A 57,671-nucleotide genomic window follows, 5' to 3' on the forward strand; every position below is an offset into this window, starting at 1 on the left:
ACGGCGCATGCCAGGTCCGGTCGAAACGGCCCTTCGAGCGTTCAAGACGGTCGGCGAGGATCACCGTGCCGTTATGCACCGACCGGCCGGCCTGCTCCATCGCCGTGATGTGGATCCGCGCCTTTTCCATCGCCCGATCAAGCACGGGATAACACTCGATCGCCGTGCCGACAAAGGCGCCGTAGCGCAGAATCCGTTCAACCTCGGTCGCGTCCCAGGCCTGTCGCCGCAGCCGGTCCTCCATCAGCCGCTGTCGGTCGATCTCGGCGGCGGTGACCGCAATGCCGCCCCCGCCTCTTTCCCGGGTTTCCATAGTCGTCACCGTAAGCGAACGCCGCGGATTTTCAGGCTGCAAGCCCCTGTTCACTGTTCCAGTCGGCCTTGACCCGGGTGATGATCTTCTGGATGAGGGGCAGTTTTTCCGGGGCACAGATGCCGAGCAGCGGCTCGCCCTGATTGACCGACACCCCCGGGGTGAAGTAGACGGAGTGGATGACCCCGCCCTCGCCGGTATAGTAGATCGGCGTGTCACGCTTCATCAGCGACATCGTCAGCACTTCCTCGCCGGCCTCGATGGTCACCGCCCTGACGCCTTTCTTCTCGATGCGCGACTGGACATCGAGGGCGAAGTAGTATTTGGCCCGCTCCGGGGCCCGGAACAGGTACAGGACCTCTTTGAGGATGTTCTCAATGATCTCCTTTTTTTTCAGCGGATGCCTGATGGTGATCAACTTCTCGCCGGCCTCGACGAATTGCCCCTCGAGCTCGGACCGGATCCCGGACACGACGCCGTTGGTCCGGGCCGCAACCAGCTTCGGATTGCGCTCCCGGGTGATCTGGTAGAGGGCCGTTCCCGGGATCTGCTGCCACTCCCCGCTCGGGGCCTCGACGGCATCGCCTTCGCCGACCCGGAAGTGGACGACCCCGGTATGGGTGGCGCAGACCTCGACGTAATCGAACGGATCTGAACGGTATTTACTCAATATTTCATCAAAATCTATTTCATTCGACATATTCGCACAGGATTTTTATCAGGGGATGAAAGTGGACCGCGACGGCGCCGCAGACTGATCTGCGGCCGACCCTCCAGCCGTCGTGGGCCGACGGTCCGCCTTGCCGCAAAGGAATTACGTTTATACTAAGATAATGATGCCATGGCAAGCATTCTTTGTTCCCTGCGACCTCCCGGCAGCGGTCAATCGCCCGTTGCCGTAACACCCACCAGCAGCCGGTTGAGGTCCAGTTTCACCTCGTTCACCGCCGCCTCGATCCGGTCATGGAGTTCGACCGCCCGGCGCCGAGCCTCGGCGGTGAAGGCGGGGTCATCGATCTGGCCGAGATTGATCATGACATTGTAGAGGGCGCCCAGCCCGGCCATCGCCGCCGCCAGGCCGGCCACCCCGGCGTCGGAAAGGGAATTGCGGTTGCCGGTGCGGACCGCCAGCCGGGCCAGATCGGCCGCCTCGGCCGCCTGCTCCAGCACCGACAGGGGGACCATTGTCGCCTCCCGGGTAGCGGCCGCGATCTGCCCGGCACGGTGGGCCTTGTCGGCCTCGCTCTTTTTGGGCAGCCGGAGCGCCGCCATCACCTGGTTGAAGGCGGCGGTATCGCGATCGACCGCCGCGAGGAAGAACTGCTTGAGGCCCTGGGCCCGGACCGCCATCTCTTCCATCTCCGGCCACACCGCCTCATACCCCTTCTTGCCGAAGGTCAGGTTGCCGACCATCGCCGTCAGCGCCGCCGCCAGGGCCCCGGCGATTGCCGCCGCACTGCCGCCGCCGGGGGCCGGCGAAGCGGAGGCCAGTTCGTCGACCAGGCGGGTGAACGGCAGCGCCACCAGGGCCCCGGCCGGGCGCAGGCGGTACTCGAGAATCTTGTGCGCCGGGTCGAAGGCGGCGACCTCGTTCAGTCCCAGGCTGTGCACCGCCACCCGCACCAGCTCGGCCTCGGCCGCGCCCCGGCACTGACCCTGGCGCTGCAGAAAATGGCGGCCGCACTCGACAATCGCCGCCAGCGGCACCAGGCCGACCAGCTCGCTGCCGGTGACCCGCAGGCCGGCTTCGCCGGCCAATCGTTCCGCTTCCTCGAACAGCCGGTACAGCGGGGTGGTGTGGAAATCGATCAGGTTGACCGAGACCTGGGCCAGGCCGTATGCGTCGAGATACCAGCCGACCGCCTGGACTGCCGGCAACAGCCCGGCCACGGTCTCCATCGCCCCGGTGACCCGGTTCCTGATCCGGCCCCCCTTCTGCCGCAGGCGGACGGCGATCTCCTGCGCCAGCCGGGCATTGCGGGTGTTGAGGTTGATGTTGAAGGCGATCAGGAACCCCCGGGCGCCGATCACCGTCGCCCCGGCCTTGGGGTTGAACACCGCGGCGCCGAAATCGGGACGGAAATCGGGCCGCCGCAGCCTCTGCTCCAGCCCCTCGTATTCCCCGGCGCGCAGCCAGGCAAGGCTGCGGCGTTCATCGGCCGCGGCCGCCGCGCCGTAGAGATAGACCGGGATGGCCAGCTCCTCGGCGACTCGCCGCCCGAGTCGCCGGGCCAGATCGGCGCATTCGGCCATGGTGATCCCGGCGACCGGGACGAAGGGGCAGACATCGACCGCCCCCAGGCGCGCATGGGCGCCCCGGTGCCGCCGCATGTCGATCAGCTCGGCGGCGCCGCTGATCGCCGCGAACGCCGCCTCGAGCACCGCCTCCGGCTCGCCGGCGAAGGTGACGACGGTGCGGTTGGTATCGCGGCCGCAGTCGACATCGAGCAGCCGCACCTCCTCCACCGCCTCGACCCGACTCGTGATCCGGTCGATGACCGCCCGGTCCCGCCCCTCGGAAAAATTGGGCACGCATTCGACTATCCGCTCCATCGTCACCTCCTCGCCGTCCTCACCAGGGCAGCGGCATCTCCTGCTCGACGGCGGCCACGATCGCCCCGCCCATGATCCGCCCGGCGAGGGCGGCGATGTCGTCGGCCAGCACCCGGTCCCGGGTGACCGGCGGAAAGGCCCCATCCGCCACCAGAGCCGCGTACAGCCGTTCCGAGACCGGGCTGAGCCGGCGCTGGGCCTCGGTCAGCGCCAATTCGCGGATCACCCCGACCTCGAAGATCACCCCATCGGCGTGGCGATCCATCCGCGTCTTCAGGGCCGCCAGTTCGTCGTGGACCCAGGGCGGCAGCTCGGCCTCGGTGGGGATGGCGGCCAGCATCTTGCGGACGGTGATCGCCTGGAGGGTGCAGGCCAGTTCGATCGCCAGCACCCGGGCTACCTTGTCCAGGCTGTCGAGCAGCCGCACCGCCAACCCGGTGCCCATGCTGACATGATCCTCCTGGCCGGCGTTGGTGGCGATGGTGAACAGGTGGCTGGGCATCGCCTCGCCCCAGATCGCATTGAGCAGCGAGGCCGAGGCGTACTCGAGCATCATCAGCCCGCTGGAGATCGAGTTCTGATCGGCGCTCAGGCCGGGCCACTTCAGGTCGCGCCCCAGCCCCTTGTTGCGGTTGGGATCGACGTAGCGCACCGAGCGCTGGTGGGCCAGGCCGGCGATGATGCCGGCGGCCTGGAGAAGCCCGTAGATCTGGACCGCGACCGGCATCCCGTGGAAATGGCCGCCGGAGAGCACATCAACAAAACGGCCGGCCGCATCGGGCAGCAGGATCGGGTTGTCGGTGGCGCTGTTGGCCTCGATCAACAGCGTCCGTTCGGCCTGGGAGACCAGGTCATGGGCGGCGCCGAGGATCTGGGCGGCGCAGCGGATGTTGTAGGGATCCTGGACCTGGCCGTCGTCCTTGAAGTCGCGATGGGCCATGCGGATCGGCGAGTCCTGCATCAGCCGCCAGATCCAGTCGGCCACTCGCCTCGCCCCGGGATGGGGGCGGACGGCGTGGAAATCGGGACGGAAATAGGTGTCCGGGGCCAGCATCACCTGGGCGGTCAGGGCGGTGGTGACGGCGGCGGTCTTCAGCAGGTCCTGGAGCCGGGCACAGGCGAGCAGGCCGATGGCGTTCATGATCTGCACCCCGTTGTTCAGGGCCAGGCCCTCCTTCATCGCCAGGCGCAGCGGCGCGATCCCGGCCCGGGCCAAGGCCGCGGCCGCCGGCTGGCGCTCGCCGCCGACCGTGACCCGGCCCTGGCCGATCAGGGCCAGGGCGATATGGGAGAGAGGGGCGAGGTCGCCGCTTGCCCCCACCGAGCCGAGCGCGGGCACCAGCGGGGTGATGCCGGCGTTGAGCAGGGCGAGCAGCGTTTCGACCAGTTCCGGGCGGATGCCGCTGTAGCCGCGGGCCAGCGAATTGGCGCGGAGCAGCATGGCGATCCGGACCACCGCCTCGGGCAGGGGCTCGCCGACCCCGACCGCATGGGACACGATCAGATTCTCCTGGAGATCGGCCAGCAGCTCCTCCTTGACCGCCAGGTCGACGTTGTGGCCGAAGCCGCGGTTGAAGCCGTAGGCGGGAAGCTCCTGATCGAAAATGACCACCTCGATCTGCCGCCGCCGCTCGTCCAGCAGGGTCCGGGTGGCCGGATCAAGACCGACCCGACACCGGTTGTCGCCGACGGCGACGATCACGGCCAAATCCAGTTCCTGACGATGGTCGATGGTAATCTGCATGGCATTCACTCATGGTGGTGGTTGCGGCGGCCGGCGCCGACGATCAGACGATCCGGCCGTTCTTGATGACCGTCCGGGCCTGGTTGGTGCCGTACCAGTAGAGCATCTCCCGGTAATCGGCGCAATCCAGAAGCAGCAGGTCGGCCTGCCAGCCCGGGGCGATGCAGCCACGGCGGTCGAGCCGCAGGGCGTGGGCGGCATTGGCGGTCGCTGCCGCCAGGGCCTCGCCCACCTGCAGCCCTGAACGCAGGCACCCGAGCGCCATCGCCAACTGCAGCGACAGGCAGGGATTGGAGCCGGGGTTGAAATCGCTGGCCACGGCCGGGATGCAGCCGCCATCGATGATCGCCCGGCCCGGGGCGAAGGGGATGTCGAGGAACAGCGACACTCCGGGGAGCATGACGCAGGCGATGTCGGTGGCGGCCAGCCGGGCGATCTCCGCCGCCGACAGGACCTCGAGATGGTCGACGGAGGCCGCCCCCAGGGCGATGGCGACCTCGATGCAGCCGATGCGGTGGAACTGGTCGGCATGGAGCCGCGGCAGCAGGCCGTGAGCCCGGGCCGACTCGAGCAGATCGAGGGCGTCGGCGGCGGTGAAGTAGCCGGCCTCGCAGAAGATATCGCAGAACCGGGCCAGCCCGGCGATCTCCGGCAGCATCGCCTTGACCTGACGGAGGTAGTCGGCCTGCGCCACCCCGGCCGGCACGGCATGGGCGCCGAGGAAGGTCGGCACCAGGTCCACCGGCTGCTCGTCGTTCAGTTCGGCGATCACTTCGAGGATCTTCATTTCGGTGGCGAGATCGAGGCCATAGCCGCTCTTGACCTCCAGCGTCGTCGTTCCCAGACGCAGGGCCCGATGAAGATGGGAGCGGGCGATCGCCTTCAGTTCGACGCGGCCGGCCCGGCGGGTCGCCGCGACGGTGAGACCGATACCGCCGCCGGCGGCGGCGATCTCCTCGTACCCGGCCCCGGCGCAGCGGCGGGCGAAATCGTCGATCCGGCTGCCGGCAAAGACCAGGTGGCTGTGGCAGTCGATCAGACCGGGAATCACCGCCCGGCCGGAGGCATCGATGATCTCGGCCCCGGTCCGGTCGGCGGCGGCGGCGAGATCGGCCAGCGGGGCGATCGCGGCGATGACCCCGTCTTCGACCAGAATCGACTCGCCGGTGCGGATCACCGGCGTCGCCAGCCCCGGCCCCCGCAGCACCCCCGGCGGCGGCGAGACGATCTGGGCCGGATCCCTGATCAGCAGGCTGGCCATGGCCGGGGCCTCAACGACCGAGCATCGGCAGGTCGAGCCCCTTGTCCCGGGCGCACCGCACCGCCGCCTCGTAACCGGCGTCGGAGCCGTCACGCATCGCCTCGGTCTCGCGGTTGGGGCTGGCCACCGAGCCGGAATCGAGGTGGTCGCGGCCGATCACCACCGGCGCGCTCAGTTCGCCGTTGCGGACCATCTCGTTGAAGGCCAGTCCCAGCCGGTGCCGATCGCCGAGACCGACCCAGGCGATGCGGGCCGGCAGGCCCTGAAAGCGGATATGCTTACGCGCCATGTCGAGCCAGTTATGGAGATGGAGGTCATCCGGCAGGAGCTCCTTGACCTTGGCATCGGTCTTGTAGATATCCTCCGGGTCGCCGGACAGAGCGACCCAGCGGAACGGCCCCTTGCCGGTGCAGAACAGGTCGCGGATATAGGCCGGGACGAAGCCGGGGAAGGCGAAGGCCTCGCGCAGCCCGGTGTTGAAGGCTTCCTGGCGGATGTTGTTGCCGTAATCGAAGGTCGGGATGGCCATCGCGTGGAAGTCGAGCATCGCCCGAACCTGGGCGACCATCGACTGGCGGGCGGCCTCCATCACCAGGACCGGATCGCTGTGCTGCCGCTCCTCCCATTCGGCCACGGTCCAGCCCAGCGGCAGGTAGCCGTGGAGCGGATCATGGGCGCTGGTCTGGTCGGTGACCGCGTCCGGCCGGACGCCCATGGCGACGAGCTGGGGATAGATCTCGGCGGCATTGCCGAGGACGGCGACGGAGACCGCCTTATGCTCCCGGCAGGCATCGAGTACCAGCTGCAGGCCGTATCCGAGGCTGTCGGCCTGGCGATCGAGATAGCCGGTGGCCAGGCGCTTGTCGATCCGTTCCTGGCGGCACTCGATGGCCAGCATCGAGGCCCCGGCGAACTTGGCGGCGAGCGGCTGGGCTCCGCCCATGCCGCCGAGACCGGCGGTGAGGATCCAGCGGCCGGCGAGATCGCCGCCGTAGTGCTTGCGGCCCAGCGCCACGAAGGTCTCGTAGGTCCCCTGGACGATGCCCTGACTGCCGATGTAGATCCAGGAGCCGGCGGTCATCTGGCCGAACATCATCGGGCCCTTGCGATCGAGCTCGTTGAAATGCTCCCAGGTCGCCCAGTGCGGCACCAGATTGGAATTGGCGATCAGCACCCGCGGCGATAAGCGGTGGGTGCGGAACACCCCCACCGGCTTGCCGGACTGGATCAGCAGGGTCTCGTCGTCCGCCATCTGCCTCTCACTCCATTTTCATACAAACACTTTCCGGCCCATCCCTGTCAAGCGGTCGCCCGCACAATTGCCGTACTCCTGCGGCCGGATCGCTCGTATCTTCAGCCCGGGGGCGGCGAATTCCGGGCCATTCGATGCTCGCCGCCTACTGGGGCCAGAGGAAGGCGAGATACCCGCAATAGCCCCCGAAGAAGACCATCCCTTCGAGCCGGCCGAGGCGCGGCCCGGTCATCAAAAACGGCAGCAGCAGGACGGAGGCACCGACCATGACGCCAAAATCGAACAGGTTGATGCCCCCGGCGGTCATCGGCGCCACCAGTGACGAAAACCCGAGGATTGCCAGGATGTTGAAGATGTTGGAACCGATGATGTTCCCCAGGGCGATGTCGGGCTGGCGGCGGACGGCGGCGATGATCGAGGTCGCCAGTTCCGGCATGCTCGTGCCGAGGGCGACCACGGTCAGGCCAATCACCGCCTCGCTGATCTGGAAGGCCCTGGCCACCTCGATGCTGTTGTCGACCAGCAGGCGGGAGCCGACGACCAGCGTCGCCAGGCCGCCGCCGATCAGCACCAGGTCGACCGCCCAGTGCTTGGTCGCCTTCGGCACGCTGGTGGCAAACTCGTTATCCACCTCCGCCTCGGCGCCCTTGCGCGCCATCATCACGTTAAAAATGGTATAGACGACGATGCCGGCAAACAGCAGCCCGCCCTCGAACCGCCCCAGCCGCCCATCGGACAGCAATACCGGCACCAGGACCGTGGCGAGGATCATGATCGGCACATCGACCTTGATCAGCTGCAGATGGACGCTGATGGGGCAGATGACCGCCGAAAGGCCGAGGATAACGGCGATATTGAGGATATTGGATCCGACCACGTTGCCGACGGCAACATCGCCCTGGCCGGCCAACGCCGCCTTCAGGCTGACCGCCAGCTCCGGCGAACTGGTGCCGAAGGCCACGACCGTCAGGCCGATCACCAGCGGGGTCAGGCCGGCCCGGGCGGCCAGCGAGGCGCTGCCCTTGACCAGCAACTCCGCCCCGCCGAACAGCAGCACGAGCGCGACAACGATGAGGGTATACGGCAGGATCATGCAGAGAACTCCAGTCAATATTGATATTGGTTGCGTGCAACGCACACTGCAGACAGTGTAGTCACGCCAGCCGGCACAATCAACCGCGAGGGTAAACCGGCCAGTCCGGCGGTCACAGCCGGTCGCGGTATTTCCGCAGCAGACCCCGCAGCTGGTCATAGCTCAGGCCGAGGAGGGAGGCCGCCTGGCGTTGGTTGAATCGCCCCTCTTCCAGGGCCCGGCGCAGCAGGGAGAGCTCGAGTTGCTCCACTGCCGGGCGGAGCGGGAGGAGTTCCGGCTCCGCCGGCGCGGCAGCCGTGCCGGCGCCGGCGGCAACCGGGTCGATCGGCATCGTGCCGAACGGGGAGCGGAAGGGATCGAAATCGATCGCGTCGATGACATCGCCGTCGGCCCGGTACACCGCCCGCTCGACGACGTTCTTCAACTCCCGCACATTGCCCGGCCAGTGGTGGGCCTCGAGCGCCTGCACCGCCCGGTGAGAGAAGGTCGGCAGGGTCGGACGGCCGAGCTCGAAGGCCATCCGGCCGGCGAAATGGCCCGCCAGCAGCAGGATATCCTCTTCCCGCAGCCGGAGCGGCGGCAGAAAGAGGACCTCGAAGGAGAGCCGATCGAGCAGATCCGCCTTGAATGTGCCCCGGGCGGCCATCGCCGCCAGATCGGCATGGGTGGCGCCGATGATCCGGACATCGACCTCGACCGGAGCCGAGCCGCCAACCCGCTCAAAGGAGCCGTATTCCACCACCCGCAGGATCTTTTCCTGGACCTCGAGCGGGATCGCGCCGATCTCGTCGAGGAACAAGGTGCCGTTGTCCGCAGCCTCGAACCGCCCCTTGCGGCGGCTGTCGGCACCGGTGAAGGCCCCTTTTTCATGGCCGAACAGTTCCGCTTCGATCAGGGTCGGCGCCAGGGTGGCACAGTTCAGGGTCACCAGGGGGCCCTGCCACCGCCGCGACAGATAGTGCAGGCGACCGGCCGCCAGTTCCTTGCCGGTCCCCCGCTCGCCGATCAGCAGCACCGGCCGTTCCACCGAGGCGACCCGGGACAGCCGCTCCTGGAACTCGAGAAAGCGCTCCGACTGGCCAAGGGCCTCGCCGGCGCCGGCGATGGACGATTCGCGCTCAGTTGTCTCAGGCATATTCATCTCCGCACTGTATCTTACACCATTTTTTGGTTTATTTTACCATTTATCAGGATAATTGACCACACATTAGCCGCCAAATACACCCTGTCACAAACCTATGTCACGGTATTTACATCATATTCTTAGTACTATTTTACCTGGCACACTTCATGCTTGATCAATAGTGCCACACCATTCAACCACAGGAGGATGACCATGGGAGTTTTCACGCGATTCAGGGATATCGTGAGTTCGAACATCAATGCGATGCTCGACCGGGCCGAAGATCCGGAAAAGATGATCAAGCTGATGATCCGGGAAATGGAGGACACCCTGGTCGAACTGAAGGTGTCCTGCGCCGGGGTGATCGCCGGACGCAAGAAGGCCGAGCGGCGACTGGACGAGGTCGCGGCCCGCGCCCAGATGTGGGCCGAACGGGCGGCCCTCGCCGTCCGCCGCGGCAAGGACGACCTGGCCCGCGAGGCGCTGCTCGAAAAGCGCCGCTTCACCGAGATGGCCGAGGCGTTGCGTGGCGAAATCGCCGATCACGGCGGCCTGATCGAACAGTACCGGCACGACATGGTGGAACTGGAAGACAAGCTCGCCACCGCCAAGGAAAAACGCAGCCTGCTGGTCCAGCGCCACCGCCGGGCCGCCGGCAAGAAAAGGGCGCAGGAGGATATCCGCCGCATGGACAGCAGCGAGAGCATGGCCCGCTTCGAAAAACTGGAAAGCCGGATCGAGCAGATGGAGGCCGAGGCCGACCTCGTCAACTTCGGCCGCAAGCCCGCCGTCGACGAGCGGTTCGACGATCTCGGCCGGGATGACGAGATCGAAAAGGAACTTGAAAAGATCAAGGCCGGTACCTACAGTGCTGATACCACCTCGGCACAGTAGTCCCGCACCCCTTCATCCCGACGGAGCAACCCGCCATGAACACTGTCATCGCTGTCGCCATTGTCTTCGGATCGATCGTCACGATGGTCGCCCTCGTCTGCGGCACCGTCCTGGCCCTGGTCAAGGCCCGCCGGGAGGGACTGTCCCCGTCCGGGCGCAAGGCCCGGGCCGATGAGGCGGCAGTGATCCAGGAACTGTACCAGGGCCTGTCACGCATGGAAAAACGGGTCGAAGCCCTTGAAACGATCCTGATGGAAGGTCAGGGAAAGGATGGGTATACACGATGAGAATCTACGGTAACGACGGAAGAGGCCTGTACCGGTCACGGGACGGGGTCCTGCTCGGGGTCTGCCGCGGGGTGGCCGATTATTTCGACCTCTCGGTGTTCTGGATCCGCCTGGCGGTGGTGCTCGTCTTTCTGTTGAGCGGTTTCTGGCCGGTGCTCGGCATCTACCTGGTTGCCGCCCTGTTGATGAAGCCCAGCCCGGTCCGGCCGATCGAGTCCGAGGACGAGCAGGAGTTCTACGACAGCTATGTTCATTCGCCGCGCAGCGCCGCCCAGCGGCTGAGAAGGCAGTTCGACAACCTCGAGCGGCGGATCCGGCGGATGGAGAGCACCATCACCGGCAAGGACTACGACTGGGAGCGCCGCTTCAATTCCTGAGCCCCCCACCGGCGGCGGCGACCCAGTCGGTCGCCGCCGCCCCCTCATCATGACCGCGGCGGCCTTGTCGCGGTCTTCGGCGCCCTCCACCCTGCCGCAATCGGGCAGACAATTCAGGATCGGGAGATTTCCCGCAGGATCGAACCGTCGGGCCGCCGCAGCCGCACGACCAGCGGCATCCGGCCGATGGCATGGGTCGAACAGCTCAGGCAGGGGTCGAAGGCCCGGATGACCGCCTCCAGCCGGTTGAGCGCCCCTTCCGGCACCTCGGCGGCGGTGATGAAGCGGCGGGCGACCTGGAGCACGCCCCGGTTCATCGCCAGGTTGTTGTGGCCGGTGGCGACGATCAGGTTGGCCCAGGTCATCAGGCCGTTGTCGTCGACCCGGTAATGATGGATCAGGGTGCCCCGCGGCGCCTCGACGCAGCCCACCCCTTCGGGGAAGTTGGGCTGGGCCAGGGCCCGGATCCGGGCCCCGGTGAGGGCCGGTTGCGCCACCAGTTCCCCGATGGTCTCAATGCCGTAGAGGATTTCGATCAGGCGGGCGTAATGATTATGGAACGAGCTCGACACCGGGCCGCGCTCGAGGCTCCGGAATTCGGCCCACTCCCGGTCGGCCAGCGGTGTGCCGCAGCCGTTGCAGACATTGAGGCGGGCGGCGGGACCGACCCGGTAGAGGCCGTCGGGGTAGCCCAGCGGCCGGTAGTAGGGGAATTTGAGGTAGGACCAGGGCTCCGTCGCCTCGCCGATATGCTGCCGATAATCGACCGGGTCGATGGCGTCGGCGACGATCCCCCCGGTGGCGTCGATGATCCGCAGCCGGCCCTGGACATGGTCGAGCTTGCCGTCGCCATCGACCATCCCCATGTACAGGGAGGGAAATCTGGCGAAGGTCTCGATCTCGGCGCTGAAATCGCCCAGCGCCTGCTTGAACAGCGCCAGCGTCCGGGTGATGATCGCCAGGGCCTCCGGCAGCATCCGCCGGATCGCCTCCCGATGTTCCCCACTGAGGGCGGCATCGACCCCGCCCGGCACCACCCAGGCGGGATGGATGCGCCTGCCGCCGACCATCTCGATGACCTGCTGGCCGAATTGCCGCAGCCGGATGCCGTCCCGGACGAGGTCGGGATGGGCCGCGACCAGCCCAACGATATTGCGTCGGGCCGGGTCGGCGTCCATGCCCAGCAGCAGATCCGGCGCCGACAGGTAGAAGAAGCTGAGGGCGTGCGACTGGATGAAGGCGCCGCAGTTGCACAGGCGGCGGAGCAGGACCGCCGTTTCGGGCGGGTGCACGCCGAGGATGGCGTCGCCGGCCCTGCCGGAAGCGAGGGCATGGCTGACCGGGCAGATGCCGCAGATCCGCTCGGTGATCGCCGGCATCTCGTAGAACGGCCGGCCCTCGGTCAGTTTCTCGAAGCCGCGGAACTGAGTCACCTGAAACCGGGCGTCACGCACCCCGCCTTCGTCGTCGAGATCGATGGTGATGATGCCGTGCCCCTCGATCCGCGTCACCGGTTCGATGGTGATCCTGTCCCCCATGGCGACTCCTCCCCTTGTTGATTCTCCGTCAATCCTAGGCCCCGAAACGGCTGCGGCCGCCGATCTCCGGGGTCCGTCCCGCCACCAGTTCGGTCAGCAGCCAGGCGATCACCGCCGCCGCCGGGGGGCAGCCGGGGACAAAGACATCGACCGGGACGAACTCGTGAACCGGCCTGGCGGTCGGGCACAGCCGGGGCACCCCGGTGAAGGCGAAAGCGGGGCGTTCCGCGGCGGCCCCGTCGCCTGCGGCCGGGTGGCGGTCGGCGTTGTCGACATAGGCCCGGGCGATGACCGCTTCGACCGGAAAGCGGTTGCGCATCGCCGGGACATTGGCGGTCACCGCGCAGTCGCCGAAGGACACGAGGATGCCGGTCCGCTCCCGGATCTCCAGGATATGCCGGCGGTCGGCCTCGCTGCCCACCGCCCCCTCCACCAGGGTGACGTCCGCCCGCGCTGGAAAATCCTTGACATCGACCAGGGGCCCGTAGACCATCTCCACCCCGGCCAGGATGTCGAGCAGGGCCTCGTCGAGATCGAGCAGCGACATGTGGCAGCCGGAACAGCCGTCGAGCCAGGTGGTCGCCAGGCGGAGCCGATTCATCGCTCGTCCCTCCTTTCCCGCATCATCTGCAGATAGGGCAGGAAGCGGCGGCGCCTGCTGATCTCGGCCACCGACCGGCCCTTCTCGGTCAGGGCCCCGGTGGGGCAGACCTGGACGCATTTGCCGCAACTCGTGCAGGTCTCCGAGGTCCCCCAGGGCTGGTTGAGATCGATGATGACCTGCGAGGTGATGCCGCGGCCCATGACATCCCAGGTGTGGGCCCCCTCGATCTCGTCGCAGACCCGGACGCAGCGGAGGCAGAGGACACAGCGGTTGTGATCGACGCAGAACCGCTCGTGCGAGGCATCGACCGGATAGCCCGGATAGAGATAGGGATAGCGGACATGCGACACCCCCAATTCCACCGCCAGGTCCTGCAGTTCGCAGTGGCCGTTGGAAACACAGACCGAGCAGACGTGGTTGCGCTCGGTGAACAGCAACTCGAGGATCTTGCGGCGGTAGGCGACGACCCGCTCGGAGGTCGTGACCACCTCCATATCCTGGCGGGGATAGGTGACGCAGGCCGGCTGTAGCCTGGCGCTGCCCTTGATCTCGACGATGCACAGCCGGCAGGCGCCGCGTTCCGACAGCCCGTCGAGATGGCAGAGGGTGGGGATGGCGATGCCGTTCTGCCGCGCCACGATCAGGATCGATTCATCCGCCCGGGCGCTGACATCGCGGCCGTCGATGCGGAAGGTCAGCACGCGGGAGGGGTTGAGGTCGGAACGGACCTTCTTCGGAAACTCTGGGCTCATACGACCTCCCCGGCGGCGCTACAGGCCCCGGCCAGGCAGCGCCGCTCGTGGATATGGGCGTGGTACTCGTCGCGGAAATATTTCAGCGTCGTCAGCACCGGATTGGGCGAGCTCTGGCCCAGGCCGCAGAGGCTGGTGTGCCTGACCAGATCGCAGAGATCCTCCAGGGTCGCCTGATCGGCCGGGGTCGCCTGACCGGCGGTGATCCGGGCCAGCAGATCGTGGATCTGCCGCGTCCCCACCCGGCACGGCACGCACTTGCCGCAGGATTCGGTCATGCAGAATTCCATGAAGAACCGGGCGACATCGACCATGCAGGCGCTGTCATCGATGACGATCATCCCGCCCGAGCCCATGATCGACCCGACCTGGGCCAGGGACTCGTAGTCCACCGGCATGTCGAGGAACTGCGAGGGGATGCAGCCGCCGGAGGGGCCGCCGGTCTGGACCGCCTTGAACCGTCGGCCACCGGGGATGCCGCCGCCGATCTCGAAGACGATGTCGCGCAGCGTCGTCCCCATCGGCACCTCGATCAGGCCGGTGTTGACCACCTTGCCGGCCAGGGCGAAGACCTTGGTACCCCGGCTCTTCTCGGTCCCGATCGCCGAAAACCAGGCGGCCCCGTTGCGGATGATCGGCGCCACGTTGGCGAAGGTCTCGACGTTGTTGATCAGGGTGGGGTGCTCCCACAGGCCGAATTCGGCCGGGAACGGCGGCCGCGGCCGGGGTCGGCCCATGCGGCCCTCGATCGAGGCGATCAGCGCCGTCTCCTCGCCGCAGACGAAGGCCCCCGCCCCCAGCCGCACCTTGATGTGGAAGGTGAACGGGGTGTGGAAGATGCCGTTGCCCAGCAGCCCCAGCCGTTCGGCCTGGGCCAGGGCGTGACGGACCCGCTTGACCGCCAGCGGGTATTCGGCCCGGACATAGATGAAGCCCTGGCTGGCGCCTATGGCGTAGCCGGCGATGGCCATGCCCTCGATGACCCGATGCGGGTCGCTCTCGAGGACGCTGCGGTCCATGAAGGCCCCGGGGTCGCCCTCGTCGGCGTTGCAGATCACGAATTTGAGCGAATCGCCGGCCTTCGCCACCGCCGTCCATTTCAGCCCGGCGGGGAAACCGGCCCCGCCCCGGCCCCGCAGGCCGCTGTGGCCCACCTCGTCGATCACCTCCTGGCGGCTCATCCCGGTGAGGGCGCGATGGAGGCCGTGATAGCCGGCGGCGGCGATATACTCCTCGATCCGTTCGGGATCGATGCGGCCGCAGTTTTCGGTGACGATGCGGGTCTGGCGTTGAAAAAAGGCCATATCGCCCGAACAGCGCAGGCGTTCGACCGGACTGCCGCCCAGGGCGTCGACAATGGCAGCCGCATCCGCCGCCTGCACCCCCTGGTAGCGGGTCGCGCCGTCATCGACCGCGACCAGCGGTCCGGCGGCGCACAGGCCGAGACAGCCGACGCCCTTGACCTGGCAGCGGCCTGCGAGTCCGCGCCGGGCAACCTCCGCCTCCAGCGCCTGCTTCACCTCGCCGCTGCCGCACGACAGGCAGCCGGCGGCCATGCAGACGTGGACCTGGTGGCGGAAACCGTCCCGCCGGTCCTGTTCATCCCGGGCGATCCGGTGCAGATCTTCACTATGCAGGATCATCGTGGCGCCACCTCCCGATTCGGTCCAGTACCTGTTGCGGATCCAACCTGCCGGCCACCTCGCCGTCGAAGACCCCGGCCGGGGCCAGGCCGCAGGAGCCGAGGCAGCGGGCCACCACCAGCGACACCTCGCCGTCGGCGGTGGTCTCGCCGGCGGCGATCCCCTCGCGATCGCGGATGCCGTCGAGGATCGCTCTTGACCCGCCGATATAGCAGGCGGTGCCGAGGCAGATGACGCAGGTGTGCTTCCCCGGCGGCTTCAGGGTGAAGGCATGGTAGAAGGTGGCCACCGCGAAGACGCGGCTGAGCGGCACCCGCAGGCGGCCGGCAATGTAGTGCATGATCCCTTCGTCGAGATAGCCGAAGGACTCCTGCGCCGCGTGCAGGGTCTCGATCAGGGCATGGCCTTCGTGATGATACAGCTGCATGGTGCGGTCGACCAGGCGCAGCCGGGGATCGGCGGGCGGGGACGAGGGGGTGGATGATTGCCCTCCGGGCGGCGAGTTGTCAGCCTGCATGACCATTTCTCCTTGTGGCGGCCGGCACCTGAACGAGCGGCAGACGATACGGCGGACAGCATCAGTGGTTCCGGCCCCGATATTGATGTTATAGCATAAGCGCCCACCATATTTCCAGGCCGGGGCCGAGATTTGTAACCAGCGGACCTTTGGCCCAATGAACGGCTGCGAACACTGTCGATGCCGGCAAACACTGTCGTTTCGGCCGCCCTTCCCCTTTTGTCATTTCGACCTTCCCCTTTTGTCATCTCGACCATCCCCGTTTGTCATCTCGACCATCCCCGTTTGTCATCTCGACCATCCCCGTTTGTCATTTCGACCATCCCCGTTTGTCATCTCGACCGCGAGGGAGAGATCTCCTGCAGCAATCATCCGCCGCAGGGAACGACCGCGGTCACGACAACAGGAAATTTCTCGCTGACGCTCGAAATGACAAGGGGGGGCTCGAAATGACAGGGGGGCTCGAAACGACAAGGGGGGGGCTCGAAACGACAAGGGGGGCTCGAAATGACAGTCGAGGGGAGCTCAATACCTGGACAATGACAGCCTTGTGGCATTTTGCCCCGATGGCGGGTATAGTAGCGGCAATTCCGCCAGGCGGAAGACGACGCAGGCAACCCGGACGGGCGCCTGCGACAACCGGGAGGCGACTGACACCTTGCCGCGCCCAGCACATCCAACGCTACAGACCTTCGGTGAAGCACCCCCCCTCCAGCCCCAAAGACACCATCTTCCAGCAGCAGATCAGACCGGAGGATTTCGAGTTCAACGACCGGGTCGTCGAGGTCTTCGACGACATGCTCGACCGCTCGATCCCCTTCTACAAGGAGGTGGTCGTCTCGACCGCCCGCCTGCTGACGGCCCACCTCGGCAAGGATGATACCGTCGTCGACCTCGGCTGCGCCACCGGCTCGACCCTGCTCGAACTGGCCCGCCTGATCCCGGATCAGGGCCTGCGCTTCATCGGCGTCGACAACTCGGCGCCGATGCTCGACAAGGCCAGGCTGAAGGCCGAGCTGTACTCGAAGCAGGACAGCATCCGCTTCGAGCTGGCCGATATCACCGCCATGCACCACCGCGCGGTCGGGGCCTTCATCCTCAACTACACCCTGCAGTTCATCCGCCCGATCCGCCGCGAGCAGTTCATCCGCTCGCTGTTCGACGGCCTCCGCCCCGGCGGGGTCCTGATCCTGAGCGAGAAGATCATCCTCCACGACAAGCACCTGAACCGGGAATACATCGACATCTATTACCAGTTCAAGAAGAACCGCGGCTATTCGGAACTGGAGATCGCCAAGAAGCGCGAGGCCCTGGAGAACGTCCTGATCCCCTTTTCGATCGAGGAGAACACCGCCCTGCTGCGCCAGGCCGGGTTCACCGCAGTCGCCCCCTTCTTCCAGTGGTTCAACTTCGCCTCGCTGATCGCGGTCAAACCGGAATAGCCCCCGGTATCATGGAATATCTCCACCTCCTTCCCGACCACGTCCGGACCGACGCACTGACCGCCCTCCATGCCGAACGGCAACGCTGGGTCAACCAGGACAAGAAGGGGTTCCTCCGTTACCGCCGCCCCTGCGAGGCCCTGGCCGCCTTCCGCGCCGGCCATGTCGACTGCTCTGGCGACACCGTCGTCATCGGCCGCGCCGACGAGATCGACGACGAACGGCGCGAGGAAGTCCGCCGGCACCTGCTGGCCTTCAAACCCTGGCGCAAAGGACCGTTTTCGATCTTCGGCATCGATGTCGATGCCGAATGGCGGAGCAATCGCAAATGGCAGCGGCTGCTGCCGGTCCTGCCCGACCTGGAAGGCCGGATCATCGCCGATATCGGCTGCAACAACGGCTATTACATGTTCCGCATGGCCGCCCACCGCCCCCGGCTGGTCCTCGGTTTCGAGCCCTCGGTCCAGCACTACTACTGTTTCAGGGCCCTGAACGGCATCGCCGCCATGAAGGAGCTGGCCATCGATCTTCTCGGGGTCGAGCACCTGCCGCTCTTTCCCGCCTGCTTCGACGTCATCTTCCTGATGGGGGTGATCTACCACCGCCCCTCACCGGTCGACACCCTGCGCGACGTGCTCACCGCCCTCGCCCCCGGCGGCACCGCCATCGTCGAATCGCAGGCGATCCCCGGCGACGACCCGATCGCCCTGTTCCCCGCCACCACCTACGCCAAGGCCCCCGGGGTCTACTTCGTCCCCACCGGCAGCTGTCTGCGCAACTGGATGGTCAAGGCCGGCTTCGAGGCCGTCGAGCTCTTCTGCTCCCACCCGATGTCCTCGGCCGAACAGCGGCGGACGGAGTGGATGGACTTCGAATCCTACCGCGACTTCATCCGCCCCGACGCCCCGCAGACCACCGTCGAGGGCTACCCGGCGCCGCACCGGGTGTTCCTGCGCGGCCGGAAAAAAGGCTGACCGGGGATCGAAAAGAACGGCGAGACGTTGCCTTTCGCCGCGACTGTGGTATACAATCCCAGCACACCATTTCCCAATTCCACGTGACACAAGGAGCTTACGGCATGGATTCTAGCAAATGCACTCTGTACAGCAGCGGCCTCAAAGGGGCCGAGGAGACCTTCGGCGAGGCGGCCGAGAAGCGCAACATCAACGAGGTCGTCTATTCCTTCGAGGGCCACAAGCTGAGCCGGGATAAAAACACCGTCATCCTCAGCCAGGAAGATCTGGAGCGGGGCGACATCAGCATGGAACTGGCCTCGCGGATGATGAACCGGACCTATTACGAGACCGAGAAGATCAGAAAGGTCCTGCAGACCATCTTCCACATGGTCAACAGCGGCCACCAGGTCTTCGTCATCGGCTCGATCCAGGAGGACGGATCGGTCAAGGGCGGCACCGGCTGGGCCGTCGAGCTGGCCAAGATGTTCAACCGGCCGCTGCACGTCTTCGACCAGCCGACCAAGCAGTGGTACATCTGGAAAAACAGCTGGATTCCCGATACCCCGAAAATCGAGTACGACACCTTCGTCGGCTCCGGCACCCGCTATCTCAACGACGCCGGCCGCAACGCCATCGAGCAGCTGTTCATCGATTCCTTCGGCTCCTGATACCACTTCCGCATCCGTACCGTCCGTACGGGGGGCATCCAGCCGTCAGGAGAGATGCCCCCTTCGTTCGTCACCACAGCCTTCACACCTCCGGGGGTGGCAGGCGTCGGGTCGCTCCCCGCGCGCTCTCGATGGGCTTGACCGGCTGCGGGCCGGCACCATCTCCCGGTCGCCGTTGCAATGCATCCGCGATCTCAGGTACGCCACCGGGGAGCGAGGGCATCATCAAACCCGGAATCCACCAACAATTCTCCTGCTAGACATCCACCGCCGGGATGTCGTTCAATACCGCTAACTCACTGAAGAAACGATATAATTCACAAATACCCCGGCTTTGCCATTGACGGCATGGCACTTTCTGGGTTAAGTATTATAGTTTTGTCCGGACAATTCGGAACCCCCTCGCCCCACTCCGCAATGTCCATCGAAAACAACCAAGATCCGGCCGGCACTGCCGCCACCGTCCCTCCCCGCGAGGACCGGCGCAGTCCCCCGCCGCCACCCCCCACTGCTCCGGATCACCGCAGGATCATCCGGTGCAGGCTCCGATAAAGGAATGGACATGAAAGCACTCATTGCCCTGGAAGACGGCAGGATCTTCGAGGGAACGTCATTCACCGGCCCCGGTGAGGCCGTCGGCGAGGTGGTGTTCAACACCTCGATGAGCGGCTATCAGGAGGTGCTCACCGACCCCTCCTATACCGGTCAGATCGTGACGATGACCTACCCGCTGATCGGCAACTACGGCGTCAACCCGGAGGACATGGAATCGACCGCCGTCCATCCGAAGGCCTTTCTGATCAAGGAATACCATACCACCCCGTCGAATCACCGCTCCCGCGCCACCCTGGCCGAATTCCTCCGGCAGCACGGCGTTCTCGGGGTCGAAGGGTTCGACACCCGGGCCCTGGTCAGGCACCTGCGGACCCGCGGGGCGATGAAGGGCATCGTCTCGACCGTCGACCTCGACCCCGTCTCGCTGGTGCAGCGGGCCAAGGACTCGACCGGGCTGATCGGCCAGGACATGGTCAGGATCGTCACCTGCCGCGAGCCCTACGGCTGGGCCGACGACCGTCCGGTGCCGGGCACCAATTTCACCACCGCCCAGCAGGGCATCGATCACCCGCTCAAGGTCGTGGCCTTCGACTTCGGCATCAAGTACAACCAGTTGCGGATCCTGACCGAGCTGGGCTGCCAGGTCCAGGTGGTGCCGGCCACCACCGACGCCGCCACCGTGCTGGCGATGGACCCCGACGGGATCTTCCTCTCCAACGGCCCCGGCGATCCCGAGGGGATCGAGGGAGTGGTGGAGAACGTGCGGGCCCTGCTCGGCAAGAAACCGATCTTCGGCATCTGCCTTGGTCACCAGATCCTCGGCCTGGCCTACGGCGGCTCGACCTACAAGCTCAAATTCGGCCACCGCGGCGGTAACCAGCCGGTCATGGACCTGACCACCGGCCACGTCGAGATCACCTCCCAGAACCACGGCTTCTGCGTCGACATCGACAGCCTCGATAAGGACGAGGTCGAACTCACCCATATCAACCTCAACGACAACAGCGTCGAGGGCATGCGCCACAAGCGGTATCCGGCCTTCTCGGTCCAGTACCACCCGGAATACGCCCCCGGCCCCCACGATGCCAGGTACCTGTTCGAGCGCTTCATCGCCATGATGCGCAAATAGACCGCAGACCACCACGACGGTATCGACCGTCGATCGGACGACTGGCCATACATTCAGCCAAACAGGCGACAAACCATGCCGAAACGAACCGACATCCACAAGATCCTCATCATCGGCTCCGGGCCGATCATCATCAGCCAGGCCTGCGAGTTCGACTATTCCGGCGCTCAGGCGGTCAAGGCCTTGAAGGAAGAAGGCTACGAGGTGGTGCTGATCAACTCCAATCCGGCCACCATCATGACCGATCCGGAGCTGGCCGATGCCACCTATATCGAACCGATCACCCCGGAGATGGTGATCAAGGTCATCGAGAAGGAGCGGCCCGACGCCATCCTGCCGACCCTGGGCGGCCAGACCGCCCTCAACACCGCGATCAAGGTGGCCGAGACCGGGGCGCTGGAAAAATACGGGGTCGAACTGCTGGCCGCCAATATCGACGTCATCAAGAAGGCGGAGGGGCGCGAGGAGTTCCGGGCGGCGATGCAGGCCATCGGCCTCAAGGTGCCGGAATCGGCGATCGTCCACACCCTCGAGGCGGCGATGGCGGCCGCCGACGCCATCGGCTTCCCGATCATCATCCGTCCGAGCTTCACCCTCGGCGGCACCGGCGGCGGCGTCGCCTACAACCGCCAGGAGCTGGAGGATTTCTGCCGTTCCGGGCTCGACCTGTCGATGACCACCGAGATCATGCTCGAGCGCAGCCTCCTCGGCTGGAAGGAATTCGAGCTCGAGGTGATGCGCGACAAGAACGACAACGTCGTCATCATCTGCTCGATCGAGAACATGGATCCGATGGGGGTCCACACCGGCGACTCGATCACCGTCGCCCCGGCCCAGACCCTGACCGACCGCGAGTACCAGGAGATGCGCGATGCCGCCATCGCCATCATCCGCGAGATCGGGGTCGAGACCGGCGGCTCCAACGTCCAGTTCGCGGTCAACCCGGCCGACGGCGAGCTGATGGTGATCGAGATGAACCCCCGGGTGTCGCGCTCCTCGGCCCTGGCCTCGAAGGCCACCGGCTTCCCGATCGCCAAGATCGCCGCCAAGCTGGCGGTCGGCTACACCCTCGACGAGATCAGAAACGACATCACCCGCGAGACCTACGCCTCGTTCGAGCCGACCATCGACTACTGCGTCGTCAAGATCCCGCGCTGGACCTTCGAGAAGTTCCCGGAGGCCGACGACGTGCTGACCACGGCGATGAAGTCGGTGGGCGAGACCATGGCCATCGGCCGGACTTTCAAGGAGGCCTTCCAGAAGGGTATGCGCTCGCTCGAGACCGGCCGTTTCGGCTTCGGCGGCGACGGCAAGGAGCGGCTCGACCATCTCGACAGCGAAGACCTCGAGCACGGCCTGCGGGTGCCGAACTCCAAACGGGTCGCCCACATCTACGAGGCGATGAAGCGCGGTTACGGCATCGACCGGATCAACGCCCTGACCCATATCGACCCCTGGTTCCTCCACAACCTGCAGCAGATCGTCGACACCGAGGGCCGGATCAGGGAACGGGGCTTCCAGGGGCTGGACCGCGACTTCCTCCGCTCCTGCAAACAGCAGGGCTTCTCCGACCGGCAGCTGGCCTATCTGACCGGCACCTCGTCCAACGACGTGCGCGGCCTGCGCAAGCAACTCGGGATCCTGCCGGTCTACAAACTGGTCGACACCTGCGCCGCCGAATTCGAGTCCTACACCCCCTACTACTACTCGACCTACGAGGAAGAAAACGAGGCGGTGCGCAGCGACCGCAAGAAGATCGTCATCCTCGGCGGCGGCCCGAACCGCATCGGCCAGGGCATCGAGTTCGACTACTGCTGCGTCCATGCCGCCTTCGCCCTGCGCGAGATCGGGGTCGAGTCGATCATGATCAACTCCAATCCCGAGACCGTCTCCACCGACTACGACACCTCGGACAAGCTCTACTTCGAGCCGCTGACCCGGGAGGATGTCCTCAACATCATCGAATTCGAGCAGCCGGACGGGGTCATCGTCCAGTTCGGCGGCCAGACCCCGCTCAACCTCGCCGTGCCGCTCGAGAAGGCCGGGGTCAAGATCATCGGCACCCAGCCCGATGCCATCGACCGGGCCGAGGATAGAAAACGCTTCCAGAAATTCCTGCAGAAACTGGGCCTGCGCCAGCCCGAGAACGATACGGTGACCACCGTCGACGAGGCCCTGGCCGCCGCCGGCCGCATCGGCTACCCGGTCGTGGTCCGCCCCTCCTACGTCCTGGGCGGCCGCGACATGCGCATTGTTTACAACGATCAGGGGATCCGGGATTTCATGATCGCCGTCGGCGCCGCCACGCTCGAGCACCCGATCCTGATCGACAAGTTCCTCAAGGACGCCATCGAGGTCGACGTCGACGCCCTGTGCGACGGCCGGCGGACCATTATCGGCGGAATCATGGAACACGTCGAGGAGGCCGGCATCCATTCCGGCGACTCGGCCTGCGTCCTGCCGCCCCATACCCTGCCGCCGGAGCTGATCGCCGAGATCAAGCAGGCGACCCGGGCGATGGCCGAGGAACTCGGAGTCATCGGCCTGATGAACGTCCAGTACGCCGTGCAGAACAAGGTCCTCTACATCCTCGAGGTCAACCCCCGGGCCTCGCGGACCGTGCCCTTCGTCAGCAAGGCGACCGGGGTGCCGCTGGCCAAGCTGGCGACCAAGGTGATGATGGGCGCAAGCCTCGACGAGCTCGGCCTGATGACCGAGACCGAGATCAGCCACTGGGCGGTCAAGGAAGCGGTCTTCCCCTTCGACCGGTTCCCCAATGTCGACACCCTGCTCGGCCCGGAGATGAAGTCGACCGGCGAAGTCATGGGGATCGACGACAACCTCGGTCTGGCCATCGCCAAGGCCCATCTCGCCGCCGGCGGCCGGCTGCCCCAGTCCGGCAACGTCTTCATCAGCATCCGCGACAGCGACAAGCCGGCGATGCTGCCGATCGCTCGTAGTCTGGAGGAGATGGGATACCTGATCTACGCCACCACCGGCACCGCCGCTTTCTTCAAGGACAACGGCATCCACTGCGAGCACGTCAACAAGATATCCCAGGGCCGGCCCCATATCCTCGACAGGGTCCAGGACGGCGAGATCTCGTGGATCGTCAACACCAGCCTGGGCAAACGCACCACCGAGGACTCCTACAGCATCAGGAGAGCGGCCCTCGATTTCCATATCGCCTATACCACCACCGTCACCGGAGCCGCTGCGGTGGTCACGGCGATGCAGGAAATGAAACGTACGGCGATCGGCGTTCAGCCTGTACAATATTTCACGCAATCGATACAATAGATATCGGAAAAAGGGGCAATTCCCCTCGACAGAGGCCGATGATGCCTTACTGTAAGACGATTGAGTCGGGTCCTCGAGCCGGTTCATCCTGCTCACCGCAGCCCGATGTCCAGCCCAAGATCATTGCATTATCAATAAGGAGCACCGGAGGTCTTCTTGAACACATTCTATAAAAATCTGAGCATGTGGCTGGTGATTGGCCTGACCATGATCCTGCTCTACAACCTTTTCAGCAAACCCCGGGAAAGTCTCTCGTCGCTCACCTACAGCGAGTTCATCTCCAACATCAACAGCAAGGCCATCACCCGGGTCCAGATCAACGGCGATGTCCTCTCGGGCACCCTGCAGGACGGCAAGCCGTTCAAGACCGTCTACCCGATCAACGACAGCGAGATCATTCCGATGCTGCGCAAGGCCGGGGTCGACATCACCGTCAAGGAGGCCCAGAAGGACTCGTGGATGATGACCGTCTTCGTCTCCTGGTTCCCGATGCTGCTGCTGATCGGCGTCTGGATCTTCTTCATGCGGCAGATGCAGGGCGGCGGCAAGGGCGGGGCGCTGTCCTTCGGCAAGAACCGGGCGCGGCTGATGGAGCAGGGCAAGAACAAGGTGACCTTCAAGGATGTGGCCGGGATTGACGAGGCCAAGGAAGAACTGGAAGAGATCATCGATTTTCTCCGGGACCCCCAGAAATTCACGGTCCTCGGCGGCCGCATCCCCAAGGGCGTGCTGCTCGCCGGCTCGCCGGGTACCGGCAAAACCCTGCTCGCCAAGGCCATCGCCGGTGAGGCCGATGTCCCCTTCTTCTCGATCTCCGGTTCCGACTTCGTCGAGATGTTCGTCGGCGTCGGCGCCTCGCGGGTCCGCGACCTGTTCACCCAGGGCAAGAAGCACGCCCCCTGCATCATCTTTATCGACGAGATCGACGCCGTCGGCCGCCATCGCGGCGCCGGCCTCGGCGGCGGCCACGACGAACGCGAGCAGACCCTCAACCAGCTGCTGGTGGAGATGGACGGCTTCGAATCGAACGAAGGGGTCATCATCGTCGCCGCCACCAACCGTCCCGACGTCCTCGATCCCGCCCTGCTCCGCCCCGGCCGTTTCGACCGCCAGGTGGTGGTGCCGATCCCCGATGTCGGCGGCCGTCAGCAGATCCTGGAAATTTATGCCAGAAAGACCAAGATGGAGCCGAACGTCGACATGGAGGTCCTGGCCCGCGGCACCCCCGGCTTCTCCGGCGCCGACCTCGAGAACCTGGTCAACGAGGCGGCCCTGATGGCCGCCCGCACCGGGGCCAAGGCGATCAACCTCGAGATCCTCGAGAAGGCCAAGGACAAGATCATGATGGGGGCCGAACGGCGGTCGATGATCATCACCGACAAGGAGAAGAAGATCACCGCCTACCACGAGGCCGGCCATGCCCTGGTGGCCTGGCTGCTGCCGGGGACCGACCCGATCCACAAGGTCACGATCATCCCTCGCGGCCGCGCCCTCGGCCTGACCATGCAGCTGCCGGTCGACGAGAAGTACACCCACTCGAAGAGTTTCCTCGAGAATTCGATCTGCATCCTGTTCGGCGGCCGGATCGCCGAGAAGATCATCTTCGACGAGATCACCACCGGGGCCGGCAACGACCTTGAACGGGCCACCATCCTCGCCCGCAAGATGGTATGCGAATGGGGGATGAGCGAAGAACTGGGACCGTTGACCTACGGCAAGAAGGAAGAACAGATATTCCTCGGCCGGGAGATCGCCCAGCATCGCGATTTCAGCGAGGAGACGGCGCGCCAGATCGACGTGGCGGTCAAGCGGATCATCGTCGAGGCGGCGGACAAGGTCACCCGGCTGCTCGAGGACAACCGCGACATCCTGAGCCGGATGGCCGAGGACCTGCTCGAAAAGGAGACCATCGTCCTCGAAGACATCGTCGGGATGATCGAGGACCTGCGGCCGGGGATGTACACCGATAAGCTCAAGCCGCAGAAGCCGGCCGCCAGGACGAAGCCCCGGCCGGCGCCCGCGTCGGTCGCCGAACCGGTCGTCGAAGAGGAACAGGCGGCAGCCCGGGAAGAAGGAGATGAGGCTGCAGCAGTCGACCAGCCGCCGGAACAGGAGGGTAGCCGCCAGTGAGGCCAGCCGCCGTCAAGATCATGGGCATCCTGAACGTCACCCCGGACTCGTTTTCCGATGGCGGCTCGTACTATGCGTTCGATCTGGCCGTCGCCCAGGCGGAGAAGCTGATCGCCGACGGTGCCGACATCCTCGACATCGGCGGCGAATCGACCCGGCCCTTCGCCAAGCCGGTTTCCCTCGACAACGAGCTGCAGCGCACCATCCCGGTGATCGAGGCCATCCGCAGACACCACCGGATCCCGATCTCGATCGACACCGTCAAGGCCGAGGTCGCGCGCCGGGCCCTGGCCGCCGGGGCCGACATCATCAACGACATTTCGGCCCTGCATCACGACCCGGAGATGCTCGAGGTCGTGCAGAACACGACGGCACCGGTGATCATCATGCACATGCAGGGCACTCCTGCCGATATGCAGGTCAACCCGGTCTATGACGACGTGGTCGTCGATATCATCGATTTTTTTCAGGAGCGGATCGACTGGCTGACGGCGAACGGTGTCGACCGCGATCGCCTGATCCTCGATCCCGGTATCGGTTTCGGCAAGACCGTCGACCACAACCTGACCATCCTCAAGCACCTGCGCCGGTTCACGGCGCTCGGCCAGCCTGTGCTGCTGGCCCACTCCCGCAAGCGTTTTCTCGGTGAGCTGAGCGGGCTTGCCGCCCATCAGCGCGATCAACTGACCGCGGTGGTGTCGGCGCTCAGCGTCAATCAGGGGGTATCCTTCCTCCGGGTCCATGATGTCGCCGCGACCCGGCTTGCCGTCCGGTTGGCCGAGGCCATCGCCCAGGCCGATTAGCTCCTCTTCATCATCGCATAGCCGTCAAAGGTGACGAACTGGAACCGATAGGGCGTCCCCTTGGCGCCGGCGGCGATGATATCCCCATCCTGCAGGGCGCAACGTCCGCCCGCATCGCCGCTGCCGACGCGTTTCTCGCCAACCCTGGTGCCGCAGGCGCTGCCCCGGTCGACCAGGACATAGCCGTCGCCGTCTTTTTCGATCTGGAAGTGCTCGCGCGAGATGTTGAGGAGATGGCCCCGATCGACAAGATAGAGATCGTTGCTGGGAGGCCCGGCATGGTCCTTCGGCCGCTCGATGCGCTCGATTTTTCCATCCACCTTGCGGATCCGCGACTCCCGGCCGACCCTGAAGGGAAAGTCAAGGATCACCACCACATCGCCGACCAGCTGGGCCTGCGGCACCGCTTCCTGCGCCTCCGGGGTGAGAATCCGCAGCACCGCCTTCGGCAGCACCTTCATCAACAGCGTCTCTTTGTCATCCATGTCCGCATCCATCCACAGAATCTTTGGCGAACCATCCGATCCGCCAGGCGCCGGCCGATGACGGAACAAGGGAAAAACCTCTCCACAGGATAGGTGAGCCGACCTGATTGATCAAGAAAAGAACGCCATCACCGGCAACGAACAGGTATTTTTCTCCGGAACCTTTTCCTCGCCCGTCCCGGGCTGTGGACCCGGTTATCGATTTCGACCTGCCGTCTTGCACGACACCGCCAGGGCGGTTATTGTTCCGCTCTCATTTCCATCACCCTGCCCCTTCACCCAACGACGGATCATGACCCCAATGAGCAACCCGATAGCCACCATCGCCGACCGCTGCCGGTTTTCCCGTGAGCAGGTCCAGGCCACCGTCGACCTGCTGGCCGCCGGCGCCACCATCCCCTTCATCGCCCGTTACCGCAAGGAGGCGACCGATTCCCTGGACGAAGTGGCGATCACCGCCATCCGCGATCAGCTCCACTCCCTGACCGAGATCGCCAGGCGCCGGAAGGCGATCATCGAGTCGATGGAGCGGCAGGAAGCCCTCACCGAGGCCCTGCGGCAGCAACTCGAGGCGGCGACGACGATGGTCCGGCTCGAGGATATCTACCTGCCCTTCCGCCCGAAGCGGCGGACCAGGGGGATGATCGCCCGGGAGCAGGGGCTCGCACCGCTGGCCGAGGCCCTGCTCCTGCAGCAGGCGGCGCCGGTCGACGCCCGCCCCTTCATCGTTCCGGAGAACAGTGTGGCGTCGGAAGACGAGGCCCTGGCCGGGGCCCGGGACATCATCGCCGAGACCATCAGCGAGGATGCCGCCAGCCGGGATGGTCTGCGCCGGCTGTTCCGGGACCGGGCGGTGATCAGCTCGAAGGTGGTGAAGAAGCACCAGGACCAGGGCGCCAAATTCCGCGACTATTTCGAGTGGCAGGAACCGGCGGCCAAGGCCCCCGGTCACCGCCTGCTGGCGATGTTCCGCGGCGACAACGAGAAGGTGCTGGCGCTTACGGTCCGGCCGCCCGAGGAAATGGCCCTGCACTATCTCGCCGGCCGCCATCTTCGCTCTTCGCCGGCCGCAGAGCAGGTCAGGCTGGCGCTCGACGACGGCTACCGGCGGCTGCTCGCCCCATCGCTGGAAAACGAGCTGCGGCGGGAACTGAAGACCAGGGCCGACCGGGAGGCGATCGCCGTCTTCACCGCCAACCTGCGGGAACTGCTGCTGGCACCGCCGCTGGGGCAGAAACGGGTGCTGGCGCTGGACCCCGGATTCCGCACCGGCGCCAAGCTGGTCTGCCTCGACGGCCAGGGCCGCCTGCTCCACGCCGCCACGATCTACCCTCTGTTGGGGGCAAAGCAGGCCGACGAGGCCGGCCGGATCATCACCGGGCTGGTCAGCGAATACGGCATCGAGGCCATCGCCATCGGCAACGGCACCGCCGGTCGCGAGACCGAGGAATTCGTGCGCCGCCTGGACCTGGCGGCCGACCTCATCATCACCCTGGTCAACGAGGACGGGGCCTCGGTCTACTCCGCCTCAGACACCGCCCGCCGCGAGTTCCCCGACCACGATATCACCGTCCGCGGGGCGGTGTCGATCGGCCGGCGGCTGCAGGACCCGCTCGCCGAACTGGTCAAGATCGAACCGAAGGCCATCGGCGTCGGCCAGTACCAGCACGATGTCGACCAGGCTGAATTGCAGCAGGCCCTCGACGAGACCGTGATCAGCTGCGTCAATGCCGTCGGGGTCGAGCTCAACACCGCCAGCCTCGAACTGCTGACCGCGGTCTCCGGTCTCGGGCCGACGCTGGCCGGCAACATCATCGCCTACCGCGACGCCAACGGCCCCTTTGCCGGCCTGGCCGAGTTGCGCCGGGTGCCGCGCCTCGGCCCCAAGGCCTTCGAGCAGTGCGCCGGTTTCCTGCGGATCCGCGGGGCCGCCAACCCCCTCGACGCCAGCGCCGTCCACCCCGAACGCTACGGCCTCATCGCCCGGATGGCAACCGATGCCGGCCGCACCGTCGAGCAGCTGATGGCCTCGGCCGCCGCCAGGGACAACCTGGTCCTGGACCGCTACCTGGCACCGGAGATCGGCATGCCGACCCTGAGGGACATCGTCGCCGAACTGGCGAAACCGGGCCGCGACCCCCGCACCGCCTTCGTCCAGTTTCACTTCGCTCCCGGCATCCATCGCCTCGAGGATCTGCGACCGGACATGGTGCTGCCGGCGATCATCACCAATGTCACCCGCTTCGGGGCCTTCGCCGACATCGGCGTGCACCAGGACGGACTGATCCATGTCAGCCAACTGGCCGACCGCTTCGTCAAGGATCCCGCCGAGGTCGTCAAGGTCCGGCAGCAGGTCGAGGTGCGGGTGCTGGAGGTCGACTGCGAGCGCAAGCGCATCTCCCTGTCGATGAAAAGGCAGGGATGACGACCGGTTCACCCGCCGCCCACCTCCCGGATCAGCCGGCCGATGGTGGCAATCCCCTGTTCCGCCGCCTCGTTCATCGGATAGCCGCAGTTGAGCCGGATGCAGTGGTTGTAGCGGCCGGTGCCGGAACAGAGGGATCCCGGCAGGATCGAGATGTTCTGCTGCAGGGCCCTGTCGAACAGCCTCAGGGTATCCAGCGACCGGTCGAGCTCGACCCACAGGCACATCCCTCCCTTCGGCGCCGAGATCCTCGTTCCCTCCGGAAAATAGCGGGCCACCGCCAGGGCGAAATCGGAGGTCTGCTTTTTCAGGGCATTACGCATCCGGCGCAGGTGACGGTCGAAGCCGCCGGCCGCCAGGTAACGGGCGATTGCCAACTGGCCGAGTTGGGGGACGGCGATCGCGGCGTTGAACCTGATCCGCTTGACCTTCTCGCGGAAACGACCCGGCATGGTCCAGCCGATGCGGAGATCAGGGGCCAGGGACTTGGTGAAGGAGGAGCAGTAGAGCACCATGCCGTCGCGATCGAAGGCCTTCAGCGGCAGCGGCCGGGTGTCGCCGAAATAAAGATCGCCATAGATATCGTCCTCGATCACCGGCACCCGCCGCCGGGTCATGGTCTCCACCAGCCGGCGTTTGGCCGCCTCGTCGATGATGCAGCCGAGCGGGTTGTGGAAGTTGGCGTTGAACAGCGCCGCCCGGACGTCGTGCTCGTCCAGCGCCCGTTCGAGCAGGTCCATGTCCAGGCCGCTCTCCGGGTGGACCGGGACCTCGAGGGCCCGCATGTTGAGGTCTTCGATCAGCTGGAGATAACAGAGAAAGGTCGGCGACTCGATGAGGATGATGTCGCCGGCCCGGGCGACGCTGCGCAGGCAGACGTCGATGGCCGCCATGCAGCCGTTGGTGATGATGATCTCCTCGCCGCTGTCCTCCCGGTACCAGCCGACGGCCTGTTTACCGATCTCGGTCCGCAGTTCCGGCAGCCCCAACGGATGGCCGTAACCGATCATCTTCCCCGTGGCATACCCGGCGGCGGCACCACGGATCTCCTGGGCCAGCTGCTTGAGCGGCAGCAGCGCCGGCGAGGGGATGGCGGCGCCGAAGGGCAGCATCTTCGGTGCGGTCATCGAGTTCTGGATCATCGCCGACAGGGCGTTGATCGCCACCCGGTGCGGCTTGATGAGCCTGTTTTCGCTCGCCGGCAGCGGCAGGATGCGGTCGATCTGCGGCCGGGCATAGAATCCCGATTTGTTGCGGACATCGACCACGCCGCGGTTCTCGAGTTCGGCGTAGGCCTGGTAGACCGTGGTCAACGACCGGCCGGTGCGGGCGCGGAGACTGCGCAGCGACGGCAGTTTTTCACCGGCGCGATACCTGCCGGTCCGGATTTCCCGTTCAAGCTCGTTGGCCAGCCTGAGATACTGGTATTTGATATTCATGGTCGTTTTCACCCCATCTGTCCCGTTCGTTTTTCCGTTCTGCAGCAAACTGTTGTTTGTACCAGATGACCGACCCGATGTAAATTGGTGCTTGCAAAAACCCCCTTCACTGGTATATGAAAACCAACCTCTCCCGCTTCCATGCTGTCCTCTTCCGGCCATGGAAGATCGCCGACGAATGACAGGCAGCGGGCCTGCCGAGCCCTGGAGCGCAAAACCATGCCGAGCCGACAGCACAGTACCGTCCTCTATATCGAAGACAACGCCGCCAACCGCCAGCTGGTCGAGATGATCATCGCCCGCCGTCCCGGGATCACGCTGCTGACCGCCGAAAACGGCGCCAGCGGTCTGGCGATCGCCGGCGAACGGCAGCCGGGACTGATCCTCCTCGATCTGTCGCTGCCGGATATGGACGGTTTTGAGATTCTGGCCCGACTGAAAGCAGATCCCCGAACCGCCTCCATCCCGGTCTTCGCCCTCACCGGCTCCCCCTTGACGCGACAAAGCCCCGACAATCCCACCTTCGAGGGGATTCTCGCCAAACCCCTCGATATCCATAAATTTTACGACGTCATCGATCACTACCTGAAGGCCTGAGCGCGGCAGTGCCCGCGTTCTCCACTATCCTGGAACGTCTCCCCCCGGCTCATCCGTCAGGCCGGCTGCATCTCCCCGCCGCCGCCACGGTTCCCCTCCCTCGGGCATTTAACGGTACAACCAAAAACCTTTTTGATTCGGCAATTTCCGTCAACGTCCCAGCGGCTGGAGGGACCAGGAACTGCAACACACGGACAGGAAGTCGTCCTCCAGGCCACTGTTCTGCGGCCTTGGCGGATTTCCCCACTGCCGGATGCGTCCGATGGGTGAAATTCCGCCAATTCATCACTATCCGTTGGACGTTTATCATTTCTAATGATACGATCTTGCAGGGTTTGATGCAATTTTGCGTACTTGGTCCCGTTCTTGCTTTAACAACCGTGAGTAGAAGTAGGGCATCCGGCTTGTTCCCGGGGCAACAAGGCAATTGTCCCCGACTGGACCGGATATCACGCACCATCACCATGTTAACGGAGGAGAACCATGTTTGGAACTATGACAAAGGCATTAACGGCATTGACGATCTCAGCAGCTCTCCTGGCAGCCCCTGCATTTGCCGAAACCATCAACATCAAGTTCAGCCATGTCGTCGCCGTCGATACCCCCAAGGGTCAGGCCGCCGAGTTTTTCAAAAAACGGGCCGAGGAGCTGACCGGCGGCAAGGTCAAGGTCGATGTCTACCCCAACAGCCAGCTCTACAAGGACAAGGAGGAGATGGAGGCCCTGCAGCTCGGCGCCGTCCAGATGCTCGCCCCGTCACTGGCGAAATTCGGCCCCCTGGGCGTCAAGGACTTCGAGGTCTTCGACCTGCCCTTCATCTTCAACAACTATGACGACCTCCACAAGGTCACCAAAGGCGAAGCCGGCAAGGCGCTGCTGGCCAAACTCGAGCCGAAAGGGATCAAGGGCCTGGCCTACTGGGATAACGGTTTCAAATCGATGTCCGCCAACACCCCGATCAAGACCCCTGCCGACCTGAAGGGCAAGAAACTCCGGATCCAGAACTCCAAGGTCCTGGAGGAGCAGATGCGCGCCATCAAGGCCATCCCCCAGATGCTGGCCTTCTCCGAGGTTTACCAGGCCCTGCAGACCGGCGTCGTCGACGGCACCGAGAACCCGATCTCCAACTTCTATACCCAGAAGATGCACGAGGTACAGAAATACATGACCATTACCGACCACGGCTACCTGGGCTACGCGGTCATCGTCAACAAGAAGTTCTGGGATGAACTGCCGGCCGACATCCGCGGCCAGCTCGAGACCGCGATGGTCGAGGCGACCGACTACGCCAACAATATCGCCAAGGAGAAGAACGACCAGGATCTCGAGGCGGTCAAGGCCTCCGGCAAGACCGAAGTCACCGTCCTGACTCCGGAAGAGCGCGCCGCCTTCCGCTCCGCGATGCTCCCGGTCCATGACAAGATGGCCGGCCGCATCGGCAAGGAGACCATCGACGCCGTGTACAAGGCGGTCAGCTTCCAGAAGTAATATCGACTGACATCAGGCACCAAGCGGGGGCGACCGGCGGCACAGCCGGTCGCCCTGCCCTCATCCCAGGAAGGAGGCGGCAGCAGCAATGGCAGCAGCAATGAAGTTTCTCAATCATCTGGAGGAGTGGTTCATCACCTTCCTCATGGCAGGGGCGACCCTGATCATCTTTGTGGCGGTAGTCCATCGCTACGCCGCCGGCTGGCCGATACCGGTGGTCCAGGACTGGCTGCTCGGCCTCAACTTCGGCTGGGCCCAGGAACTGTGCATCATCATGTTCGTGTGGATGGCCAAGTTCGGCGCCGCCTACGGAGTCCGGACCGGCATCCATGTCGGGGTCGATGTCCTGATCAACAAGATGAAGAAACCGCTGCGCGGCAAGTTCATCATTTTCGGCCTGCTGGCCGGAGCGACATTCACCTCCATCGTCGCCTACTTCGGTTTCAACTTCATCTGGGAGAACGGCATGCATTACGCCGTCTACTCCAAGCTCGGCATCGCCTCCCCCGATATGTTCGCGGGGCCGACGACCCCCGATCTCGAGTGGCCGACCTGGGCGGTCTACAGCGCCGTCCCCTTCGGTTCCTCCCTGATGTGTTTCCGCTTTCTCCAGGTCACCTTCAACTTCATCCGCTCCGGCGAGCTGCCGAAACATGACCATGGCCATGTCGAGGGCGTCGAGGAGATCAAGATCCCGGCCGAAGAACCCCGGATGTCCGTGCGTGAACCTTTCCAAACGGCAACAGACAAGGAGGACAAACGATGAGCGCGATTGTCATCTTCGGCGTCCTGCTGGTCCTGATGCTGACCGGCATGCCGATCTCGATTTCCCTTGGCCTGACGGTTCTGACCTTTCTCTTCACCATGACCCAGGTGCCCCTCGAATCGGTGGCCCTGAAGCTGTTCTCCGGCATCGAGAAGTTCGAGATCATGGCGATCCCCTTCTTCATCCTCGCCGGCAACTTCCTCACCCATGGCGGCGTCGCCCGGCGGATGATCGACTTCGCCGCCTCGATGGTCGGCCACTGGTATGGCGGTCTCGCCCTGGCCGGGGTCATGGCCTGCGCCCTGTTCGCCGCCGTTTCCGGGTCGTCGCCGGCCACCGTCGTCGCCATCGGCTCGATCCTCCTGCCCGGCATGATCAAGGCCGGCTTCCCGATGAAATTCGGCGCCGGGGTCATCACCACCTCCGGGGCCCTGGGCATCCTGATCCCGCCCTCGATCGTCATGGTCATGTACTCGGTCGCCACCAACACCTCGGTCGGTGCCCTGTTCATGGCCGGCGTCATCCCCGGCCTGATCCTGGCCACAATGCTCGGCGGCATAACCTGGTACCGGGCCATGAAATTCGACTACCCGCGCCAGCCGAAGGCCTCCTGGCTCGAACGCCTGCGGACCTTCCGCAAGGCGGTCTGGGGGTTGATGCTGATCATCGTCGTCATGGGCGGCATCTACAGCGGTGTCTTCACCCCGACCGAGGCGGCGGCGATGAGCGCGGTCTATGCCTTCTTCGTCTCCGTCTTCGTCTACAAGGACCTGACCTTGAAGGATGTTCCCAAGGTCCTGCTCAGTTCCGCCAACATGTCGGCGATGCTGCTCTATATCATCACCAACGCCGTCATGTTCTCGTTCATCCTCGCCAATGAGAACATCCCTCAGCTCCTGACCGACTGGCTGATCGACAAGGGTCTCGGCCAGATCGCCTTCCTCTTCGCCGTCAACATCCTGCTGCTGATGGCCGGCAACTTCATGGAACCGTCGTCGATCATGCTGATCTTCGCCCCGATCGTCTTCCCGGTGGCAATGAAACTCGGCATCGACCCGGTCCACCTCGGGATCCTGATGACGGTCAATATGGAGGTCGGCATGTGCCACCCGCCGGTAGGGCTGAACCTCTACGTCGCCTCGGGCCTGACCAAGATGGGGATAACGGAGCTGACCGTCGCCGTCTGGCCGTGGCTCTTGACGATGCTCGTCTTCCTGATCGGGGTCACCTATTGGCCGACGATGTCGATCTGGCTGCCGAAGGCCCTCGGCATGATGTAGTTCCCGGGCGCTGGGGCGGGCAGTCCGCTCCAGCGCCCTCTTCGTTCACGGTTTCACCTCCCCTCGCCTCCGTTCCCGCCACCGCCGCGACCGCCGGTCAACTCCCGCGCCCTGTCCGATCGAGGATCTTCTCCCTCGCCGGATCGCCGTCTGTCCGACGAACCTCCCTCGGCCTGAGATGAAGACTGGCCGGGGAACCTGCCGAAATTCAGGTCAGAGCACGTGTGGCCGCTTCTGGCTGACGTAGATCCCGAGAAAGACCAGCAGCGAGGCCAGGACCTGCAGCCGGGTGAAGGTCTCGCCGAGGAAGAGGAAGCCCATGATGACGGTGAAGACCGGGATCAGGTTGATATAGGCCGAGGCCTGGCTGGCGGGGAGCTTGCTGACCCCGAAATTGTAGAGGAAGTAGGCGCCGATGGTGACGCAGCTGCCGAGATAGAACACCGCCATCGCCGGCAGCGGGACGAATTCGGTCGGCATGACCGTGGCCGGCGAGAGAAGGAAGAAGGAAAAGAATACCGCCCCGACCCAGGACTGGATCGCGGTGAGGAACAGCGGCGAGTAGCTGCTGCTGAGGTGTTTGAGCGAGATCGTGTAGCCCATGGCGCTGACCATCGCCAGGAACTCGAGGAAATTGCCGAGCAGGGGATTGGGGGCATCGGCCGTCGTCTCACCGCTGACACTGAGCAGGCCGGCCCCGACCATGGCCAGGACGAAACCGGCGACGGTGTGCCGCGCGATCCGTTCGCCGAGGAAGATCGTGGCACCGATGGCCACCAGCAGCGGCAGGATGGCGGTGATCATCCCGGCCTGGGAGGCGGTCGTCAGCTCCATCGCCTTGGCCTCGAAGATGAAGTAGATGCAGGGTTCGCAGACCGCCATCAGCACCAGATAGCGCAGATCCCGACGGCGGAGGCGGACCTGGCGCAGCAGCGGCAGGAGGAAGAGAAAGCAGAGGCTGCCGACCACCATCCGGCCCCAGATGACGATCATCGGCGCATAGGCGCGGAAGGCGACCTTCAGGGCGATGAACGAGCTGGCCCACAGCACCATCGCCGTCACCAGGCAGATCATCGGCAGCCATCGCGGCGATTTTCCGCTCACCGCCATCCCCCCGCCGTCACGATTGCAGGCCACCGAGCACCGCCCGCCGCGCCCGCACCCGGCGGATCGCCCCTTCGGCGAGGTAGAGGGCCAGCGCCGTCCAGATGATGCAGAACCCGATCATCCGCTCCCGCGGAAACTCCTCGTGATAGAGCAGGATGCCGATGAAGAAGTTGATGGTCGGCGCCATGTACTGGAGCAGTCCCAGGGTCGACAACGGAATCTTTTGGGTGGCGAAGCCGAAGAGGAGCAGGGGAAAGGTGGTGACGACGCCGGCCCCGACCAGCAGGATCGCGGTCGGCGTCGTGCCGCCGAGGAAGGCGCCGCCGCCGGCCGACTCGACGATGAACAGATACGCCGCCGCCGGCAGGAAAAACAGCAGGACCTCGATGCCGAGGGCATCCATCGACGGCAGGCTGCTGATCTTGTGCAGCAGGCCGTAAATGGCGAAGGTCACCGACAGCGACAGGGCGATCCACGGGAAGCGGCCGTAGTAGACGGTCAGGTAGAGCACCCCGGCAACGACGAGGACCAGGGCGGCGATCTGCCCGGAGCGCAGCCGCTCCTTGAAGAAGAAGACCCCGAACACCACCGAGATCAGCGGATTGATGAAATAGCCGAGGCTGGCCTCGAGGATGTAGCCGGCGTTGACCGCCCAGATGTAGATCAGCCAGTTGACCGCCAGCAGCAGCGCCGAGGCGCCGAAGATCCCGAGGTTGCGGCGGTTGGCCAGGGCGTGCCGGAATTCGGCGGTCCGGCGGGCAAAGAGGATGATCCCGAGGGTCACGAACAGCGACCAGGTCATCCGGTGGCAGAGGATCTCGAGCGCCGGGACGGTCTGCAGGGCCTTCCAGTAGATCGGCAGTACCCCCCAGATGATATAGGCAAAGGAAGCGGCGATGATTCCGCTGTAGCGGTCCATGTGTTCTCCAGATCGGCCGCGGCCGAATTGATTCGACGCGGTGCCGATGATGCTTATTCTAATTTTACGGAACCGTCCGTTCTAGCAGATGTCCCGCGATCGCGCCAGCAAAAACGGCAGCCGCCGTCCTGCGCCACCCCGACTGTGCAGGAGAGCCGGCTTGCCTGACCGGAGGAGTCGACGATGAACCATACCCGAAAGGCCAACCGCCTGATCAACGAAAAGAGTCCCTATCTGCTGCAGCACGCCTATAATCCCGTGGACTGGCAGCCCTGGTCCGATGCCGTTCTCGAACGGGCCCGGGAGGAGGACCGCCCGATCTTCCTGTCGATCGGCTACTCGACCTGCCACTGGTGCCACGTCATGGCTCACGAGTCGTTCGAGGACGAGGCGGTCGCGGCCCGGCTCAACCGTTTCTTCATCCCGGTCAAGGTCGACCGCGAGGAGCGACCCGATCTCGACCGGATCTACATGACCGCGACCCAGGCGATGACCGGGTCCGGCGGCTGGCCGCTGTCGATCTTTCTGCTGCCCGACGGCCAGCCCTTTTTCGCCGGCACCTACTTCCCGCCGCAGGCGATGGCCGACCGCCCGAGCTTCACCGACATCCTCACCGCCATCGAACGGGCCTGGCGCGAAGACCGCGGCCGGATCAACGACTCGGCCGCGCGGATCACCGCCTACCTGCGACAGATCTCCGCCACCGGTCCGGCCGCGGCGCAGCTCGCCCCCGACCTGCCGCACAAGGGTCTGGAAGCGCTTGCGGCAATGTATGACCGCAGCTATGGCGGCTTCGGCAGCGGCAACAAGTTCCCGCAACCGGCCTATCTCGAGCTGCTGCTCCGCTCCACCTTCGCGACCGGCGACAGCGACGCCATGGAGATGCTGGTCGAAACCCTCAACGCCATGACCGCCGGCGGCATCTACGACCATATCGGCGGCGGCTTCCACCGCTATGCCGTGGATCGGCAGTGGCGGGTGCCGCACTTTGAAAAGATGCTCTATGACCAGGCCCAGCTGGCCGCCGTCCTGCTCGACGCCTCGCTGGTTGTTGGGAATCCGGGCTATGCCGCGACCGCCCGCGCCACCCTCGACTACTGCCTCCGGGACCTGCGCCGGCATGGCGGCTTCTTCTCGGCCGAGGACGCCGACAGCGAAAACCCCTACAACCGCCAGGAGCACGGCGAAGGGGCCTTTTACCTGTGGCAGGAGGCGGAGATCGATGCGCTCCTCGCCCCCGCCGAGGCCGTCATCTTCAAGGCCGCCTACGGCGTGGAGCCGGACGGCAACGCCTTCAGCGATCCGGCCGGGGAATTCAGCGGCCGCAATATCCTCTACCGGGCCATGGATGACCGGGATCTGGCCCGACGTTTCGACCGCAGCGCGGAGGAGATCGCCGCCCTCCTCGATCGCGGCCGCCAGACCCTGCTGCAGCGGCGCAGCCGCCGGACCCGGCCCCATCTCGACGACAAGGTCATCACCGCCTGGAACGGCCTGATGCTTTCCGCCCTGGCCAAGGGCTGCCGCATCCTCGACGAACCGCGCTATCTCAAGGCGGCCGAGGAGACGGCCGATTTCCTTCTCGACCACCTGGTGGTCGAGGGCCGGCTCAAGCGGCGCTGGCGCGACGGCGAGGCCCGTTTTGACACCAATCTCGAAGACTACATTTTCCTGATCCAGGGGCTGATCGATCTCTATGCCGCCGATCACCGCCCGCTCCGGCTGCAGCAGGCGCTGGAGCTGGCCGGGACCATGGTCGCCGATTTCGCCGATCCGGCCGGCGGGTTCTTCGATACCCCGGCCGGGACCGGGCTGATCACCCGGATGAAGGATCGCTACGATGGGGCCGAACCCTCCGGCAATTCGGTGGCGGCGCTGGTCCTGCTGCGCCTGGCCCGCCTGACCGGCGACACCTCCTGGCAGGAGCTGGGCCGGCAGACCATCCGCGCCGCCGCCGCCACCCTGAAGGAACAGCCCGCCGCCCTGCCCCTGATGCTGGCGGCGCAGCTGCTGGACCAGGGCCGGGCCCGACAGGTGATCATCGCCGGCTATCCGGACGACGACGACACCCGATTGCTGCTGGGTGCCGTCAACCATCGTTATTTGCCCGATACCACGGTGCTGGTGGCTGACGGCGCCCGCAATCAGGATTATCTCGCCACCCTGCTGCCGTTCATCGCCGCGGTCGGCACAAAGGACGGCCGGGCCGTCGCCCAGGTATGCGAGGGCTTCAGCTGCCGGCTTGAGACCGGCGATGCGGCCGAACTGGCCCGCATCCTGGGGCAATGAGGGATTACAGCAATTCGCTGGTGGTCCAGTAGTAGACGATATAGGCCCCGGCGACGAACAGGAGGATGGCGGAGATCTTCTGGACATGGGGCAGGACCCGGCGCAGCGCCCCGACCACCACCCCCTGCTTGACCACGGCGATCCCCAGCGTCAGCACCAGCATGACGCTGCCCATGCCGGAGATGTAGCTGACGAACTGGAGGATGCCGACGGTGACGTCGCCGGAGGCGATCGAACTGCCCATCACCAGCAGAAAGATCGGCAGGGTGCAGCTCATCGAGGTGGCGCCGAAGGCCACCCCGAAGACGAAGAAATCCCACACCCTCATCCGCCGGGGATCGCAGAAGCGCTCGGAGAACCTCAGCAGCGACGGCAGCGACACGTAATGTCCCATCAGGGTCCAGATGCCGAGGACGATGAGGGCGATGCCGACCAGCAGGGACAACCAGGGGATCATCCGGTTGAGGAAACTGCCGCCCAGGGTGATGGCACCGCCGGTGATCCCGAACAGCAGGCCGAAACCGGCGGTGACCACCGCCGTGATCCACAGGGCCTTGACGATGCGCAACAGCACCGACTGGGCGTAGAATTTGCTGTCCTCGGCCCCGAGGTAGAGGGTGAGGTAGACCGGCAGCATCGCAAAGCCGCAGGGATTGACCGCCGATACCATGCCGGCGCCGAAGGAGTAGCCGAAGGGCAGGTAGGTGGCGATCTGGGTCAGCCACTTGCTGATCAAAACCTGAATTTCCATGATCTCGTTGTACCGGTATAGGATTCAGCGGCACTGGGCCACCAGGATGACGGCGCCGCAGAGCGATATGCCGCGCCCCGGTTCGACCGCCGATTGCTCCAAGGGTACCACGTTTACCGCCAGACTCCAAGAGATGACGAGCCCCGGCGGTATCCCTCTCCCACCCCCCTGCCCCCATTGCCCCCCAGCCGCAGTCACTCCGGCGCGGAGGGGCGGACAATCGAAGACCAGGATTGGTGCAGCCGGGCTGCTGCCGACCGACCGCATTTTCCTTGGATTAACCATGTCTGGCTTGACATTCCCAACCATATCGATGATGTATCAAGTGTTATATCGGGTGCTATGGCGCAATTGGTCCTGGAACTTCGGAAACTCACCGCTCGGATACAGGAAAAATTCGCGGCCAGGCTCGACCTGACACTCCCCACGATCAACTGTTGGGAGAACGACCGTGCCCAGTTGTCGCCGCCGGCGCTGGACAAGATTGAGAGCCTGCTGTGCAACCTGCGGGACAAGGGCAAGGCTCGGCATCAAGAGTATTGTGGAAAGGAAGGTTAGGCATGGCCCAGCTTGAACACATCGAAGCCATTGAAAAGCGGCTTTGGAGCGCGGCGGACATGTTACGGGCGAACTCCAACTACGCCAGCAATGAATATTTCCTGCCCGTGATGGGCCTGGGCTTCCTCCGCCATGCCTGCAGTCGCTTTCTCGCCGTCAAGGATGCCATCGAGTTCGACCTCCCCAAGCGCGGCGGCAAGACCCGGCCACTGAGCAAGGAGGACTTCTCGCAGAAGAGCGCCATCTTCCTGCAACCCACGGCCCAGTTCGACACCCTCGTGGCCCTGCCCGACAGCGCCAACCGCGCCAAGGCGATCATCGACGCGATGGAGTCCATCGAGGCCGACTACAAAAACCTGCGCGGCGTCCTGCCCGAGAGCGAGTACCAGGAACTCGACAACGCGGTGCTCGGCCAGCTGCTGCGCACCCTCAACCCCGAGGAGCTCAAGCGCGTCTCCGGCGATGTCTTCGGCCGCATCTACGAGTATTTCCTGACCCAGTTCGCCGACCAGAAGGCCCACGACGGCGGCGAGTTCTTCACCCCGGTGTCGCTGGTCTCGCTGATCGCCAACGTCATCGAACCGGCGGGCGGCACGGTGCTCGACCCGGCCTGCGGCTCGGGCGGCATGTTCGTGCAAAGCGCCCGGGTGGTCGAGCGGCGGCACGAAAACCCCACCGAGAAGCTCACCTTCTACGGCCTGGAAAAGAACGCCACCACGATCCGCCTGGCCAAGATGAACCTGGCGGTGCACGGCCTCGAAGGCGACATCCAGAAGTCGATCACCTACTACGAAGACCCGCACGAGCTGCTGCGCAAGGCCGACTTCGTCATGGCCAATCCGCCCTTCAACGTCGACGAGATCGACGCCGACAAGGTGGGGAGCGATCCGCGCCTGCCCTTCGGCCTGCCCGGCGTCAACAAGAAGGGCAAGGTATCGAACGGCAACTACGTCTGGATCAGCTACTTCTACAGCTACCTCAACGTTCAGGGCCGGGCCGGCTTCGTCATGTCCTCCCAGGCCTCCAGCACCGGGCGGGATGAAGCCAAGGTCCGGCAGAAGCTGGTGGAGACCGGCGACGTGGGCATCATGATCGCCATCCGCTCCAACTTCTTCTACACCCGCACCGTCCCCTGCGAACTGTGGTTCCTCGATCGCGCCAAGCCCGAGCAGCGCCGCGACAAGGTGCTGATGATCGACGCCCGCAACATTTATCGAAAAGTCACGCGCAAGATTTTCGATTTTTCGCCCGAGCAGGAGCAGAATCTCCTGGCCATCATCTGGCTCTATCGGGGCGAGACCGGGCGCTATCTCGACCTCGTTGCCGGTTACTGCCGGCGCATGCTGGCCGAGGGCGCGGCCTGCTTCACAATGAAAGACGGCGAAGGCAAAACGGTCGAACCGCTGCCGGATTTCATCGGGGCGCTGGCCATGCTGCGCGGCAGTGTCGAGCCGTTCCTCAAGACCCTGGCCAAGGATGCGGCTCACGCCGAACCGCTGAAGGAGGTGGATGACGCCATCTCGCTGTTCAAGGCGGACGTGGAGGCCTTCCGAACGACCATCAGCAAACAGCAGGCGGCATGGGGCCAACAGAAGACCTCCAACGGCGAGCTCAAGAAGGCCGTGGACCTCCTCGCACGGCTGGCCGAGACCAGCCGTGACCTGGTCAAGCGGAGCGACCCGCTCTACAAGCTCGCCTGCCGCCTGATCGAGACCTGCGAAAACGAATGTGCCGCCAAGGGCGGCAACACCTGGCCGGGCCGCGACATCACCCGCGCCCGCAAGGCCGCCGACGAGGCCCGCGCCTTGGCGGTGGACCAGCTCAAGCTTGTGCGCTACTTCTGAAAACAGGCCCACTGGCTGACCGAACGCTTTCCCCAAGGCCAACTCCGCGATGTGGAAGGGCTGGTCAAGCTGATGGACAGAGTCGAGATCGCGGCCAACGACTGGAGCCTCACCCCCGGCCGCTATGCCGGCGTCGCGCCGGAGGAAGAGGACGAGGATTTCGACTTCGAGGAGGCGTTGCGCGACATCCATGTGGAATTGGAGGATTTGAACGTCGAAGCGGTAAAACTGGCTGTGACGATTAAGAAGAACTTCGAGGAGCTGGGGGGATGAAGCGAAACTCGGGACACCCTAGAGGTTGGCGACCAGCCCATCTCGAAGATTTGGTGTTCTTCCAACGTGGTTTTGACATAACAAAAGCAGAACAGCGCCAGGGGAATATTCCCGTTGTCTCCTCATCAGGAATTCAAAGTTATCACTCTGAGGCGAAAGTCGAGGGTCCAGGCGTAGTGATAGGTCGCAAGGGATCGCTTGGCACCGTTCATTTCGTCGATTGCCCTTATTGGCCACACGATACGACTTTATGGAGCAAAGATCTTCGAGGGAATGACCCACGATACGTCTATTATTTCGTACACACGATGGGTTTTGAGCGATACGACGTAGGCAACTCAAATCCAACCCTCAATCGGAATCACATTCACGGTCTCGACATACTTATTCCACCGCTACGCACTCAAAAGGCCATCGTTGAGGTCCTCTCCACCTACGACGACCTGATCGAGAACAACCGGCGGCGGATTCAGTTGCTGGAGCAGGCGGCGCGGCTGCTCTACAAGGAATGGTTCGTCCACCTCCGCTTCCCCGGCCATGAACATACCCCAATCATCGAAGGCGTGCCGGAGGGGTGGGAGAAAACTTGTTACAACGAACTTTTTGAATTCCATGGAGGTTTTGCCTTTAAGAGCAAAACGTATCAAGCTGAAGGCAAGTATGGCATCGTAACAATTAAAAATGTGCATGACGCACGATTTGTCCCGGAATGTTCCTCTCGACTTGATTCTGTCCCAGACAAGATGAAACCTCATTGTTTGCTGTCAACTGGCGACATACTACTGTCTCTAACAGGCAATGTGGGGCGCGCTTGTATAGCTTACGGAGAAAACTTCTTACTGAATCAACGTGTGGCAAAAATAGTTGGTAAAGATATACCCAGAAGTTTTGTATATTGGACTTTTAGTAGTGATGCTTCCCAACGTGAACTTGAGAACCTTGCCTATGGAGTTGCTCAGTTAAATCTGAGTCCAGTTAAGCTAGGTGAACAGGAATTTCTCAGACCATCTTCTATGCTCCTTGAAATGTTTGCCGAGATTTGCGAGCCGGTTTTTCAACAAATTTGCACACTGAATCTATCCAACCAACAACTCACCAAAGCCCGCGACCTCCTCCTGCCCAAACTGATGAACGGGGAGGTGGCGGTGTGAGCAGTCTCAAGGCAATCGAGAAAAGGGTTTTTGAAGACCTGTTCGGGATGGCGAGCGGTTATGTGCTCGACTTCTCGAACAACACGTTTGCCGAGTTTTTCCGTGAGACTGCCGGTATCGACATTTATGCGCCGGAACAGGCAGATGGGGTTTGGTGGACAAGGTGGACCGTGTGGACGTTGTATAACAGGGAGGGGTCATGTCTGACCTGATCCCCAAACATGGCGGCTATCGCAAGCTGAAGAGTTTTCAGGTGGCCCAACTGGTGTATGACATCACCGTGCGGTTTTGCGACAGATACATCGGCCGGCGCAGCCGTACTCACGACCAGATGGTACAGGCGGCGCGATCCGGAGTGCAGAACATTGCCGAGGGCTCGCAGGCCTCGGCGACCTCGAAAAAAACCGAACTCAAGCTCACTCAGGTGGCCCGCGCCAGCCTGGAGGAACTGAAGCTCGACTACGAGGATTTTCTGCGGCAGCGGGGGCTGGTGCAGTGGGAGCGGGCACATCCGCTCCGGCAGGAGCTGATCGACCGGCGCTGTCAGACTGCCGACGAGGTGGCGGCGTGGGTCGTGGAAGTGGCCAAGAAAAGTGGACATTGTGGACAGAATGGACAGTGTGGACAAAACCTTGAAAACCCGCCATTGTCCACTGGGTCCACAGAGTCCACCCGGTCCACCCGGTCCACCCTGTCCACCCTGTCCACCCTGTCCACCACAACCTATCCCGAGCTTTCCGCCAATGCCACACTGGTGCTGTTGACGGTGGCCTGTTCGCTCCTCGACCGCCAGGTCGAGCGGTTGGCGCAAGATTTCGAGAAGGAAGGCGGTTTCACCGAGCGCCTGTACAAAGTCCGCACCGCCAAGCGACGGAGCGCGCCATGACCGGCATGAAACTCCAATCCCTCCTCGCCCAGATCGCCCTCGGCGAAGACTCCTCCCGCCAGTTCTAGGCGGATGTGAAGAACGCCGACTCTCTCGCCTCGGAAATGGCAATTTTTGTCAATGCGGGCGGCATGGTTATATCCGGTCACTTTGACCCGACAAGTGACCTTTTAAGCATGGAGGCAGCGGCATGAATACTTCGGAAATCCTTATTTATCAGGCCGCCGACGGCAAAATCAAAATTGATGTCCGGCTGGAAGACGAGACGGTCTGGCTGACTCAGGATCACATGGCTGGGCTGTTCGGCAAAAGCAAGAAGACGATTTCCGAGCACATCCGCAATATTTTCAGTGAAGGCGAACTGGACGAGCAAGTGGTTGTCCGGAATTTCCGGACAACCACTCGACATGGCGCCATGCCTGACAAAACCCAATCCAGAGACGTTCAATTTTACAACCTGGACGTGATCATCTCCGTCGGATACCGGATCAGATCCCACCAGGGCACTCAGTTTCGCATCTGGGCCACCCAGCGGTTGAAGGAATATATCGTCAAGGGGTTTGCTCTGAACGATGAGCGCTTCAAAACGGGCAACTCGATGGCCTATTTCACGGAGCTGCAGGAACGCATCCGTGAAATCCGCCTTTCCGAGCGCTTCTTCTATCAGAAAATCAAGGATATCTATACCACCAGCATCGACTACGACCCCAGGGACGAAAAGACCGTTGAGTTTTTCAAGGTGGTTCAGAACAAACTCCTCTGGGCCATCAGCCGGCAAACGGCGGCAGAACTGGTGTATCGCCCCGGGCGGACGCCGCGCTGCCCCTGATGGGTATGCAGTCGTTCGACAAGAAAGGTGATCTGGCGGTGCGCAAAAGCGATGTGAACATCGCCAAGAACTACCTTGCCGAGGACGAAATGAAGCTGCTCGGCCTGCTGGTGGAACAGTACCTGGCCTTCGCCGAAACCATGGCCCAGCAGAGAATTCCCATGCACATGACAGACTGGATTCAACGGCTGGATGCCATTATTCAGCTCAATGGCCGGGAGTTAGTGACCCATGCAGGCAAAATCAGCCACCAGATGGCCCAGGAAAAAGCCGCTCTGGAGTATGAGACACATTCCGGGAAACGCAGCGACGCATCCAGCATGAAGAGAGCCTCAAGGAGTTGGAAGAGGACATCAAAAAGCTGAAGCCGCCTCGAAAAAAGGGAGGCAACTCATGAGCAGTATGGATGCAGGTGCAATAAAGATGCAGGCATCTTTTACGGCGTGTGGGCTCCAAAAAAACCGGTCACTGGGAGGTGATTGAATGACTCCCCGCGCCTACACACCGAAGACACCCTCGTCCAGCAGACCACCGCCGAGTACCTGGATCAGGAGCTCGGCTGGGAGTCGGTGTACGCCTACAACAACGAGGACTTCGGGCCGGAAAGCCTGCTGGGTCGGGAATCGGATCGCGAGGTAGTGTTGACCCACCCCCTGCGGGCCAAGATCGAGGACCTTAATCCCGGGCTACCGGCCCCGGCCTATGACGATGCCGTCCGTCAGGTCGTCACGGTTTCCGCCACGCAGACCATGACCGCCACCAACCGTGAGAAGTACGAACTGATCAAGGACGGGGTGCGGGTCACCTTTCGCAACGCCAAAGGCGAGCGGGTGCGCCAGCGACTGCGGATCTTCGACTTCGATGTTCCCGAGAACAACCATTTCCTCTGCGTGCGGGAGCTGTGGGTGCGGGGCGATCTGTACCGCCGCCGGGCGGATATCGTCGGGTTCATCAACGGCCTGCCGCTGTTGTTCATGGAGTTGAAGAACGTCAGCCGCGATACCCGCGCCGCCTATGAGCAGAACTTTCTCGATTACAAGGACACCGTCCCGCATCTGTTCCATCACAACGCTTTTGTTGTGCTGGCCAACGGGGTGGATGCCAAACTCGGCTCGGTCTCCAGCCGGTTCGAGCATTTTCACCAGTGGAAACGGCTGGCCGAGGATCAGCCGGGCGTCGTGGCCATGGAGACGCTGCTCAAGGGGGTGTGCGCGAAACACAATTTCCTGGACCTGGTGGAAAACTTCATCGTTTTCGACGACTCGGCCGGGAACCCTCGAAAGATTCTGGCCCGCAACCACCAGTTTCTCGGCGTCAACCGGGCCATCGAGGCGGTCCGCGACCGCAGCCATCGGAGCGGCAAGCTGGGGGTGTTCTGGCATACCCAGGGTTCGGGCAAGAGCTATTCGATGGTGCTCTTCACCCGCAAGGTCCATCGCAAACTGGGTGGCAACTTCACCTTTCTGATTCTCACCGACCGCGACGACCTGGACACCCAGATCTACAAGACCTTCGCCGACTGCGGCCTGGTGGACAACGACCGCGACCCGTGCCGGGCCGCAAGCGGCGAGCATCTCGCCCATTTGCTGGTCCAGCACAAGTCTTATGTCTTCTCACTTATCCAGAAATTCAACCAGACCGTGGTCGAAGGCGAGGCCTACACCCGGCGCGACGACCTCATCGTCATCACCGACGAGGCCCACCGCACCCAGTACGGTACGCTGGCACTCAACATGCGCAACGCCCTGCCGCCTCGGCCAGGGCCGCTACCAGCTGCGGGTGCCCGGCGAGTTCCAGACCCCGGAGGAGATCTACGGCCTGGTGATCGGCACCCACAAGGGCGAACCGGTCTGCCTCAAGGATGTGGCCCGGGTCGTCGACGGCTTCAAGGAGGAGAACAGCATCTCCCGGCTCAACGGTCGCGACGCGGTCAACCTGGCGATCAAGAAGCGCGCCGGAGAGAATATCATCGCCATCAGCCGGGCGGTCGACCGGATCATCGCCACGGGCCGGACCGCCTGGCCGCAGGCCACCGAGGTCACCAAGGTCCTCGACAAGTCCCGCGATATCGAGATGATGATCGCCGACCTCGAGAACAACATCCTCTCCGGCCTGGTCCTGGTCCTGCTCGTCATCTTCCTGTCGATGGGCTTCCGCAACGCCATCCTGGTCAGTCTCGCCATCCCCTTCTCGATGCTGATCTCGTTCACCATCCTCTACGCGATGGGCATCACCCTGAACATGGTCGTCCTGTTCAGCCTGACCCTGGCGCTGGGCATGCTCGTCGACAACGCCATCGTCATCATCGAGAACAGCTACCGCTTCATGCAGCAGAGGGCGGGCCGGGTCGAACAGGCGGTCGCCGGGGTGAGGACGGAACCGGGCGAGCAGGCCCCTGCACCCCTCGCAGCCCTGGCCCCCAAGGAACACCGGCGGTCGGACGGCGGGACGCTGGCCGGCTCGAGCGATCTGTACAACGTCAAGGACATCTATATGCAGGGGACCATCAGTGCCGGCGGCGGCGCGTCCTTCAGCTCCAACGCGCCCCAACCATGTCGGCGTGCGCTTTCTCGATCTCGCGGACCGCAGCGAATCGTCGCATGACACCGTCAACACCATCCGCGAACGGGTGAATGACATCCCCGGCGGCAAGATCACCATCGCCATGGAGGAGGAGGGCCCGCCGACCGGGGCGCCGATCAATCTCGAGATCTCCGGTCCCGACTTCCAGGTGCTGGGCCGGATCGCCCGGGAGGTGCGCGACGCCCTGAGCCTGATCCCCTATGTCGAGGATGTGCGCGATGACTATCCCTACAACGCAACATGTCAATATAGACACAATATGCAGTATTCGTACTCCGAAGCGACCTACAGCATGTGGAACACATGTTCATAAGTGCCGTTGTAGGGCTATGTCGAAGGCATCCCCTCGGTGCAGGTGGTGGTCGACCGCCGGAAGGCGGGGCTGTTCGGCCTCACCACCGACATGATCGGTTTCGCTCTGAAAACCGCCTACAACGGCCTCAACGTCTCGTCCTTCCGCCAGGGGGACGACGATTTCGACATCACCCCGCAGCTCGACGAGGTCGACCGCCGGGTCGTCGACGTGCTCCACGAGCTGCTGCTGCCGACCCCGTCCGGCGAGACGGTGCCGCTGTCGACGGTGGCGACGGTGACCTTTGCCGGCATCATCGGCGACATCAGACGGATCAACAACGAACGGGTGGTGACGGTCAAGACCAATATCGAGGAGACCAGGACCACCGGCCCGGTGGTGCGGCAGCAGGCCGCCGGGTTCATCGACCGGATGGCGCTGCCGGCCGGCTACGCGATGAAGTTCACCGGCGAGCAGGACGAGCAGAAGGAATCCGAGGAGTTTCTGACGAAGGCCTTCCTCGTCGCCCTGCTGCTGATCTTCCTGGTCCTGGTGGCGATGTTCAACTCGGTGAGCCTGCCCTTCATCATCATGACCTCGGTGGTCCTGTCGCTCGGCGGCGCCTTTCTCGGCATGGCCCTGTTCCGCTCCCCGTTCGGCATCATCATGACCGGAGTCGGGGTGATTTCGCTGGCCGGGGTGGTGGTCAACAACGCCATCGTCCTCCTCGACTACACCGGCAAACTGCGGCAGCGGGGCTATGCCCTGAAGGAGGCGGTGCTGGCCGCCGGCGCCACCCGGCTGCGGCCGGTGCTGCTCACCGCCATCACCACCATCCTCGGCCTGATCCCGATGGTCACCGGAGTCTCGTTCGACTTCCATACCTGGTCCATCTCCTGGGTCAGCGAGTCGAGCAAGTGGTGGAAATCGATGGCCAACGTGGTGATCTTCGGGCTGATGATAGCCACCTTCCTGACCCCGATCGTCGTCCCGACCCTCTACTATCTGATGGCCCGGGTGACTGAAGACCGGCGGCATCTGATCGCGCGGCTCAAGGCCCTGTACTGGAAACCGTATGCCCCCGGCTGGCCGGCGAACCCCGTCCGAAAGGAGACACCTGATGCGTACCCTCATTGCTTCTATCGTCCTGCTGATCCTGATCGCCGCCCCTCCGACTGCCGGCCGGGTCGCCGAGAGCACGCAATTGACCGTCACTGAGGCGGTTGCGGCCGCTCTCGCCAACAACCTCGGGCTGCGGCTGCAGAAGGACGATGTCGAGGCGGCGGCCGGGGTCAGGGAGGCCGCTGGCGGTGAATTCGATGTCTTCTTCACCGGCGAGGCCGGCGTCGCCGGGCAGCAATACCCGCTCCTCGCCCCCGACACCCCCGAGGAGGAGCGAAGCGGCCAGTGGACCGCCGGGGTAGAGAAAAAATTCATCACCGGCACCGAGGTCAGCCTCAACTGGCAGAACAGCCGTTTTTCCAGCTCGCCCCGGATCTATCTCCTCGACCCGTACTACCGCTCCAGCCTCACCCTCGCTCTCCGTCAGCCGCTGCTGAAGGGCTTCGGTGTCGCCAACCAGACCGCCAACCTCCGGGCCGCCGACAAGAACCTGGCGGCAGTGAACCTGCTGGTCGGCAGCGAGGCCGCCAACCTCGCCGCCAGCGTCCGAAGGGCGTACTGGAACCTGGTCTACGCCTGGCAGGATCGGGAGGTCAAGGTCCTGTCGATCAAACTGGCGGAAAAGCTCCTCGACGAGACCACGACCAAAATCGAGGCCGGCCGGCTGGCCGAGGTCGACCGCTACCAGCCCGAATCGGAAGTGGCCCGCCGCGAGGAAAACCTGATCTTCGCCGACCGGAGCATCGGCCTGTATGAGGATGAGCTGAAACTGCTGATGAACAGCGATGACTGGCAGGCCTCCCTGGTGCCGACCGACCTGCCGCCGACCGCACCGGTGCATCCGGACAGCGCCGCGGTATTGGCCCGGGCCCTGCGGCAGAGGCCGGACGTCCAGGCCGCCGACCTCAGCCGGGAGGCGGCGGAAATCCGCGAACGTGCCGCCCGGAACCAGACCCGGCCCGACCTGGCCCTGATCGGCATGGTCGGCCAGGGCGGCACCGACGATGCCTACGGCGACACCCTCGACGACGCCGTCGACGATCCGGAGACCCAATGGCAGGCTGGTCTGGCCCTCTCCATCCCGCTGCAGAATGCGACTGCCGAAGGGAATTATCGTCAGACCCGGGCCGTGAGCAGCAAGGCTCGAAACAGCGCCCAGTTCCTCCGGCTGCAGGTCCGGCAGGGTGTGCGCATCACGCTGCGCGACGTCCAACTGGCAATCAAGGCGATGGAGGCGACAAAGAAGACCAGTCTCGCCTCGCAGAAACGGCTCGAGGCCGAGCAGGCCAAGTTCGAGGCCGGCCGCGCCACCACCCTCGATGTCCTGACCGCCCAGGAGGCCTATGCCGAGTCCCTCAGCCAGGAGAAACGGGCCGAGGTCGGCTACGCCATCGCCCTGGCCGAGCTCGATCGCATCCAGGGCCTGACGGGACTGGCCGCAACCCCCTGAACACGAGCCATCCCGCCTCGATCCATGTCGGGAAGCGTCCCGTCAGGGGCAGACAGGAGAAAGCCGGAAGGCGACGGATCAGGCGGACGGGCCGTCGCCCACCGTGGCGAGATGTTTCAGGTGGGCCTGGACGATCTTGATTTCGCCATAGGAGTAGTCCTCGCCCAGGGCCTGCCTGACCGCGCCGAGCGAGCCGCCGGTCCCGGCAAGCTGCTGCTCGATGGCCAGGCGTCGGTCGGTGGTGATCAGCCGGTCGACCGCCAGGATACCTTGCTCGACAAAATGGGCCAGATGGCCCTCGACGGTGGCGACGACCAGGCCGCGTTGCTTAGCGATATCGGTCACCGACAGCCTGTTCTCGAACATCTCCAGACTGATCCGTCTGGTATCGCCCTTCGCCGCCGTTTTCCGTGTGGTCCCGGCCGCCTCCGCGTCCGGCGCGACGGGCAGCACCACCTCCGCAATGCCATGCTCCCGGCGGTAATCCGCCACCAGATCCACCAGCTCCCCACCGAACTTCTCGGCGAGACGCGGGCCGATCCCTTTGATCCGTCGCAGGGCGGCAAGGCTTTCCGGCAGGTTGACCGCGATCTGGACCAGGGTCTTCTGGTGCATGATCTGGAAGTGCGGCACCCCTTCCTCGCCGGCCTTGCGGGCGCGCCAGTCCTTGAGGCTCTGGAACAGGGCGGGGTGGGCGATATCGGATTCGCCATACGTCGCGGCCGGCGTCTGTTTGTCCTTCGCCGGTTTCAGCTCGATCTCGGCCGCCGAGACGGCCCGCAGGTAGGCCGCCGGCGAAAAGCCGCTGTGGCAGGAACGGACCGCAGCCAGCTTGACCGCGGTCTCCTCCCCGAGCTGCTTCACGGCATCCCTGACCTTCCTGCCGATCTCCTTGTTGTCGGTATCGATCCGGAGATTGGCGACACAGGGGACCAGCAGCGAGACGATCCTGTCCTCGAAATAGGCCGAGGCCTTGACCGTGCGCTCAAGGATGGCGGGATCGGCCTCGGGCAGGGTATCGGCCCGGAACATCCCGTGCAGCTGCTTCTGGAAATTTTCGCCGACGGCGGTGATCTCATCGCGGCACCTTCTCTCCAGATCGCCGATCTCGCCTGCGCCCGAGACCTGCAGCACCGCCCGGTTTTTCATCAGCAGCGCCACCAATCGTCCCAGGCGGGAGCGCAGGTACGAGAAATCGAAACACCCGGTCAGCAGCTGCTGCTGGTAGCTCACCCTGGCCGCGGCCAGTTTTTCGGGCGACGGCTGGTTGCGGCCGGCCTCCTCGACAAAGCGCGACACCGCCGCGTCGGTCTTGACGCCGACGGCCGACAGCGGCGAGCTGAGCACCAGACCGGCGAAGGTCTTGCATCGGCTCAGGGCGACGTAGACCTGTCCCTGGGCAAAGGCGGCCCCGGCATCGACGATGGCCCGCTCGAAGGTCAGCCCCTGGCTCTTATGGATGGTGATGGCCCAGGCCAGTTTCAGCGGGAACTGCGCGAAGGAGCCGATCTTGTTCTGGCTGATCTCCAGGGTTTCCGGGTCGATCCTGTATTCGATATTGTCCCAGGTGGCCTGCTCGACCTCGATGTCGCCGCTGTCCTCCGGGCACCGGACACGGATGGAATCGTTGAAAATGGCGGTGATCCTGCCGATCCGGCCATTGAAATAGCGTTTGTCGGGCGAGGCGTCGTTCCTGACGAACATCACCTGCGCCCCCACCCTCAGCTCCAGCCGGGCCGAGGTCGGATAACTGTGTTCCGGAAAGTCCCCTTCGATCCCGGCCCGAAACTGGTAGCTTGTGCTCTGCAGCTGCTGGAGTTTGCCCTGATTGATCGCGTCGGCGCCGCTGTTATGGGTGCAGAGGGTGATATAGCCCTCGTTGTCGGCCGGGGTGAAATCCGGGATGCAGCGGCTGTTGAGTTGCTGCAGCGAGGCGGGATCGAGCCGGTTGTCGCGGACCCGGTTCAGCAGGTCGATGAAACGGGCATCCGACTGGCGGTAGATATGCCTGAGCTCGATCGGAATCAGTTCGGTCTCACGCAGGGCCCGGCTGGCAAAAAAATAGGGGGAGTCGTAATACTGCCGCAGCACTTGCCATTCCGCCCCCTTGACCACCGGCGGCAGCTGGTACAGATCGCCGATCATCAACAGCTGCACCCCGCCGAAGGGCAGACCGTTATGACGGTAGCGCCTGAGGACGCAATCCACCCCGTCGAGCAGATCGGCCCGCACCATGCTGATCTCGTCGATCACCAGCAGATCGAGGGTCTTGACGATATTGATCTTTTCCCGGCTGAAGCGGTGCCGGCCGAGATAGTTGGTGTCGCCGGGGATGAACGGTCCGAAGGGCAACTGGAAGAACGAGTGGAGGGTCACGCCGCCGGCATTGATGGCCGCCACCCCGGTCGGCGCCGTGACCACCATGCGCTTGCCGGTTTTCTTCCTGAGAGCGTGGAGAAAGGTGGTCTTGCCGGTGCCGGCCCTGCCGGTCAGAAAGATATGGCAGTTGGTCTGCCGGACAAAATCGTCGGCCAGCTGCAGTTCGGGATTGGCGATGTCCATCGTGTTCTATAGGGAGAAGGTTGCCGGTGTCGGGTGATTTCCAATCTGACCACTATAACAAACAATACCCCCTGATCACAGCCCATTTATCGCATCCGGGGCCATCGGCAGCTCGATTTCTCCCTCCCGCTTTTGCGACACCGGCCGGGCCACAACCTCAGTTGACCTTCTTCTGCCGGCCCTGCCACTCCTTCTCACGCAGCTTGAACTTCTGGATCTTGCCGGTGGCGGTCTTCGGCAAGGCCTCGAACACGACATGCTTGGGGGCCTTGAACTTGGCCATATTGGCCTTGCAGAAGGCGATGATGTCCTCGGCGGTCGGATTGGTCCCCTCCTTGGGAACGACGAAGGCCTTGGCGACCTCGCCCCACTTCTCGTCCGGGACGGCGACCACCGCCACTTCCAGGACATCGGGATGGCGGTAGATGACGTTCTCGACCTCGACCGTCGAGATGTTCTCGCCGCCGCTGATGATGATGTCCTTCTTGCGATCCATGATCTGGATATAGCTGTCGGGATGGATCACCGCCAGATCGCCGCTGTGGAACCAGCCACCCTCGAAGGCGATGGCCGTCGCCTGAGGATCCTTGTAGTAGCCCATCATCACGTTGTTGCCGCGCATCACGATCTCGCCGATCGTCCGGCCGTCGCGCGGCACCGGCTGCATCGTCAACGGATCGACCACATCGGTGTACATCGCCACTATATAGGACACGCCCTGCCGCGATTTGATCTTGGCCTGTTCTTCCGGCGAAAGATCCGCCCACTCGTCCTTCCATGAACAGACGGTGTGGGGCCCGTAGACCTCGGTCAGGCCGTAGACATGGAGGATGTTGGCGCCGATCGATTCCATGTTCTGGATGATGGTCGGGGCCGGCGGCGCCCCGGCGGTGATGACCTGGAGCGGGTGGTCGAGTTTGAGGCTGTTGGCGGTGGCATAGGTCGACATGCCGATCAGGATGGTCGGGGCGGCACAGAGATGGGTGACCTTTTCCCGCTCGATCATCTTGTAAATTTCTTCGGGCACGACCTTGCGCAGGCAGACATGGGTGCCGCTCATCGCCGTCACCCCCCAGGTGAAGCACCAGCCGTTGCAATGGAACATCGGCAGGGTCCAGAGATAGGCCGAGGATGAGTTGAAACCGGTCTCGAGCATCTCGCCGAGGGCGTTGAGGTAGGCCCCACGGTGGTGGTACATGACCCCCTTGGGCAGCCCGGTGGTGCCGCTGGTATAGTTGATGGTGATGTTCTGGTACTCGTCGTCGACCACCGGCACGATCTCCTCGTTCGACCCGGTGGCGAGAAAATCGTTGTATTCGGGACCGTCGAGCGGCCGCTCATCGCTGATATCGCAGATATTGACGATCTTTTTGACCTGGCTGAGTTCCCCGACGATCGGCTTGACGACCGCGGCGAACTCGTTGTCGACAAAGACCACCTTGGAATCGGAATGGTTGATGATATAGCTGATCTCGGCCGAGGCCAGGCGGATGTTGACACTGACCAGCACCGCCCCGATCATCGGCACGGCATAATGGGCCTCGAGCATGGGCGGGGTGTTGGGGCAGACAAAGGCGACCTTGTCGCCCTTGCCGATCCCGATCTTGCGCAGGGCATCGCCGAGCCGGGTCACCCGCTCGTAAAACTCTCTGTAGGTAAAGCGCGTATCGTTGTAGACAACAGCCGTTTTATCCGGGTAGACCAGGGCGGACCGGCGGATAAAATGCACAGGGGTCAGCACATCAAAAAAAACATTCTTGTTTTCCATACGTTGCAACTCCTCCTTGTTGGTTGTCGTTTTACCTAGCCCCATTCGACATCTCTGCCGCCGACAGGACCTGTGATCTCGTCGATCATGCCGATCGGCCTTTCACCTCCACCTGCCCGCCTGCCTCTACCGCCGGCAGGCTGCGTCTGATTACGGCTCATGCCCGGATACGATCCAGTGATATCACCCGATCCCCCTGTTCCTCACCAACAAGGAGAAGGCGCCTCGTTCTTCATCGCCATCGAGAGACCGGCAACCGATCCCCCTTCTTGATTCAGCGGGGGTTGACTCCGGCCGGCGGCCATGAACGAGCGCTCGCTCAGAAGTTATAATGGATTACCGGAAACTGTCAAACTGTTTATTCGACCTTTATTTCGGAATCAGCTCAAGATTCCGGCGACAAAGCAGATTTTTGTATCACCGGTGCGGACCATTCGGCTATCATGGCAGACATTGCGGGCGGAACGACGCCCGCAACGCCGATCCCCTGCCGGAATGGGCATAAGGGGGAGAGGTGGATTTTCAGCCGGCGGCCGCCGCAGAGATGCCGTCCATCGACAACACTCAACACGGGCAGGCCGCAGTCCTTCCAGACCGCTGTCCTGCCGGCTCCTTCCGCACCACATGACCGGAATGTCAACCCGACCTGCAGCTTCCGCCACCTCCGCCCTGATCGGCATCCTCTATGTCGCCCTCTCCGCGGCTTCATTCGGGGCCCTGCCGATCTTCATCAAGGTCGCCTACGCCGCCGGTGCCGAGACGGTGGCGGTGCTGGCGCTGCGCTTCGCCTTCGCCGCCTTCCTCATGTGCGTGATCATGCTCCTCCGGCGGCAGCGCTGGCCGCGCGGCCGCAACCTGCTCACCCTGATCGGCATGGGCGGCCTCGGCTATGTCGGCCAGTCGTACTGCTTCTTTGCGGCGCTGAACCACGCCTCGGCCGGTCTCGTCTCCCTGCTCCTCTATCTCTATCCGACCCTGGTGACCCTGCTCGCCGCCGTCTTCCTGCAACAGCCCCTGAGCCGGACCAGGATCGCCGCCGTGCTGGCGGCCCTGGCGGGTACGGCCCTGATCATCGGCGGCGACTCCTCCGGCTCCCTGACCGGCATCCTGCTCGGTATCGGTGCGGCGTTGATCTATTCGATCTATATCCTGGTCGGCAGCAGAATGATGCAGGCCGAAGGCGCCCTGCCGGCGGCAACGGTGATAATGATCTCGGCGGCGGCCGTCTTCGCCGTCATGGCGGCAGCCGAGCGTCCGGCCCTGCCGGAAGGGAGTGTCGGCTGGTCGGCGATCGCGGCCATCGCCCTGATCTCGACGGTGGTCGCCATGGTCTTCTTTTTCGCCGGCCTGGCCCGCCTTCCCGCCGCCGACGCGGCAACGGTGTCGACGCTCGAACCGCTGGTCACCGTCATCCTGGCCGCCCTTTTCCTGGGGGAATCGATCACTGCCGCCAAACTGGCCGGCGGCGGCATCATTCTCACCTCCCTGGTGGTCCTGGCCCGCAGCCGGTAGCGACCGGCATCCGGACTGCGCTCATCACGCCTTCAACCGCACCTCTTCGGCGTCATAGGCCTGCTGCAGTTCCGTCTGCAGACTCGCCGCCTCGTTCAACAGCAGTTCCCAGAGATCATCGATGCCGTCGAGATTGTTGTTCCTGCCGGCCTTTTCCAGGGCAAGGGCGATCTCGCGCACCCCGACCGCGGCAAAATGGTTGACCGCCCCCTTGTAGGCATGTGCCGCCTCGCACAGGGCTCCGGCGTCCCGCGCCTGTATCGCCGCATCCACCCTGAGCAGGAGCGGGGTATTGCGCTGGAGAAAGAGCCCCATCATATCGTGCAGCAGTTCACTGTCACCGCCGACGAATTGCAGGGCC

48 protein-coding genes and 3 pseudogenes (2 of these 51 running past the window's edge) are annotated in these 57,671 nt (G+C 64.1%); 29 read left to right on the forward strand and 22 right to left on the reverse strand.

What is annotated here, in order from left to right; genetic code table 11:
• The 8 genes and pseudogenes from ACWGKN_RS10625 to pspF form a co-directional block, all read right to left on the reverse strand.
• Nucleotides 1-313: the start of a biotin--[acetyl-CoA-carboxylase] ligase gene (locus ACWGKN_RS10625; RefSeq protein WP_452095169.1), read on the reverse strand. It extends 623 nt beyond the left edge of the window; only the first 313 of its 936 coding nucleotides appear in the window; it begins with the start codon at nucleotides 311-313; the stop codon falls past the left edge of the window.
• A gap of 31 nt (nucleotides 314-344) precedes the next feature.
• The gene (locus tag ACWGKN_RS10630; RefSeq protein ID WP_035231107.1) at nucleotides 345-1,013 is read right to left on the reverse strand and encodes a hypothetical protein; all 669 of its coding nucleotides are present in this window, start codon (nucleotides 1,011-1,013) and stop codon (nucleotides 345-347) included.
• Between the two features lie 182 nt (nucleotides 1,014-1,195).
• Nucleotides 1,196-2,866: a glutamate formimidoyltransferase gene (gene ftcD, locus ACWGKN_RS10635; protein WP_452095170.1), complete on the reverse strand. Its 1,671-nt coding sequence runs from the start codon at nucleotides 2,864-2,866 to the stop codon at nucleotides 1,196-1,198.
• A 19-nt stretch (nucleotides 2,867-2,885) separates the two neighbouring features.
• Entirely contained in the window at nucleotides 2,886-4,610 is a 1,725-nt protein-coding gene (locus tag ACWGKN_RS10640; RefSeq protein ID WP_052160143.1) for an aromatic amino acid lyase, read from the reverse strand.
• A 43-nt stretch (nucleotides 4,611-4,653) separates the two neighbouring features.
• Nucleotides 4,654-5,871 (reverse strand): imidazolonepropionase, encoded by a 1,218-nt coding sequence (gene hutI, locus ACWGKN_RS10645; protein WP_452095171.1) that lies wholly within the window; start codon nucleotides 5,869-5,871, stop codon nucleotides 4,654-4,656.
• Between the two features lie 10 nt (nucleotides 5,872-5,881).
• Nucleotides 5,882-7,129, reverse strand: a pseudogene (gene hutU / locus ACWGKN_RS10650) (urocanate hydratase); the annotation flags it as partial.
• 139 nt (nucleotides 7,130-7,268) lie between these two features.
• A complete protein-coding gene (locus ACWGKN_RS10655; RefSeq protein ID WP_452095172.1) occupies nucleotides 7,269-8,216 on the reverse strand; it encodes a calcium/sodium antiporter in 948 nt (315 codons plus the stop codon).
• A 112-nt stretch (nucleotides 8,217-8,328) separates the two neighbouring features.
• Nucleotides 8,329-9,357 carry a phage shock protein operon transcriptional activator gene (gene pspF, locus ACWGKN_RS10660; RefSeq protein WP_424253507.1) on the reverse strand — a complete coding sequence of 343 codons (1,029 nt, stop codon included), beginning with the start codon at nucleotides 9,355-9,357 and terminating at the stop codon, nucleotides 8,329-8,331.
• A gap of 195 nt (nucleotides 9,358-9,552) precedes the next feature.
• Here pspF and ACWGKN_RS10665 point away from each other — a divergent pair, with 195 nt between their 5' ends.
• The 3 genes from ACWGKN_RS10665 to pspC are packed head-to-tail and all read left to right on the forward strand — an operon-like array spanning nucleotide 9,553 to nucleotide 10,897.
• Entirely contained in the window at nucleotides 9,553-10,233 is a 681-nt protein-coding gene (locus tag ACWGKN_RS10665) for a PspA/IM30 family protein (RefSeq protein ID WP_035231114.1), read from the forward strand.
• 35 nt (nucleotides 10,234-10,268) lie between these two features.
• On the forward strand, nucleotides 10,269-10,520 hold the full coding sequence (locus ACWGKN_RS10670) for a hypothetical protein (RefSeq protein ID WP_035231116.1): 252 nt from the start codon (nucleotides 10,269-10,271) through the stop codon (nucleotides 10,518-10,520).
• A complete protein-coding gene (pspC, locus tag ACWGKN_RS10675) occupies nucleotides 10,517-10,897 on the forward strand; it encodes an envelope stress response membrane protein PspC (protein WP_035231118.1) in 381 nt (126 codons plus the stop codon). Before ACWGKN_RS10670 ends, pspC begins: the two co-directional genes overlap by 4 nt.
• A 113-nt stretch (nucleotides 10,898-11,010) precedes the next feature.
• Here the strand turns inward: pspC and ACWGKN_RS10680 are convergent, their stop codons facing one another.
• From ACWGKN_RS10680 to hoxE, 5 genes are read right to left on the reverse strand one after another with little or no spacing between them, the layout of a single operon-like run.
• Complete coding sequence (locus tag ACWGKN_RS10680; RefSeq protein ID WP_452095173.1) at nucleotides 11,011-12,435, reverse strand: Ni/Fe hydrogenase subunit alpha; 1,425 nt, start codon at nucleotides 12,433-12,435, stop codon at nucleotides 11,011-11,013.
• Between the two features lie 34 nt (nucleotides 12,436-12,469).
• The gene (locus ACWGKN_RS10685; protein ID WP_035231122.1) at nucleotides 12,470-13,036 is read right to left on the reverse strand and encodes an NADH-quinone oxidoreductase subunit B family protein; all 567 of its coding nucleotides are present in this window, start codon (nucleotides 13,034-13,036) and stop codon (nucleotides 12,470-12,472) included.
• Nucleotides 13,033-13,791 (reverse strand): bidirectional hydrogenase complex protein HoxU, encoded by a 759-nt coding sequence (gene hoxU, locus ACWGKN_RS10690; protein ID WP_052160147.1) that lies wholly within the window; start codon nucleotides 13,789-13,791, stop codon nucleotides 13,033-13,035. The genes ACWGKN_RS10685 and hoxU overlap by 4 nt, the downstream gene beginning before the upstream one ends.
• Nucleotides 13,788-15,434, reverse strand: coding sequence for a NuoF family protein (locus tag ACWGKN_RS10695; RefSeq protein ID WP_035231124.1), 1,647 nt, complete (start codon nucleotides 15,432-15,434; stop codon nucleotides 13,788-13,790). The genes hoxU and ACWGKN_RS10695 overlap by 4 nt, the downstream gene beginning before the upstream one ends.
• Nucleotides 15,421-15,951 carry a bidirectional hydrogenase complex protein HoxE gene (gene hoxE / locus ACWGKN_RS10700; RefSeq protein ID WP_052160152.1) on the reverse strand — a complete coding sequence of 177 codons (531 nt, stop codon included), beginning with the start codon at nucleotides 15,949-15,951 and terminating at the stop codon, nucleotides 15,421-15,423. Before hoxE ends, ACWGKN_RS10695 begins: the two co-directional genes overlap by 14 nt.
• A gap of 695 nt (nucleotides 15,952-16,646) precedes the next feature.
• Here hoxE and cmoA point away from each other — a divergent pair.
• From cmoA to folP, 7 genes are all read left to right on the forward strand, one after another.
• Entirely contained in the window at nucleotides 16,647-17,393 is a 747-nt protein-coding gene (gene cmoA, locus ACWGKN_RS10705) for a carboxy-S-adenosyl-L-methionine synthase CmoA (protein WP_452095174.1), read from the forward strand.
• An 11-nt stretch (nucleotides 17,394-17,404) separates the two neighbouring features.
• The gene (cmoB, locus tag ACWGKN_RS10710) at nucleotides 17,405-18,367 is read left to right on the forward strand and encodes a tRNA 5-methoxyuridine(34)/uridine 5-oxyacetic acid(34) synthase CmoB (RefSeq protein WP_452095175.1); all 963 of its coding nucleotides are present in this window, start codon (nucleotides 17,405-17,407) and stop codon (nucleotides 18,365-18,367) included.
• Nucleotides 18,368-18,471: 104 nt separating this feature from the next.
• Nucleotides 18,472-19,017: a hypothetical protein gene (locus ACWGKN_RS10715; RefSeq protein WP_035231132.1), complete on the forward strand. Its 546-nt coding sequence runs from the start codon at nucleotides 18,472-18,474 to the stop codon at nucleotides 19,015-19,017.
• Between the two features lie 562 nt (nucleotides 19,018-19,579).
• Nucleotides 19,580-20,701: a glutamine-hydrolyzing carbamoyl-phosphate synthase small subunit gene (carA, locus tag ACWGKN_RS10720; RefSeq protein WP_452095176.1), complete on the forward strand. Its 1,122-nt coding sequence runs from the start codon at nucleotides 19,580-19,582 to the stop codon at nucleotides 20,699-20,701.
• Between the two features lie 75 nt (nucleotides 20,702-20,776).
• The gene (gene carB / locus ACWGKN_RS10725) at nucleotides 20,777-24,001 is read left to right on the forward strand and encodes a carbamoyl-phosphate synthase large subunit (protein ID WP_035231135.1); all 3,225 of its coding nucleotides are present in this window, start codon (nucleotides 20,777-20,779) and stop codon (nucleotides 23,999-24,001) included.
• Nucleotides 24,002-24,157: 156 nt separating this feature from the next.
• Entirely contained in the window at nucleotides 24,158-26,131 is a 1,974-nt protein-coding gene (ftsH, locus tag ACWGKN_RS10730) for an ATP-dependent zinc metalloprotease FtsH (protein ID WP_052160149.1), read from the forward strand.
• Nucleotides 26,128-26,934: a dihydropteroate synthase gene (gene folP / locus ACWGKN_RS10735; protein WP_424255523.1), complete on the forward strand. Its 807-nt coding sequence runs from the start codon at nucleotides 26,128-26,130 to the stop codon at nucleotides 26,932-26,934. Before ftsH ends, folP begins: the two co-directional genes overlap by 4 nt.
• Here the strand turns inward: folP and ACWGKN_RS10740 are convergent.
• Nucleotides 26,931-27,419 carry an FHA domain-containing protein gene (locus ACWGKN_RS10740; protein ID WP_424255521.1) on the reverse strand — a complete coding sequence of 163 codons (489 nt, stop codon included), beginning with the start codon at nucleotides 27,417-27,419 and terminating at the stop codon, nucleotides 26,931-26,933. The two genes, folP and ACWGKN_RS10740, sit on opposite strands and share 4 nt — an antisense overlap.
• Before the next feature lie 292 nt (nucleotides 27,420-27,711).
• Here ACWGKN_RS10740 and ACWGKN_RS10745 point away from each other — a divergent pair, with 292 nt between their 5' ends.
• The gene (locus ACWGKN_RS10745; protein ID WP_424255519.1) at nucleotides 27,712-29,844 is read left to right on the forward strand and encodes a Tex family protein; all 2,133 of its coding nucleotides are present in this window, start codon (nucleotides 27,712-27,714) and stop codon (nucleotides 29,842-29,844) included.
• Nucleotides 29,845-29,852: 8 nt separating this feature from the next.
• On the opposite strand, the gene ACWGKN_RS10750 is transcribed toward ACWGKN_RS10745, so the two are convergent.
• Nucleotides 29,853-31,283, reverse strand: a complete 1,431-nt coding sequence (locus ACWGKN_RS10750; RefSeq protein ID WP_035231140.1) for an aminotransferase-like domain-containing protein — start codon at nucleotides 31,281-31,283, stop codon at nucleotides 29,853-29,855.
• Nucleotides 31,284-31,502: 219 nt separating this feature from the next.
• Between ACWGKN_RS10750 and ACWGKN_RS10755 the strand changes: the two genes are divergently transcribed.
• From ACWGKN_RS10755 to ACWGKN_RS10770, 4 genes are all read left to right on the forward strand, one after another.
• Complete coding sequence (locus ACWGKN_RS10755; protein ID WP_035231142.1) at nucleotides 31,503-31,880, forward strand: response regulator; 378 nt, start codon at nucleotides 31,503-31,505, stop codon at nucleotides 31,878-31,880.
• A 495-nt stretch (nucleotides 31,881-32,375) separates the two neighbouring features.
• Nucleotides 32,376-33,368 (forward strand): TRAP transporter substrate-binding protein, encoded by a 993-nt coding sequence (locus tag ACWGKN_RS10760; RefSeq protein ID WP_452095177.1) that lies wholly within the window; start codon nucleotides 32,376-32,378, stop codon nucleotides 33,366-33,368.
• Between the two features lie 100 nt (nucleotides 33,369-33,468).
• Nucleotides 33,469-34,134 (forward strand): TRAP transporter small permease, encoded by a 666-nt coding sequence (locus tag ACWGKN_RS10765; RefSeq protein ID WP_052160151.1) that lies wholly within the window; start codon nucleotides 33,469-33,471, stop codon nucleotides 34,132-34,134.
• Complete coding sequence (locus ACWGKN_RS10770) at nucleotides 34,131-35,414, forward strand: TRAP transporter large permease (protein WP_452095178.1); 1,284 nt, start codon at nucleotides 34,131-34,133, stop codon at nucleotides 35,412-35,414. Before ACWGKN_RS10765 ends, ACWGKN_RS10770 begins: the two co-directional genes overlap by 4 nt.
• 213 nt (nucleotides 35,415-35,627) lie before the next feature.
• On the opposite strand, the gene ACWGKN_RS10775 is transcribed toward ACWGKN_RS10770, so the two are convergent.
• Both ACWGKN_RS10775 and rarD read right to left on the reverse strand, forming a co-directional pair.
• The gene (locus ACWGKN_RS10775) at nucleotides 35,628-36,551 is read right to left on the reverse strand and encodes a DMT family transporter (protein ID WP_452095179.1); all 924 of its coding nucleotides are present in this window, start codon (nucleotides 36,549-36,551) and stop codon (nucleotides 35,628-35,630) included.
• On the reverse strand, nucleotides 36,535-37,440 hold the full coding sequence (gene rarD, locus ACWGKN_RS10780; RefSeq protein ID WP_035231149.1) for an EamA family transporter RarD: 906 nt from the start codon (nucleotides 37,438-37,440) through the stop codon (nucleotides 36,535-36,537). Before rarD ends, ACWGKN_RS10775 begins: the two co-directional genes overlap by 17 nt.
• A 183-nt stretch (nucleotides 37,441-37,623) precedes the next feature.
• Between rarD and ACWGKN_RS10785 the strand changes: the two genes are divergently transcribed.
• Nucleotides 37,624-39,729, forward strand: coding sequence for a thioredoxin domain-containing protein (locus ACWGKN_RS10785; protein WP_452095180.1), 2,106 nt, complete (start codon nucleotides 37,624-37,626; stop codon nucleotides 39,727-39,729).
• Nucleotides 39,730-39,733: 4 nt separating this feature from the next.
• Here ACWGKN_RS10785 and ACWGKN_RS10790 read toward each other — a convergent pair whose 3' ends face one another.
• Nucleotides 39,734-40,480 carry a cytochrome c biogenesis CcdA family protein gene (locus ACWGKN_RS10790; RefSeq protein ID WP_452095181.1) on the reverse strand — a complete coding sequence of 249 codons (747 nt, stop codon included), beginning with the start codon at nucleotides 40,478-40,480 and terminating at the stop codon, nucleotides 39,734-39,736.
• 24 nt (nucleotides 40,481-40,504) lie between these two features.
• Nucleotides 40,505-40,765, reverse strand: a complete 261-nt coding sequence (locus ACWGKN_RS10795) for a hypothetical protein (protein ID WP_452095182.1) — start codon at nucleotides 40,763-40,765, stop codon at nucleotides 40,505-40,507.
• A 57-nt stretch (nucleotides 40,766-40,822) separates the two neighbouring features.
• Between ACWGKN_RS10795 and ACWGKN_RS10800 the strand changes: the two genes are divergently transcribed.
• The 12 genes and pseudogenes from ACWGKN_RS10800 (at nucleotide 40,823) to ACWGKN_RS10855 (ending at nucleotide 51,468) form a co-directional block, all read left to right on the forward strand.
• Nucleotides 40,823-41,038 carry a helix-turn-helix domain-containing protein gene (locus ACWGKN_RS10800; protein ID WP_424252789.1) on the forward strand — a complete coding sequence of 72 codons (216 nt, stop codon included), beginning with the start codon at nucleotides 40,823-40,825 and terminating at the stop codon, nucleotides 41,036-41,038.
• A 2-nt stretch (nucleotides 41,039-41,040) separates the two neighbouring features.
• Complete coding sequence (locus tag ACWGKN_RS10805) at nucleotides 41,041-42,882, forward strand: N-6 DNA methylase (RefSeq protein WP_452095183.1); 1,842 nt, start codon at nucleotides 41,041-41,043, stop codon at nucleotides 42,880-42,882.
• Nucleotides 42,883-42,933: 51 nt separating this feature from the next.
• A complete protein-coding gene (locus tag ACWGKN_RS10810) occupies nucleotides 42,934-43,155 on the forward strand; it encodes a hypothetical protein (RefSeq protein ID WP_424252790.1) in 222 nt (73 codons plus the stop codon).
• Nucleotides 43,152-44,306 carry a restriction endonuclease subunit S gene (locus tag ACWGKN_RS10815; protein ID WP_424252791.1) on the forward strand — a complete coding sequence of 385 codons (1,155 nt, stop codon included), beginning with the start codon at nucleotides 43,152-43,154 and terminating at the stop codon, nucleotides 44,304-44,306. The genes ACWGKN_RS10810 and ACWGKN_RS10815 overlap by 4 nt, the downstream gene beginning before the upstream one ends.
• The gene (locus tag ACWGKN_RS10820; protein WP_424252792.1) at nucleotides 44,303-44,518 is read left to right on the forward strand and encodes a hypothetical protein; all 216 of its coding nucleotides are present in this window, start codon (nucleotides 44,303-44,305) and stop codon (nucleotides 44,516-44,518) included. The genes ACWGKN_RS10815 and ACWGKN_RS10820 overlap by 4 nt, the downstream gene beginning before the upstream one ends.
• Nucleotides 44,506-45,192 carry a four helix bundle suffix domain-containing protein gene (locus tag ACWGKN_RS10825; protein ID WP_452095184.1) on the forward strand — a complete coding sequence of 229 codons (687 nt, stop codon included), beginning with the start codon at nucleotides 44,506-44,508 and terminating at the stop codon, nucleotides 45,190-45,192. The genes ACWGKN_RS10820 and ACWGKN_RS10825 overlap by 13 nt, the downstream gene beginning before the upstream one ends.
• Before the next feature lie 190 nt (nucleotides 45,193-45,382).
• A pseudogene (locus ACWGKN_RS10830) lies at nucleotides 45,383-46,418 on the forward strand (virulence RhuM family protein).
• 82 nt (nucleotides 46,419-46,500) lie between these two features.
• A pseudogene (locus ACWGKN_RS10835) lies at nucleotides 46,501-47,772 on the forward strand (type I restriction endonuclease); the annotation flags it as partial.
• 22 nt (nucleotides 47,773-47,794) lie between these two features.
• A complete protein-coding gene (locus ACWGKN_RS10840; RefSeq protein ID WP_452095325.1) occupies nucleotides 47,795-48,625 on the forward strand; it encodes an efflux RND transporter permease subunit in 831 nt (276 codons plus the stop codon).
• Nucleotides 48,582-48,917: a hypothetical protein gene (locus ACWGKN_RS10845; protein ID WP_424252793.1), complete on the forward strand. Its 336-nt coding sequence runs from the start codon at nucleotides 48,582-48,584 to the stop codon at nucleotides 48,915-48,917. Before ACWGKN_RS10840 ends, ACWGKN_RS10845 begins: the two co-directional genes overlap by 44 nt.
• 36 nt (nucleotides 48,918-48,953) lie before the next feature.
• Entirely contained in the window at nucleotides 48,954-50,114 is a 1,161-nt protein-coding gene (locus ACWGKN_RS10850; RefSeq protein ID WP_452095185.1) for an efflux RND transporter permease subunit, read from the forward strand.
• Nucleotides 50,017-51,468 (forward strand): TolC family protein, encoded by a 1,452-nt coding sequence (locus ACWGKN_RS10855; RefSeq protein WP_452095186.1) that lies wholly within the window; start codon nucleotides 50,017-50,019, stop codon nucleotides 51,466-51,468. Before ACWGKN_RS10850 ends, ACWGKN_RS10855 begins: the two co-directional genes overlap by 98 nt.
• Nucleotides 51,469-51,546: 78 nt before the next feature.
• Here the strand turns inward: ACWGKN_RS10855 and ACWGKN_RS10860 are convergent, their stop codons facing one another.
• On the reverse strand, nucleotides 51,547-54,030 hold the full coding sequence (locus ACWGKN_RS10860; RefSeq protein ID WP_035231970.1) for a helix-turn-helix domain-containing protein: 2,484 nt from the start codon (nucleotides 54,028-54,030) through the stop codon (nucleotides 51,547-51,549).
• Nucleotides 54,031-54,187: 157 nt separating this feature from the next.
• Complete coding sequence (locus tag ACWGKN_RS10865) at nucleotides 54,188-55,798, reverse strand: acyl--CoA ligase family protein (RefSeq protein WP_452095187.1); 1,611 nt, start codon at nucleotides 55,796-55,798, stop codon at nucleotides 54,188-54,190.
• Nucleotides 55,799-56,431: 633 nt separating this feature from the next.
• On the opposite strand from ACWGKN_RS10865, the gene ACWGKN_RS10870 reads away from it, so the two are divergent.
• On the forward strand, nucleotides 56,432-57,310 hold the full coding sequence (locus ACWGKN_RS10870) for a DMT family transporter (RefSeq protein ID WP_035231967.1): 879 nt from the start codon (nucleotides 56,432-56,434) through the stop codon (nucleotides 57,308-57,310).
• A 24-nt stretch (nucleotides 57,311-57,334) separates the two neighbouring features.
• Here ACWGKN_RS10870 and ACWGKN_RS10875 read toward each other — a convergent pair whose 3' ends face one another.
• Nucleotides 57,335-57,671 carry the final stretch of a hybrid sensor histidine kinase/response regulator gene (locus ACWGKN_RS10875; RefSeq protein WP_052160213.1) on the reverse strand. Its footprint extends 2,426 nt past the window's final position, so the window shows 337 of its 2,763 coding nt (coding positions 2,427-2,763); its start codon lies off the right edge, out of view; its stop codon occupies nucleotides 57,335-57,337.

The sequence above is a fragment of the Desulfoprunum sp. genome (assembly GCF_053613775.1).

Coding starts and splice junctions, on each gene's coding strand:
- ACWGKN_RS10630 (WP_035231107.1), bottom strand. CDS start 1,013: ATGTCGAATGAAATAGATTTTGATGAAATATTGAGTAAATACCGTTCA.
- ftcD (WP_452095170.1), bottom strand. CDS start 2,866: ATGGAGCGGATAGTCGAATGCGTGCCCAATTTTTCCGAGGGGCGGGAC.
- ACWGKN_RS10640 (WP_052160143.1), bottom strand. CDS start 4,610: ATGCAGATTACCATCGACCATCGTCAGGAACTGGATTTGGCCGTGATC.
- hutI (WP_452095171.1), bottom strand. CDS start 5,871: ATGGCCAGCCTGCTGATCAGGGATCCGGCCCAGATCGTCTCGCCGCCG.
- ACWGKN_RS10655 (WP_452095172.1), bottom strand. CDS start 8,216: ATGATCCTGCCGTATACCCTCATCGTTGTCGCGCTCGTGCTGCTGTTC.
- pspF (WP_424253507.1), bottom strand. CDS start 9,357: ATGAATATGCCTGAGACAACTGAGCGCGAATCGTCCATCGCCGGCGCC.
- ACWGKN_RS10665 (WP_035231114.1), top strand. CDS start 9,553: ATGGGAGTTTTCACGCGATTCAGGGATATCGTGAGTTCGAACATCAAT.
- ACWGKN_RS10670 (WP_035231116.1), top strand. CDS start 10,269: ATGAACACTGTCATCGCTGTCGCCATTGTCTTCGGATCGATCGTCACG.
- pspC (WP_035231118.1), top strand. CDS start 10,517: ATGAGAATCTACGGTAACGACGGAAGAGGCCTGTACCGGTCACGGGAC.
- ACWGKN_RS10680 (WP_452095173.1), bottom strand. CDS start 12,435: ATGGGGGACAGGATCACCATCGAACCGGTGACGCGGATCGAGGGGCAC.
- ACWGKN_RS10685 (WP_035231122.1), bottom strand. CDS start 13,036: ATGAATCGGCTCCGCCTGGCGACCACCTGGCTCGACGGCTGTTCCGGC.
- hoxU (WP_052160147.1), bottom strand. CDS start 13,791: ATGAGCCCAGAGTTTCCGAAGAAGGTCCGTTCCGACCTCAACCCCTCC.
- ACWGKN_RS10695 (WP_035231124.1), bottom strand. CDS start 15,434: ATGATCCTGCATAGTGAAGATCTGCACCGGATCGCCCGGGATGAACAG.
- hoxE (WP_052160152.1), bottom strand. CDS start 15,951: ATGCAGGCTGACAACTCGCCGCCCGGAGGGCAATCATCCACCCCCTCG.
- cmoB (WP_452095175.1), top strand. CDS start 17,405: ATGGAATATCTCCACCTCCTTCCCGACCACGTCCGGACCGACGCACTG.
- ACWGKN_RS10715 (WP_035231132.1), top strand. CDS start 18,472: ATGGATTCTAGCAAATGCACTCTGTACAGCAGCGGCCTCAAAGGGGCC.
- carA (WP_452095176.1), top strand. CDS start 19,580: ATGAAAGCACTCATTGCCCTGGAAGACGGCAGGATCTTCGAGGGAACG.
- carB (WP_035231135.1), top strand. CDS start 20,777: ATGCCGAAACGAACCGACATCCACAAGATCCTCATCATCGGCTCCGGG.
- ACWGKN_RS10740 (WP_424255521.1), bottom strand. CDS start 27,419: ATGGATGACAAAGAGACGCTGTTGATGAAGGTGCTGCCGAAGGCGGTG.
- ACWGKN_RS10745 (WP_424255519.1), top strand. CDS start 27,712: ATGACCCCAATGAGCAACCCGATAGCCACCATCGCCGACCGCTGCCGG.
- ACWGKN_RS10750 (WP_035231140.1), bottom strand. CDS start 31,283: ATGAATATCAAATACCAGTATCTCAGGCTGGCCAACGAGCTTGAACGG.
- ACWGKN_RS10755 (WP_035231142.1), top strand. CDS start 31,503: ATGCCGAGCCGACAGCACAGTACCGTCCTCTATATCGAAGACAACGCC.
- ACWGKN_RS10760 (WP_452095177.1), top strand. CDS start 32,376: ATGACAAAGGCATTAACGGCATTGACGATCTCAGCAGCTCTCCTGGCA.
- ACWGKN_RS10765 (WP_052160151.1), top strand. CDS start 33,469: ATGAAGTTTCTCAATCATCTGGAGGAGTGGTTCATCACCTTCCTCATG.
- ACWGKN_RS10770 (WP_452095178.1), top strand. CDS start 34,131: ATGAGCGCGATTGTCATCTTCGGCGTCCTGCTGGTCCTGATGCTGACC.
- rarD (WP_035231149.1), bottom strand. CDS start 37,440: ATGGACCGCTACAGCGGAATCATCGCCGCTTCCTTTGCCTATATCATC.
- ACWGKN_RS10785 (WP_452095180.1), top strand. CDS start 37,624: ATGAACCATACCCGAAAGGCCAACCGCCTGATCAACGAAAAGAGTCCC.
- ACWGKN_RS10790 (WP_452095181.1), bottom strand. CDS start 40,480: ATGGAAATTCAGGTTTTGATCAGCAAGTGGCTGACCCAGATCGCCACC.
- ACWGKN_RS10795 (WP_452095182.1), bottom strand. CDS start 40,765: ATGGTTAATCCAAGGAAAATGCGGTCGGTCGGCAGCAGCCCGGCTGCA.
- ACWGKN_RS10800 (WP_424252789.1), top strand. CDS start 40,823: ATGGCGCAATTGGTCCTGGAACTTCGGAAACTCACCGCTCGGATACAG.
- ACWGKN_RS10805 (WP_452095183.1), top strand. CDS start 41,041: ATGGCCCAGCTTGAACACATCGAAGCCATTGAAAAGCGGCTTTGGAGC.
- ACWGKN_RS10815 (WP_424252791.1), top strand. CDS start 43,152: ATGAAGCGAAACTCGGGACACCCTAGAGGTTGGCGACCAGCCCATCTC.
- ACWGKN_RS10825 (WP_452095184.1), top strand. CDS start 44,506: ATGTCTGACCTGATCCCCAAACATGGCGGCTATCGCAAGCTGAAGAGT.
- ACWGKN_RS10855 (WP_452095186.1), top strand. CDS start 50,017: ATGCGTACCCTCATTGCTTCTATCGTCCTGCTGATCCTGATCGCCGCC.
- ACWGKN_RS10860 (WP_035231970.1), bottom strand. CDS start 54,030: ATGGACATCGCCAATCCCGAACTGCAGCTGGCCGACGATTTTGTCCGG.
- ACWGKN_RS10865 (WP_452095187.1), bottom strand. CDS start 55,798: ATGGAAAACAAGAATGTTTTTTTTGATGTGCTGACCCCTGTGCATTTT.
- ACWGKN_RS10870 (WP_035231967.1), top strand. CDS start 56,432: ATGTCAACCCGACCTGCAGCTTCCGCCACCTCCGCCCTGATCGGCATC.